This is a genomic window from Nocardiopsis sp. KDC1DS13DA1 (assembly GCF_055632325.1).
This window is the reverse complement of record NZ_JBVMUY010000030.1, coordinates 114110-171139: the sequence shown is the minus strand read 5'-3', so window position 1 is coordinate 171139 and position 57030 is coordinate 114110. Positions and strand designations below refer to the sequence as shown.

The following is a 57030-nucleotide window of genomic DNA, read 5'->3' as shown; positions in this document are numbered from 1 at the left end:
CTCCGCGCAGCACCAGGGAGAGCTGTTCGCGGACCCGCTCCTGGCCGACGAACTCGTCCAGCCCGCGCGGCCGCAGGGCGCCTTCGAGCTGGCGTTCGTCACCGTGGGCGTCGGGCGACACGGCGTCGCGTTCGTGCATGGGAGGGGCTCCTAGGCGCGGCTGAGTTTGCGCAGGGCGCTGCGCAGCAGGACGGAGACGTCGGCGGTGTCCTCGGCCTCGGCGGCGACCGCCGAGGCCGCGGCCTCGGCGTCCTTGGCCGACCAGCCGAGGTTGACCAGACCGGAGACGACCTGGCCGCGCCAGGCGCCGTTCGGTTCGGCGGCGCCGCTCGCGGCGGGCGGCGCGCCGTCGGCGAGGACGGGGGCGTCGAGCTTGCCGCGCAGTTCGAGGACGATGCGCTGGGCGCCCTTCTTGCCGATGCCCGGCACGCGGGTGAGCGCGGCGGTGTCCTCGGTGGCCACGGCGTGCCGCAGGCTCGACGGGCTGTGGACGGCGAGCATGGCCAGGGCCAGCCGCGGGCCGACGCCGGAGGCGGTCTGGAGCTGTTCGAAGAGCTGGCGCTCGTCCTCGTCGGCGAACCCGAAGAGGGTCAGGGAGTCCTCGCGGACGACGAGGCTGGTGGCGACGGTCCCGGTCTCGCCCACGTGGAGGCCGGAGAGGGCGGCGGGGGTGCAGCGCACGGTCATGCCGACCCCGCCGACGTCGATCACGGCGGTGTCCGCGCCGCGTGCGGCCACCCGGCCGGTGAGGAACGCGATCATCTCGTGCGGGCGCCGGGGCGCCCTTCTCCTTCCTGGGGGCGTGGGTCACCGCGCGCGGTTGCGGCGCGCCAGTTCCACCTTGCGGGCGAAGTCCTGTTTGGCCTGGGCGACCCTGGCGTCCGCGCCGCCCCGCCAGATGTGGCAGATGGCGAGCGCGACCGCGTCGGCCGCGTCGGCGGGTCTGGGGGGACCGTCGAGTCTGAGGATACGCGCCACCATGGTGCCGACCTGCGCCTTGTCGGCGCGGCCGCTGCCGGTGATGGCGGCCTTGGCCTCGCTGGGGGTGTGCAGGACCACGGGCAGGCCGCGGCGGGCGGCGCACAGCAGGGCGATGCCGCTGGCCTGGGCGGTGCCCATGACGGTGCTGAGGTTGTGCTGGGCGAAGACGCGCTCGACGGCGACGGCGTCGGGCTGGTGCCGGTCGATCCAGTCCTCGATGCCGCGTTCGACGGCGACCAGGCGCTGGGGGAGGTCGGTGTCGGCGCTGGTGCGGACGACGTCGGCGCCCAGGAGGGTGAGCGGTCGGCCGATGGATCCCTCGACGGCCCCGACGCCGCACCGGGTCAGTCCCGGGTCGATCCCCACCACGCGCACGCGTCCCACCCTCACCTTCTCGAACGTCCGTTCGCACCATGCTAGCGGCGGGCACCGTCAGACGGCGCCGCCCCGTGCGAGCGTGTCGGACTGAGCCTGGTGCCGGGCGGCACCCTTCCCGCCGACCCCCTTCCGGCCTTCCGCCCGGCGGGACCGGCGGCGGCGCGGGTGCGGTACCGCGCCGCCGCACCCCTGCCCCGCCACCGCCGCACTGTTCCTCGCATCGGCCGACTCCAGCCCCCACGGCCTGCGGCGGCGGATCGGCCCCACCCTGCGCCCGGGCCGGTTCGCCGCCATGGCCTGGCACCTGCCGCGGGGACACCGGCCCGCCGGAAAAGGGGTGGACGGCGTCCGATCCTCCTGCTAGATTCAACTCAAGTTGAGAAAAACTCAACTTGAGAACAACAGGAGTGCCCATGGAGACCGGCGGGACCCCACCGCACGACGACGGCGAACGCCGGTTCCTCGACGGCTACGACCCGCGCGCCTTCGCGCCAACGGCGGTCACCGTGGACGTCGCAGCCCTCACGATTCGGGCGGGGACACCGTGCGTCCTGCTGACGCGCCGCTCGGCGCCTCCGCAGCGCGGCTGGTGGGCCCTGCCGGGCGGGTTCGTCCGGGCGGTGGACGGGCCGGACGGACCCGCCGACCCCGACCTGCCCGACGCCGCCCTGCGCGTCCTGGCGGAGAAGACCGCGCTGCCCACCGAACTCCACCTGGAACAGCTGCGGACCTACGGCGCGCGCGACCGCGACCCGCGCATGCGCATCGTCTCGGTCGCCTACCTGCTCCTCGCCCCCGACCTGCCCGACCCCCACGTCGGCCGGGGCACCGACGCCGCGGAGTGGGTGCCCTGGAGCGAACTCGGGCACGGCGACGGCGCCCGGTCCGACCGCCCGCTGGCCTTCGACCACGCGCGGATCGTCGCCGACGCCGTCGAGCGCGCCCGCGCCAAGTTGGAGTACACCGCCCTGGCCACCGCGTTCCTGCCGCCCACCTTCACCATCACCGCGCTGCGCGAGGTGTACGAGGCGGTCTGGGGCACACGGCTGCACAGTGCGAACTTCCACCGCAAGATCCTCGCCACGCGCGGGTTCGTCGAGGACACCGGAGACCTCGCCGACCGCGGCGGATCCGGCGGCGGGCGGCGGCCCCGGCTCTACCGTGCGGGCGGCGCGGCCGTGCTCCATCCGCCCCTGCTCCGCGGCGCCCAGTGAACCGTTGACCGCCCCCCGCGCCCCGTCCCCGCGCCGTCACCGACCCCCGCCCCGGAAGGGCCAGCAGATGAGCACGGACCAGGAAGCCACCGCCCCCTTCGACGACGCGTTGCGCGCCCTCGCCCTGGCCGGGGACCCCACGGCCCTGTTCGGCCCGGTGCCCGAGAACGGCGGCGCCCCTCCCCCGGCGGCGACCGCGGAGTACCGCCGCCTGGCCCGCCTGGTCCACCCCGACCGCGCCCCGGAGGAGCGGACCGCCGAGGCCGCCGCCGCGTTCACCCGCCTCACCGAGAACTGGTCGCGCTACCGCGACCTGGTGGAGGGCGGCCTGGGCCTGGCCGACCTCACCCTGGTCACGAGGAAGCGCACCTACCACGTGCGGCGCGGTTCCGGCCCGCTGGCGCGCGGCGACATCGCCGATCTGCACGAGGTGCGCTACAAGGACGGCGGCGCGTGGCGCGACGCGGTCCTCAAACTGCCCCGGTCCCACCGCGACAACGACCTGGTCACGGCCGAGACGACGGCGCTGCGCAGGATCCGGGAGGAGGGCCGCGAGCGCTACCGCGCCTTCTACCCGGAGCTGGTCGAGCGGATCCGCCACCGCGACGCCGCGACCGGTGTCGAGCGGCACGGCAACGTCCTCGGTCGGCTCCGGGGCTTCCACAGCCTGGCGGACGTGCGCCGCGCCCACCCCGACGGGGTCGACCCGCGCGACGCGGCGTGGATGTGGCGGCGGTTGCTGGTCGCGCTCGGCAACGCCTCCCGCGCGGGGGTCGTGCACGGCGCGGTCGTACCGGAGCACGTGCTGGTCCACCCCGGGCTGCACGGCCTGGTGCTCATCGACTGGTGCTACTCGGTGACCCTCCACGCCGCGCGCACGGCACCGCACGTCCCGGCGATGGTCGCCCGCCGCGAGGACCTGTACCCGCCCGAGGTGCTCGACCGCAGGCCCGCCGTGCCCGCCACCGACGTCTTCATGGCGACCCGCTGCGTCGAGTACGTGACCGCGGGCCGCCTGCCCCGGCGGCTGCGCGCCTTCGCCCGCGGCTGCCGACTGCCCGCCCCCGAACGGCGGCCGGGCGACGGGCTCGTCCTGCTGGGCGAACTCGACCAGGCGCTGGAACGGGAGTTCGGCCCGCGCCGGTTCCGCCCCTTCCCCATGCCCGAGGCGTCCTGACCCCCGCGCCGCCCCCACCGAACACCGTCGACCCGACGAAGGAGACCCCCATGGGAAGCAGTAGCTGGTCCACCGACGCCTACCACGCCCGACAGGCCTACAACGCCTCCGTCGGCTCCAGCAGCTTCGGCTACACCGACCACGTGGCCTCGTCCAGGCCGCGCCACACCTGGAGGGTGCACGACTCGCTCGACCCCAGGGGCGTGACCGTGCGCGAGAGCCGCGACTCGGACGCCCACCCCAACTCGCTCGCCATCTCCGTGCTGTTCGACGTCACCGGGTCCATGGGCAGGGTCCCCCGGATCCTCCAGACGAAGCTGCCCGACCTGTTCGGCCTGCTGCTGCGCAAGGGGTACGTGGAGGACCCGCAGATCATGTTCGGCGCGATCGGGGACGCCACCTGCGACCGCGCACCGCTCCAGGTCGGCCAGTTCGAGTCCGGCAACGAACTGGAGGACGACCTGGGCAACATCCTGCTGGAGGGCGGGGGCGGCGGCCAGGCCACCGAGTCCTACGAGCTGGCCATGTACTTCATGGCCCGGCACACCGCGATGGACTGCCTGGACAAGCGCGGACGGCGCGGCTACCTGTTCCTCATCGGCGACGAGATGGCCTACGGGGCGGTCAAGTCCCGGGAGGTGCGCGAGGTGATCGGCGACGACGTCGGCGAGAACATCCCGTTCCCGGTGATCCTCGCCGAGCTGCGCCGCAGGTTCGAGGTCTTCTACATCATGCCGACCGGCAGCCACTACTTCCACGACGAGAGGGTCCGCGGGTTCTGGGACACCCACCTCGGCCAGAACGTCATCTACCTGGACGACCTGGACGCGGTGTCGGAGACCATCGCGGTCACCGTCGGTCTGGGGGAGGAGGCCATCGACCTCCAGGAGGGCCTGGACGACCTCGCCGAGGCGGGCTCCGGGGCCGGTGACGTGGTCGGCAGGGCACTGCGTCCGCTGTCGCGGGCGCGCGGGTCGGTCGTGGTCTCCCAGGCCCCGGACGGGCTCGCGGGCGGATCCGCCGAGCGTGGGGTGGACCGCCTGTGAGCGGGGGTCCCGACCGGTGGGCCGACGAGCACGCGGTCGTCGTCGACCTGGGGTTCGGCGACGCGGGCAAGGGCGTGACCGTCGACCTGCTGTGCGCGCGGCGGCGCTTCGGCGCCGTCGTGCGCGCCAACGGCGGCGCCCAGGCCGCGCACAACGTGGTCGCGCCCGACGGGCGGCACCACACGTTCGCGCAGTTCGGGGCGGGCACGCTCGCCCCGGGCGGCCCGGTGCCCACGCACCTGTCCCGGTTCGCGGTGGTGGACCCGTTCGCGCTGGCGGGCGAGGCACGGCACCTGGCGTCGCTGGGGGTGCCCGATCCGTTCGCCCTGCTGACGGTCGACCGCCGGGCGCTGGTCAGCACGCCCTGGCACCAGGCGGTCAACCGGGCGCGGGAGCGGGCGCGCGGTGCGGAGCGGCACGGGTCCTGCGGTATGGGGGTGGGCGAGACCGCGGCCTACGCGCTCGCCCGCCCCGGGGACGCCCCGACCGTCGGCGACTGCGCGCACCCGGCCCGGCTGCGGAGGAAACTGCTCCGGCTGGCGGAGTACCTCGCGGAGTACGCGGGTCGGGGCGAGGACTCCCCCGACGTCGAGGAGTGCCTGCTGACCTACCGGGCGTTCGCCGAGCAGGTGCGGCTGGTGGACGATCGGTACCTGCCCGGCCTGCTGGCCGCCTCCCCCGTGGTGTTCGAGGGGGCCCAGGGGGTGCTGCTGGACGAGTGGCACGGGTTCCATCCGCACACCACCTGGTCGACCACCACGACCGCCAACCCGCTCGCCCTGCTCGCCGAGGCCGGTCAGCGGGGGGCGGCGCGACGGGTCGGGGTGGTGCGGACCTACACCACACGGCACGGCGCGGGGCCGCTGGTCACCGAGGACCCGGTGCTCGGGGCGGCGCTCACCGAACGGCACAACGGGACCCACCCCTGGCAGGGCGCGTTCCGGGTGGGACACCTGGACCTGGTCGCGCACCGGTACGCGCTGGAGGCCACGGGGGGCGTCGACACCCTGGTGGTCACCCACGCCGACGCGCTCGACCGGATGCGGTCCGCGGCCGGGGCGGGGCCGCGCTGGTGCACGGGGTACACGGGCGCCGACGGCGCACCGCTGCGGATCTCCCCGGCGGCCGTCCCGGACCTGGAACGGCAAGAACGCCTCACCGCGGCGCTCACGGCGGCCCGCCCGGTGCTGGAGGCCGTGCCGGACGAACCGGTGGAGGCGATCGGCGGGGCGCTGGGGGTACCGGTCGGGGCGGTGTTCTCCGGACCGACCCGGGAGGACGCGGGCACGACGCGGGCACGCGAGCCGTGGGGCTGGAGCGGCGGACGGCGGAGCACTAGGGTGAGCGCATGACCTCCCTCAGTGACCCCCGTGTGCGCGCGTTCCTCCTCGAAGGCACCCGCACCGGCAAGCTCGCCTACACCGCCTCGGACGGCCGCCCCCTGGTCGCGCCGGTCTGGTTCACCGTCGAGGGCGACCAGATCGTCCTCAACACCGGGAGGACCTCGGCCAAGGGGCGGTCGATCCTGCGGGACCCCCGCGTGGCGCTCAGTGTGGACCTGGAACGTCCGCCGTACGCGTTCGTACAGGTGCAGGGGGTGGCCGAGGTGTCGGAGGACCCCGAGGAGCTGCTGCGGACGGCGACGGTGATCGGCGGCCGGTACATGGGTGAGGACCGGGCCGAGGAGTTCGGCCGCCGCAACGGGGTGCCGGGCGAGCTCGTGGTGCGGATCCGGCCCACGAAGGTCATCGCGGGCCTGGACGTGAGCGGGTGACCACGGGCCGGGGCACCGCGGCCGGGCGGGAGGTTGACCGTGCCGTCACGCCCGGAGTGGACGGATTGCTCCGGGAGGACGTCGCGGACCTGTTCGACGCCGAGGTGATGGGGGCCCTGCCGGACGTCGGTGTCCCGGACACCTCGGTGCGGGACTGGCAGTGGCTCCTCGACCTGGTGCTGGAGAGGGGCTGGCGGCACCGGTACTCCGAGGGCTCCGTCGTGACGGCCCTGCCGTCGGCGGCGGCCGTGCTGTCCCGCCTCCCCGGCTCCGGCTGCCCGGAGCTGCGCGTGTGGCCGACCGACGACGTGCTGGCGATCTTCCGCTTCAGGTCACCGGGGGAGATCGACTTCGACGTGGATCTGCGGGAGTTGCAGGGGCAGGAACGGCTGGACGTGTTCTGCGACCTCCTGTGCGCGATCGGGCGCCGACTGGGCAAACCGGTCCTGATGGGGTCCGAGGGCGGTGTCGACCACGACCATCCCGTCCTCGGGTACGACACCGCCGTCGACAGGGTCGTCCGACTGGTGGACCACGACACCCGCACGTGAGCGGCCCGGCTCCGCTGCCCCGCGTCCCCGCCCGCTGACGGCTCGGCGCCTCCCGACCGTTCCGGGGCGCTCCGGGCCGGAAACCGGGCTCAGCCCGGGCCGTGCTCGACGCGGCACTGCTCCACGACGTCCCCGAACCGTTCGGCGTCACCCTCGGTGGCCACGGCAGGTCGGCCGATGGCGGCGGACGCGCACCCGGGGACCCGGACCTCGTACACGCGTCGATCAGCCGACAACCGTGACTCCCCTGGCTCGGTGGGCCCTCACCGTAGGCACGCGACAGCGGCGCCGGCACGTCGTCAACGCCGCGTTCCGCCTCGTCGTGGCCGAAGGCATCGAGGGCCTGTCCCTGTGCAAGGTCGCCGCCGAGTCCCAGTTGAACATCGGCTCGGTCCGGCACTACTTCGACGGGCACGAGGACCTCCTCGCCGCCGCCGCAAAGGAGGCGGGCGACCGTATGGGCAGGCGACTCGCCCGCCATCCGGTGGAGGGTCTGCGCGGGCTGACCGGTGAGGCCGCGCTGGACGCGCTCCAGGCGCTGGCCGAGGAGGTGCTACCCGTGGACGAGGAGCGACGTGAGGAGTCGATCGTCGTCCTGGAACTCATCCTCGCCGCGCGTACCCGACCGGTGTTCAGGCCGATCTCCGAACGCATGGCGGCGGACCTCGGCCAGGTCGTCACCGACGCCCTCACCGCGCTCGGCGCCCGTGATCCCGAAGCCGGGGCGGCCCCAGGTCACCGCGCTCATCGGCGGGCTGACCATCGACACCGTCACCCCGCACGGGTCCCTCAGCGCGGAACGGCTCCGCGCCACCCTGCGCGCACACCTGGACATGCTCCTGGACCGGGAGGGACGGCGGTGAGGGGAACGCCCGCGCGCCCGCCCGACCCCCTGGAGCGGTGCCGCCCCCGTCGCCGCCGGCGAAGCAGCTCCACGGGATCGGCGCCCCCGGCTGGACAGGCACTCCAGCGGCCCGGGCGCACCCACCGGACCGCCCGCCCGACGTCCGTTCAGGGGCCGGTGAGTCCCATCATGGCCCCCAGGCGTGCCACGTGCTGGTCGAAGGCGGCCGTCCGGTTGCCCACGACACCGTCCAACTGGCCGAAGACCTCGAAGCCGATCCAGCCGTAGAGCCCGGCCCAGGCGCTGAGCGCGCGGGCCACCACCTCGTCCGGGCTGTCGAGGAACAGTTCGCGGACGATCGGGGTGGTCTCCAACGGCTCCGTGGCCGGAGGAAGTCCGCCACCCGTGCCGAGGGCGCCGTCGCGGTGGGCCTCCGCCACGATGCGGCCGAGCACCGCCGTGTCGCGGACGGCGGGGCCGACCGTGTCCTGCGGGGCCCGGTAACCGGGCACCGGTGAGCCGAACAGCAGCGCGTACTCGTGCGGGTGGTCCAGGGCCCACCCGCGCGCCGCGTGGCACGCGGCCTGCCATCGTCCGGTGAAGTCGGCCCTGTCCCGGGTGGCGTCGCCCTCCTCCACCGCCTGCCCGAGGGCGTTGTAGCCGTCGATGATCAGCGCCGTGAGCAGGTCGTCCTTGGAGGGGAAGTAGCGGTAGACGGCCGAGGAGGCCATGCCCAGCTCGCGGGCGACGGCGCGCAGCGACAGTCCCACGGCGCCCTCGGTGGCCAGGTGGCGGCGCGCGGCCTCGGTGATCTCCCGGGTCAGTTCGGCGCGGGCGCGTTCGCGGGCGGTCTGGCTGGCTCTCATGGAGGCAGCCTAACAGAACAGCGATCTTTTCCGAGAGCACTGCTCTTGACTCGCACCGCCGAAACAGAGAGCATTGCTCTCGAACGAGATCACTGATCTCCTATTCGTGCACGCGCACAGGAGCGGACGGACACACAACCATGGGACACCACGTCATCGTCGGAGCGGGCCAGATCGGAGCACCGCTGGCCGGTGCGCTCCACCGCAGGGGGCACCGGGTCACCCTGGTCAGCCGTTCCGGGCGGGGACCGCAGGAGGTCGAACGGATCGCGGTCGACGCCTCCGACCGGGCACGCCTGACCGAGATCGCCGACGGGGCCGACGTCCTCTACAACTGCGCGAACCCGCCCTACCACCGCTGGCCGCAGGACTGGCCGCCCCTGGCCACCGCGCTGCTGGGCGCCGCCCGGGACACCGGCGCCGACTACGTCCTGCTCGGCAACCTCTACGTGTACGCACCGCCGACGGGCCCCATGCGCGAGTCCGACCCCCTCGATCCGCCCGGCGCCAAGGCCCTGGCACGGGTCCGGATGTGGCGGGACGCCCTCACCGAGAGCGCGGCGGGCCGGGTCCGCGTGACCGAGGTCCGGTGCGGGGACTACTACGGGCCCGGATGCGCGGGCCAGTCGCACCTGGGCGAGCGGTTCGTTCCCCGCCTGCTCCGGGGCAGGGCGGCGAGCTTCCTCTACGACGCCGACCAGCCGCACACCTGGAGCTACGTCGGCGACGTGGTCGAAGCCCTGGTCACGGCGGGCACCGACCAGCGCTCCTTCGGGCGCGCCTGGCACGTGCCCTCCAACCCTCCGGTGAGCGCGCGTGACATGGCCGAGGGGATCGGGCGGATCGCCGGGCTGGACGCGGTCGACGTCAGCGTCATGCCGCGTTGGCTGGTACGGACCCTGGGTGCGGTCTCCCCGACCCTGCGCGAGATGGAGGAGATCCGCTACCAGTTCACCCGGCCCTTCGTCGCCGACTCCACGGACTTCCAGGAGACCTTCGGCCTGGCCCCCACCCCGCTGGAGACCGCCCTGAAGGAGACGGTGGAGTGGTGGCGGGGTCACCTGGACACGTGAGTGACCGCGTGGCCCCGACGGTGTGCCCGGTCCGGGACGCACGAACGCCGGTGGCCGCGCCCCCGCGGGGTGCGGCCACCGGCGTTCGTGGTCTCCGGGAGGTCCCTAGCCGATCTCCGCCATGACCTCGTCGGGGATGTCGGCGTTGGTGAAGACGTTCTGCACGTCGTCGGAGTCCTCCAGCGCGTCCACCACGCGCATCACCTTCTTGGCGGTCTCGGCGTCGACCGGGACCTCCATGGTGGGCAGCCAGTTGGTGTCGGCGGACTCGTAGTCGATCCCCGCCTCCTGGAGCGCCGTGCGCACCGCGACCATGTCGGTGGCCTCGGAGACGATCTCGAACGCCTCGCCGATGTCCTCGACCTCCTCGGCGCCCGCCTCCAGCACCGCCAGGGTCACGTCGTCCTCGGTCGTGCCCTCCTTCGGCACGATGACGACGCCCTTGCGGTTGAACAGGTAGGACACCGAACCGGCGTCCGCCATGTTCCCGCCGTTGCGGGTCACCGCCACGCGCACCTCGGAGGCGGCGCGGTTGCGGTTGTCGGTCAGGCACTCGACGAGCATCGCCACGCCGCCGGGCGCGTAGCCCTCGTACATGATGGTCTGCCACTCGGCACCGCCGGCCTCCTCACCGGAGCCGCGCTTGCGGGCACGCTCGATGTTGTCGAGCGGCACCGAGTTCTTGCGCGCCTTCTGGATGGCGTCGTAGAGCGTCGGGTTGCCTTCGGGGTCTCCACCACCGGTCCGCGCGGCCACCTCGATGTTCTTGATCAGCTTGGCGAAGAGCTTGCCGCGCTTGGCGTCGATGACGGCTTTCTTGTGCTTGGTGGTGGCCCACTTGGAGTGGCCGCTCATGCGTGTCCTTTCACGATGTCGACGAAGAGGCGGTGGATGCGCGCGTCGCCGGTCAGTTCGGGATGGAAGGACGTGGCCATCAGGCCGCCCTGTCGTACGGCGACGATCCTACCGGCCTCGTCGGGGCCGGGGACGCGACCGAGGACGGTCACCCCGGGCCCCACGGACTCCACCCAGGGAGCGCGGATGAACACCGCGTCGAAGGGGTCCTCGCACACACCGTCGATGGGGACCGACGCCTCGAACGACTCGGTCTGCCGGCCGAAGGCGTTGCGGCGTACCGTCATGTCGATGCCGCCGATCGTCTCCTGGCCGTCGATGCCGCCGAGCAGGCGGTCGGCCAGCATGATCATTCCGGCGCACGTGCCGTAGGCGGGCATCCCCGCCGCGACCCGCTTGCGCAGCGGCTCCAGCAGGCCGTAACGGACGGCCAGCTTGGACATGGTGGTGGACTCGCCCCCGGGGATGACCAGGGCGTCGACGGTGTCGAGCTGGTCGGGCCCGAGCACCTTGGCGGTCCGCACGTCCAACTGCTCCAGGACGCTCAGGTGCTCGGCGACGTCGCCCTGGAGGGCGAGGACACCGATGGTGGGTCTGGCGGTCAAGAACGGCCTCACTCGTCGTGTCATCGGTCGATACGCGGGCGCGGGTGGCGGGCGGACCCGCCACCCGGAGCCGGTCTACCAGCCCCGACCGGCGTAACGCTCGGAGTCGGCCAGGTCATCCAGGTTGATGCCGACCATCGCCTCGCCCAGGCCGCGGGACACCCGCGCGATGACGCCCGGGTCCTCGTAGTGCAGGGTGGCCTGCACGATGGCGTCGGCGCGCTTGGCCGGGTCGCCGGACTTGAAGATGCCCGAGCCGACGAACACGCTCTCGGCGCCCAGCTGGCGCATCAGGGCCGCGTCGGCCGGGGTGGCCACGCCGCCCGCGGAGAACAGCGGCACCGGGAGCTTGCCCAGGGTCGCGACCTCCTTGACGATCTCGTACGGGGCGCGCAGCTCCTTGGCGGCGCCGAACAGCTCCGCCTCGTCGAGCCCGCCCAGGCGGCGGATCTCGCCGCGGATCGACCGCATGTGGCGGGTGGCCTCGACGACGTTGCCGGTCCCGGCCTCGCCCTTGGAGCGGATCATCGCCGCGCCCTCGGCGATGCGGCGCAGCGCCTCACCCAGGTTGGTCGCCCCGCACACGAACGGGACGGTGAACGCCCACTTGTCGATGTGGTAGGCCTCGTCGGCCGGGGTGAGGACCTCGGACTCGTCGATGAAGTCGACGCCGAGGTGCTCCAGCACCTGGGCCTCGACGAGGTGGCCGATGCGGACCTTGGCCATGACCGGGATGGAGACGGCCTCGACGATGCCGTCGATCATGTCCGGGTCGGACATGCGGGCCACTCCGCCGTCCTTGCGGATGTCGGCGGGGACGCGCTCCAGGGCCATGACCGCGACGGCACCGGCGTCCTCGGCGATCTTGGCCTGCTCCGGGGTGACGACGTCCATGATGACGCCGTTCTTGAGCTGCTCGGCCATGCCTCGCTTGACGCGCTGCGTACCGACGGCGTTGTCGGTGGTGTTCGATGCGTTGGTGGCCACGGTGGTGGACTCCCGTCCCGTAGGTGTTGACAGCGTGGGTAGGGCCCGGAACGGCGGCGGCGGTCACGCGGGGGTCCGCGGATACCTCCGGCGCCGCGCACCCTGGGCCTACCGACACTCCATCGTAGTTCCTCCCCCTACCGACCACTTTGGCCAGATCGGTGTTTTCGCGGGTCGGCCCCTTACAGGGTGTCGGGTCCGGTCGACGGCGGAGGGATCGCCGGGGGTTCGTCGTCGATCTCGAAGAAGTCCGGAAGGGGCGCCGTACCCGCCAGGCGCAGGGCGCGCACGAGCCGGGACCGGCGGGCACGACGGGTGTCGGCCACGGCGTCGTTGTGGAAGGTGCGGGCCAGATGGACGCGCCGAGCCGCACCGGCCACCTCGGTCAGGTGGTCGTGGAGTCCCCCGGGCGCGCCGGACGACGGTTCGACGGCCGCGCGCAGCGCCCGCGACAGCGCGCTCTCGGCCAGTTCGCGCTGTGTCTGCGGTGCCCTGCGCGCGGCGGTGGCGGCGTCGGCGAGCGCCCGGGCGCGCTCGGGTGGCAGACCGTCGGCGGCGACCAGGTCCAGGACGGCGGAGCCCCGCCGCAGCAGCGCCGCGTCCAGGGCGGCTCGGGCCGTCTCCACACGGTGGTGGAGGCGGTCCAGCCGGGTGGCCCGCCACGACAGGTAGAACGCGGACAGCACCAGGGCCAGGACCGCCGCGGCCACCGCGGCGACGAACAGCACGTCCTCGACCAGGACCGATCACCCCACCCCGCGGCGCAGCAGCGCGGTGGCGCTGGGGCCGCTGTCCAGACGGACCCCCGCGGCGGGTGCGCCGCCGCACATCAGGACGGTCTCGTAGACGCGGACGACCTCGGCGGCGACGGTCTCCCAGTCGTAGGCGCGTACGGCACGGCGGGCGGCGGTGCCCAGCTCGGCGCGGCGGGCGGGGTCGTCCAGGAGCGCTCCGGCCCGTTCGGCGAGGTGGACGGCGTCACCGACGCGGAAGAGCTCACCCGCCGCACCGCCGTCCAGGACGGCGGCGAAGGCGGGGATGTCGCTGGCGACGATCGCCGCCCCGGCCGACATCGCCTCGGTGAGGACGATCCCGAAGCTCTCGCCGCCCAGGTTGGGCGCGCAGAACACGTCGGCGGAATGGTAGGCGCGCGCCTTGTCGGCGTCGTCGAGCCGCCCGAGGAGGACGACGCGGTCGCGCAGGTGTGCGGGAACCGACTCCAGGGCGGGCCCGGCGTCGCCCGGACCGGCCACCAGGACCCGCAGCCCGGGACGCTCGGGCGCGAGCAGGGTGAAGGCCTCCAACAGGGTGGCCAGACCCTTGCGCGGTTCGTCGAGGCGGCCGAGGAAGGCGAGGGAACCGCCGGCACCGGGCCAGCCCGGCAGCGGTGCGGCACGGGCGAAGCGGCGCACGGCCACGCCGTTGGGGATGAGCACGGCGTCCCCGCCCAGGTGTTCGACCAGCGTGCGCCGTGCCGCCTCGGAGACGGCCACGCGCGCGTTGATCTTCTCCATGGCCGAACGCAGCGCCCCCGACCCCGCCGACATCGCCCGGGAGCGCGGGTTGCTGGTGTGGAAGGTGGCGACCATGGGGCCGTCGGCGGCCCAGCACGACAGGAGGGAGACGCTGGGCGCCGAGGGTTCGTGGACGTGCAGCACGTCGAAGGCGCCGTCGTCGATCCACCGGCGCACCCGCGCGGCGGTACGCGGCCCGAAGCTGACGCGTGCCACCGAACCGTTGTAGGGCACGGGCACCGGGCGGCCCGCCGGTACCAGGTGGTCCGGCAGGTCGGTGCCGGGCTCCCCGACCGGGGCCAGCACCGACACCTCGTGGCCCATGCCGGTCAGCGCGTCGGCCAGGTCGCCGACGTGCTGCTGCACCCCGCCCGGGACGTCCCAGGCGTAGGGGCAGACCAGGCCGACACGCATGCCCACGGTCACGCGCCCCGTTCGAGGCGCCGGAGCGCCTCCGCCCGCTCCCGCTCCAGGCGGTCGGCCTCGTGGTCGGCGCTGAACACGGTCTGGAGCATGTGCCAGTCCTCCGGATGGGCGGCGATCTCACTCTGGAAGACGCGGGCCAGCTCCTGGGTGGTGGCCCGGATCCGTTGACTGCGTGTGCTGCCGGGGGCGACGGGGATCTCGTCGTGGACGCGGATGTTCCAGTACGGGCCGTCGTACCAGAGGGAGACGGGCATCAGTGCGGCGCCGGTGTTGAGGGCCAGGGCCGCGGGTCCGGACGGCATACGCGTCCGCTCCCCGAAGAACTCCACCTCGGGCCCGCCGCCGCCGATGTCGCGGTCGGCCAGCAGGCACACCAGTCCCCCAGCGCGCAGCCGCCGCGCCAGGGTCCCGACGGTGTCCTTGCCGCCGGTCAGCGGCAGGACCTCCATGCCCAGGGACTCGCGGTAGGCGGTGAAGCGCCGGAAGAGCCGTTCCGGGCGCAGCCGCTGGGCGACCGTGGTCAGCCGATGGCCGCGCATGGTGATCCAGGCTCCGGCGTGGTCCCAGTTGCCCATGTGCGGCAGGGCGGCGATGACACCGCGACCGGAGCCCAGGTTGCGCTCCAACGCCTCGACCCCGCTGTGCCGGGTGTGCGCGAGCACGTGGTCGCGGTCCATCGCGGGCAGGCGGAACATCTCGTAGTAGTAGCGCATGTACGAGCGCATCCCGGCACGGGAGAGCGCGCGTAGCTGCGCGTCGGTGGCCTCGGGGCCGAGCAGGCGGCGCAGGTTGCGTTCGAGTCCCCGGGTCCCCCCGTCGTGGCCGCGCCAGGCGTGGTCGGCCATCCGCTCGAACACCGCGCGGCCGACGCGTTCGGGTGAGCGCCGCACCATCGTCCAACCGGCCGAGTAGGCCAGGTCGGCCATGCGTTCGTCCACGTCGTGCTTCCTCGTCCTCCCCGGGGGCGGTTCAGGCCCCGCTGCCCGCGCCGTCGCTGTCGACCGCCCGGGAGCCCTCGTCGATCTCGTTCAGGCGTGCGCGGGTCTCCACGAGCCGCTGGAGCACGGTCAGCAGCGTCATGCCCGCGAGCAGCCACAGACCGCCCGCCAGGACGTAGGGGACGCCGAACCCGCCGACGCCGGCGGCGACCAGGATGATGATGAGCCGCTCGGTCCGCTCGGCCATGCCCACGTCGCAGTTGACGCCGAGCCCCTCGGCCCTGGCCTTGATGTAGGAGACCATGAACCCGGTGATGAGGCAGAAGAGGGTGACCCCCGCGAGCAGGGTCTCGTCGCCCTCCCCGATGAACCACCACAGGAGCCCGGCGAGGATGGCGGCGTCGGCCACCCGGTCGAGGCTGGAGTCGAGGAAGGCGCCGAACGAGCTGGCGCTGTCGTTGGCCCGGGCGACCGCGCCGTCGAGCATGTCGAAGAGCGCGAAGACGGTGATGACGACCGAGCCGGCGTAGAGCTCACCGCGGGGGTAGAAGTACAGGGCGCTGGCGACGACCCCCACGGTTCCGATGATGGTGACGATGTTCGGCGTGAGGCCGATCCGGGCCAGGCTCCGACCGAGCGGAGTGGTGACCCGGGAGATCATGGGGCGAAGGATTCTCAGCATGTCTTCTTGTGATGGTAGGGCGGGAACGGTCCCGGGGGTGGGATCCGCGCCCGGCGGGGGTGGCGCGCCGCCCGGTCGTCGGTGCGGGCGACGCGAAGCGGCCCGGACTCAGCCCCCGGGCCAGTGCTCGGCCAACTTCCGGCGGGTCTGCTCCAACATCTCGGGCAGGATCTTGGTGTGGCCGATGACCGGCATGAAGTTGGTGTCGCCTCCCCAGCGGGGGACGATGTGCTGGTGCAGGTGGGCCGCGATCCCGGCACCGGCCACGGTACCGAGGTTCATGCCGACGTTGAACCCCTGCGGCCCGTACGCGTCGGTGAGCGCGCGGATCCCGGCCTGGGTCAGGGCGGCGACCTCGGCGGTCTCGTCCTCGTCCAGGGCGGTGTACTCGGACACGTGGCGGTAGGGGCACACGAGCAGGTGTCCGCTGTTGTAGGGGTAGAGGTTGAGCACGACGAAGGCGGTCTTGCCGCGTGCGACCACGAGCCCGTCGGCGTCGTCGAGCCCGGGCGCCGCGCAGAAGGGGCAGCCGTCCTCGGGGCCCGACCCGGTGGGCTTCCCCTCGCCCTTGATGTAGGCCATGCGGTGCGGCGTCCACAGCCGCTCCCACCCGTCCGGGGTTCCGGTCCCCGCACCGGGGGGGTTGGGCGGTCCGCTCGTGGGGCCGTTCTCGACACCGCTCATCGGCTTTCCGGGGCGGGTGCCCCCGGTCTCGTACCGGGGAGGGAGCCCCTACCTCCTTCACGTCTTCGGTGTGGTCCTGCGCCCCCAGCATAGGAGCACGGCGGGCGAACCGTGGCGGCCACCGCAGGGGGTTCGCCGTTCGGGCGCCGGCGGGGTGCTGCACGACAAGGCGAGCCGCGTAGCGAGGAACGAGCGACAGGCGAAGCCGAGAAGGAAGCAACCCGCCTCTCAGGCGCCCGAACCCGGTCCGAAGCGCAGCGCAGGACCAAGGCAGACACCACTCGGGCGCCGACGGGGTGCTTCGAGTGGGCACCGCGCCGCAGGCGTCCGTTGAGGGCGGTGGCGGGCGACGGGCGGGCGAGGCGAGCCGCGTAGCGAGGAACGAGCGACAGGCGAAGCCGAGGAGGAAGCAACCCGCCTCCCGGGCGCCCGAACCCGGTCCGAAGCGCAGCGCAGGACCGCTGTCAGCACTGTTCCGCCAGTCCCAGGAGGGTGCGCAGGTGGCGCGGCGGCGGGGAACCGTGCGCGAGCATGGCGTCGTGGCGCTCGCGCACGGTGGCCCCGGGCCGGGCGGCGGCGAGGTCACGGGCGATCTCGGCGACCTCGGTGTAGCCGACGTAGTAGGTCGACAGCTGGGCGCTGGTGAGCTGGGCCCGGCGCCACTTGCCGACCGCCTCCCCCTCCTCCTGGTGGCCGCGCTCGGTGAGCAGGGCGATCGCCTCGGCCTCGGTGATGTCCCCGGTGTGCGTCCGCACGTCCAGGACGGCGTTGAGGACCGCGCGGAGCCGCATCTTGAGCTGGATCAGCCGCAGGGCCAGGTTGTCGCGGCGCACGGCCTCACCGGTGCCGTCGGCCCAACCGCGGCCCGCGAGCACCTCCTCGGTGTAGACCGCCCACCCCTCGACGAACGTGCCGCTCCACAGGGCGTTGCGGACCCGCGTCCCCCCGTCGTGGCGCGCGGCGTGCGCGAGTTGCAGCGCGTGGCCCGGGACGGCCTCGTGCACCATGAGGTTGCGCAGCATCGTGCCGTTGTACTCGCGGAAGAACGAGTCCTGGCGCGACCTCGACCAGTCCCCGGGCGGCGGGGCCACCGCGACGAGGGTGGCAAGGTCCCGGGCGTTCGGGTCCAGCGGCCCGGGCGGGTCGCAGTAGGCCACGGCCACACCGCGCCGGGACTCGGGCATCGGGATGATCCGGACCGGGTCGTCGTACACGGTGACCAGGTCCAGTTCGCGGACGCGGTCCCACAGGTGGGCCAGCGCGTCGGCGCAGGCCGGTCGGATCCCGTCGGCGTCCGTGGCGGTGGCGTCGGCCAGTCCCGCGAGCACCTCGGCGACCTGGCCGGAGCGGCGGGGGCGCCCCTCGTACTCGGCGGCGGCCTCGGCGATGGCCTCCTCCGTGGCGAGCAGGTCGCTCTCCGCGCGCACCAACAGCGCGTCGGGGGACAGTTCGGAGTCCAGCGTGTACCAGAGCTGGGCGGCGAAGTCGCGTGCGCCGAGTCGGGGGTCGGCGGTGGCGGTCTCGGCGCGGCCGCCGAGCCAGTGGCCGTACGCCTCGACCGCGGCGAGGGCGGCCTCACGCGCGGGATCGACCCGGGAGGCCAGCGAGGGCTCCCGGGAGAGCAGGGACGAGATCCCGTCCGTGAGCAGCGTACGGGCACCGCCGAGTTGGGCCAGGGCGGTCTCCACGTGGACGCGTGGCATGCCCGGCCCGTCGGAGAGCCGCGTGCGGGCGGTGTCGAGGTAGTCGGGCAGCGCGGCACAGCGCGCGGCGATCGCCTCCAGGCGCTCGGGAACCGGCAGTGAGTCACGGTCCAGCAGCGCGTGGACGGCCTCCCCCGGCGAGTGGAGCAGGGGGTTCCAGGTGCGCGGACGCAGCTCGGCGGTGTGCCACAGGTCCGCGCTGACCTTGGCGCGCAGGATCTCCAGGTCGACCAGGTCGCCCCCGGGGATCAGGTCGCCGTCGATCTCGTCCAGTGACCCCAGGGCGTCGGTGAGCACGGCGATCCGCCGCGCGTCGGCCTCGGCGGAGTGGTCGGACAGCCGATCCGCTCCACGGGCCTCACCCAGCTCCAGCGCCCATTCGGGCGCGTCCTCCAGGAGGGCGTCGAGCACCCGCTCGGCCACCTGTCGGAACCGCTGTGTCATCGCCTCGGCGTCGGGCTGGGAGGGAGAACTCATCCCCCCATGATGCCAGCACGGACGCCCGGTCCCCGCCGTGCGGGAACCGGGCCGTGCTCTGTGCGGGACCCCGGCCCGGGACTAGCGCCAGGAGTTCTGGCCGCCAGTGGAGGTGGGCTGTCCTGCCGCGCCCTCGGGGTCCCCCACCGTGATGGCGTGCTCGACGAGGGTGATGAGCGTCGACTTGGTGGAGGCCCTGTCGCGGGCGTCCACCTGGACGATGGGGATCTCGGGGCTGAGCGTCAGCGCGTCCCGAACCTCGTCCGCGGCGTGGGGGTAGTACCCGTCGAACCCGTTGATCGCCACGATGAAGGGCAGACGCGCCTCCTCGAAGTAGTCGATCGCGGGGAAGCAGTCCGCCAGGCGACGGGTGTCCACCAGGACGACGGCGCCGATGGCGCCCTTGACGAGGTCGTCCCACATGAACCAGAACCGGTGCTGTCCGGGGGTGCCGAACAGGTACAGGATCAGGTCGGAGTCGAGGGAGACACGGCCGAAGTCCATCGCCACGGTGGTGGTCTGCTTGTCCGGCGTCTTGGCGAGGTCGTCGACCCCGACGCTGGCGCTGGTCATCACCGCTTCGGTGGTCAGCGGCACGATCTCGGAGACGGAGCCAACGAATGTCGTCTTCCCGACACCGAAGCCCCCGGCGACGACGATCTTGACCGACGTCATCGCGTTCCCCCCAGCACCGCCTTCCTCGGCTGGGCTAGAGCTTGCGAAGTCCACTGAGCACCCTTTCAAGCAGGTTGGTGTTGGGACGGGCGTCGTTGTTCAGCGAAGACCTGATCTGGACCAGTCCCTGCTCGGACATGTCCGCCACAAGCACCCGCGCCACACCGAGCGGCATCCGCAAGAGGGCGGAGATCTCCGCCACGGAGCGCCACTCCCGGCACAGGTCGCTGATCGCCTGCCACTCGGGCGTCAGCGTCCCAGACTCGTTACGGGCCGCCGCCGTCGCCGAGATCAGCGCCTCCAGGGGAAGCTGCGACTTCGGCTTGGTACGGCCTTTGGTCACGGCGTAGGGGCGGACCAGTGAACTGGGCGCGCTCCCCGCCGCGGGTCGTTGTTCGTACGGTTGTTGGATTGGTCGGGGAACATCTCCGCCGCCCGGAACAGACGGGATCCCTCCGGTGGAGGGACCGCCCGGCTGTTGTCCGAACCACGAGGCGCTCCCGGCATCTCTACTGTGAGGTGCCACCACTTCCTCCTGTCGGTGGTGGATCAGTGGATTCCCGAGGTGCGCGCCGTTGGTGTCAGCGCCCGCCCCGCCCGCTCGACGAGCAGGGTCATCTCGTACGCGACCAGACCCAGATCACTCTCGGCCGCTGCCAGCACCGCCAGGCAGGAACCGTCGCTGATGGCCATGATGAGCATCAGCCCCCGTTCCATCTCCACGACGGTCTGGGCGACCGCTCCGCCTTCGAACACCCGGGACGCTCCCTGCGTCAGGCTGGAGAGGCCGGAGGCGATGGCCGCCAGCTGGTCCGCCCTGTCCGTCGGGAAGCCCGCCGACGACGCCAACGGAAGGCCGTCAGAGGAGACGACGATCGCGTGGGCCACATCGGGAACCCGGTCGGCAAAGTCAGTGATCAACCAGTTGAGCTCATTGACCTGTCGACTCATCTGATCTCCTGTCCAAGTTCGCCGGCTGGTCTCACCGCACTGCTACCGCCGGCACGGCATGTGACAGCACTGTTCCTGCGTCCTGCCCGGTCCCGCCTGAGGGGACGGTCACCGGGGGTCTGGTGTTCGACTCTCGTCAAGCGCTGGGTGTAGCCCGTCCGAGAAGCTCGGTAGATGCTATTGCATCCGGCTTCCACAAATAAGGGGGACCCCGTCCCGCCACGTTCCACTGAGGTCATCCCTCCGTCGAGCCCTCACCCAGCTGGTTCCGCCCGTCCCGGACGCCCTTCTGGAATCCCGTGAAGCGGTTGCGGACACGGTCCGCGCTACGCGTGGGCATCTGCTTGAAGTTCTCCGGTCGAGGAGCGGTCCCCGGGACAAGGTTTGCCTTGGGAACTCGTTTTGGCAAGCCCGAGGTGGTCAGACCCCCGGCGAGCGGCTCCGCGGCGGTGCGGGCGGCCTTCCATCCGCGGTCGGCGGCGGACTGCCACTCGCCCTCCGAAGCGGCACCCTGTTTGCCCTGGTCAGACTGGTCGGAGCGGGCAGGTCGCTCGGGTCGGGCGGGCCGCTCGGAGGGGGCGGCCCGGTCGGCGTCGACCTGCCGGATCGGGCCGGTCTCGGTGGAGTCCACCGTCGGACCGCCGCTGCGGCGCTTGAACCAGTTGGACTCGATGGCGTCGAAGATCGGCAGCGAGTCGGAACCCTCGCCCGCCGGGGTCGGCGGCACGACGGTGTTGTTCGGCCCCTGGGATCCCCCGTAACGGCGGGACAGGTACGCGGTCGACCCGTACCCCTCGCGGGAGTCCGATCCGCCCGTACGCCAGTTCCCGGTGTCGTTGGACGACGGTGCGGCGGGGCGCTCGGGCTCCGGCGTGTGCGAGGTCAAGTCCGGGGAGACCGCCGGGAAGGACTCGGTGTCGTCGCCCGACGGCGCCGCGGGACGCTCGTGGCCACCGGTGGTGTCCCAACCGGAGGCGGCGCGGCCGTCCGCCGCGGCCGGGGAGTTGCCGAAGAAGTCCTGAACGTGGTCGTCGGGGCGGCCGTGGCTGCCCGTGTCGGCCGGACGGCTGAACGCTCCGGTGTCCGTGGGGCGGCTGAACGCTCCGGTGTCCGTCGGACGGGAGAACGCTCCGGTGTCCGTCGGACGGGAGAACGCTCCGGTGTCCGTGGGGCGGCTGAAGGCCCCGGTGTCCGTCGGACGGCCGAACGAACCGGTGTCCGTCGAACGGCCCGGGGTACCGTCCCCGAACACCGACCCGGTGCCGTCCCCGGAACGGGGAGCGGGGTCGAAGAGGCTGCGCCCGGTGCCTCCCGGGCGGTTCTCCTCCTCGTCGGAGACGTCGTAGGGGTCGACCACCGGCTGGGTACCGCCCGGGTCGGAACCGTTCGACCCGGTCGTCCCGGCACCCCTGGTCGGCTCGAACAGCGAGCCGGAGCCCGAACCGTTCGTGCCCTGGCCGGTGTCCCACAGGTCCTGACCGCTCGGCGGGTGCTCGTCGCCGCGGCTGCCGCCGGGCTGGCGCTTGGGCAGGCCCAGGGCGCTGAGATCGGACCCGGACTCCTGGGTCTGCCAGGGGTCGCCGGGCTCGGCGGGCGCGGGGCTGGAGGCGAAGGCCGCCTCGGCCTCGGCGTAGGTGTTGGGCGCCCCCGCGGACAGCTCGGGGCGGGACTCGGCCCCGCCGACGGCGTGCTGGCCCTCGACCGGGGTGATCAGCAGGTCCGCCGGGAAGATGATGCGGGCGGTGGTCCCGCCGCCGTGCGCCTCCGCGAGACTGAGCCGGACGCCGTGGCGGTGGGCCAGGCGCGAGACCACGAACAGGCCCATGCGGCGCGAGACCGCGACGTCGATGACGGGCGGGGCCGCCAGGCGGGCGTTGATCGCCGCCAGGTCCTCGGGGGCCATACCGATACCGCTGTCGGTGACGTCGACCTGGACGCCGCCGCCGGCCAGGCTCTTGGCGCTGACCAGGACCTCGGTGTCGTGCGGGGAGAACGACGTGGCGTTCTCCACCAGCTCGGCGACCAGGTGGATGACGTCGTTGACCGGACGGCCGAGCACCGAGATGTGGGAGGGGGCGCGCACGTTGACGCGCTCGTACTGCTCGACCTCGGAGACGGCGCCGCGCAGGACGTCGACCAGCGGGACCGGCTGGGCCCACTTGCGGGTGTTGTCCTGGCCGGACAGAACCAGCAGGTTCTCGTTGTTGCGGCGCATACGCGTCGCCAGGTGGTCCAGCTGGAACAGGTCGGAGAGTCGGTCGGCGTCCTGCTCGGACTGCTCCAGACCGTCGATCAGGCGCAGCTGCCGTTCCACCAGGGTCTGGCTTCGACGGGAGAGGTTGACGAACATCGCGTTGACGTTGCTGCGCAGGGCGGCCTCGTCGGAGGCCAGTGTCAGGGCCACGCGGTGGACGTCGTCGAAGGCGCGGGCCACCTCGCCGATCTCGTCGTGGGTGTCGACCTCGATCGGCGTGACGCGGACGTCGGGGGCGCTGCCCGCCTCCTGCATCCGGTTGATCGCCTCGGGCAGGTCGCGGTCGGCGATGCGGCGGGCGCCGTCCTCCAGGGTGCGCAGCGGGCGCACCAGGGAGCGGACCACGAGCGAGGTCAGGACGAACACCGCGAGGAGCACCAGCGCGACGACGACCAGGTCGGTGATCGTGCGCATCAGGGCCGCGTTGCCCAGCTCGTCGGCGTCCTCCGCGATCGCGCTGGCGATCTCGGTCTCGACCGTCTGGAGGAGGTCGAGCGCGGTGTCGGCGATCTCCTGGTAGTCCTCGGGACCGTCGTTGGAGGTCACACCGGTCAGGGGGTCGTTGCGTTCCGCGCGGTACATCACGCGCATACGCATCGTGGAGACCTGGCTGACCTCCAGGCCGGTGAAGTTCTCGTCGAAGACCGCGCGCTGCTCGGGCGAGGCGGCCTGGACAAAGTTGGAGATCTCGTTCTCGTACCGCGCGCGGCTCGACTCGATCGCCTCGGCGATACCGCCGGTCATCGTGTTGCGCGAGAGCGAGTGGCTCATCAGCGCGGTCTCGTAGGAGAGCTGGTCACGCGCGCTGGAGAGGGCGGTGAGGGCCCGCACGGCCTCGCGGAGGTCGGTGTCGGAGCTCTGGTCGGCCATGGTCTGGTTGAACTCGCGCAGCGACCGGGAGACCGTGCGGTAGTTCGTGACCACCGGCAGGACGGTCACACGGGTCTCATCGACCTCGGTACGCAGCGAGTCCAGGCTCTCCAGCTGGCTGCGCATGGTCTCAAGACGGGTCTGCGCGAGGCTGCCGTCCATGTCGCCCATCGCGGAGAGGTCCGCCATGAGGCTGGTCTGGAGCTCGCGGGAGGCGTCCCGCTCCTCCTCCAGCCGCTGGCGCAGCCCGTCGGAGCGGCGCGTGGGGTCGGGGTCGTCGGAGATGTAGACCGCGCTGGCCGAGCGTTCCCGGCCCAGCTGGTTGGCCAGCTCCACGATGGCGATACCGACGTTGGCGCGGTCCTCGATGTGCGCGTGGGTGATGGTCGTGTCCGTGGACTCGTAGACCCTCAGACCACCGAGCGCGAGGGCCACGGCTGTGGGGATGACGATGAGGGCCACCAGTCGGGAGCGCACCCGCCAGTTACGTGGCCGCCACCAGTCGGCTCTGCGCCGGGGCGCGGCATCGGCATGTTCGGCCTGCGCTGCCTCGCTCTGCGCATTGGCCCCGCTTGCTGTCGCTCGTGTCGACACGGACCCTCGCAACCTTTCGTGTCACCGCCTCGAACGGCTGTTGAACCCAGGGACTGGCCACTCCTGACCGAAGAGGCCCTCGGATGGGATCGGATCAGACCATGCGGCCCGCCGGATCAGGAAGCGGTGGGAGTTTGGGGAAGATGTGAAGACTGTCCGCCGGACTCGCCTGGGAGGGGAGGAGCCGCCCACCTAACAAGATCCTTAGGTGCGCGTGCGGTGGATAGCGTATCAATGGGCGTGAAGGACTCGCTTCGACCGTTTGATGGCCTTCGACGGGATCATCCACGTGCATCCGGACCCATCCTGCCTCGCCCGTCGACATTTTGACCAACTTCCCAGGTCATCGCTGCTGTCCGAAAACCCCGATTCAGGCCGGGTAACTATTTGGACACGCCCTCACTGCTCCATCACGACCGACCCGACACGACATCGTGACATGACGTATATGCAGGTCCGAGAAGGAGCTGACGACACGCTCCCACGGGGGTCCCGCATCATGCACGTTCGGTACCGGCCTCCGAACCGAGCGTCCCGACGTCGGCCGACGCGCCTTTTCGGTCAACACCGTTCTCGCATGGGGCGCCTCTCCCCCCTCCTCTCCCCGATGGCTCGGGGGGCGGTGAAGCTGTGACGGAAGGGAAGGAGGAGGCGGGCGGGTCCAGGGGAACGGCACCGGCCACGCGTCGGCCGTTCCGGTCGCGCAGGGCCGGGCGGTGGCGGCGACCGGGCACCCGCGCACGGGTGCGCCGACCCGCCCCCGCGGTCACGGGCCCCGCCGGCGTCAGACCAGCGAGCCGACCCGGAGCTCGAACCCGCCCAGCGCGCCGGTCTGCACGTTCAGCTCGTCGTCAGGTTCCAGGGGACCGGTGTCCAGGCACAGCAGGGCGCGCAGCCGACCGGGCACGGAGGCGAACCAGGCGTCCTCCGGCCAGGCTGCCGCCCGGCCCCGGGACTCGTCGTCGACGAAGGCGGAGAACTCCTGTGCGACCCCGGCCCCGTCGTCCATGACCTCGTCCCGGCTCACCAGGTTCGGGCCGAGGGTCAACTGGAGGGGCGTCCCGGACCCGTCGAGCCACAGGCACGCCATGGTGAAGGCCGTCGCGGGCCCCTCCGCGCCCGAGATCGCGGCCAGGCCGACGCGCGCCGTCCGGGCGGCGGCCACCACACCGTCGTCCACGCCGCGGACCAGGTCCGGGGAGATCTCGGTCCCGGTGTCGCCGAAGCGCACCCGGACGGGGTCGTCGGGAACCAGCGGCGCGCACATCCGGGCCTCTGGCTCGAAGATGATCTCCACGGGGTCGTCCACGGCGCGGGCGCGGGCGCGGGCCATCGCCTCCGCCCCGGCGTCCAGCAGCGCGGCCAGGTCGTCGGTCACGGGGCAGCCGAGGACGTCACCGTCGTCCAGGGCGCCCAGACGCGCGGCACCGCCGCTCGGGGACAGGTAGGTCACCCACTCCAACGTCGATCCTCCTCATCGGGGCGGGGCCGTGTCTCCGGGGGCCTTCGCCCCGGGCCCGCCCGCCCTCCACCACCCTTGACGGACGCCTGTGGCGCGGTCCCGTCGGGCCCCCGCCGGGGCCCGGACTACACGGCGGCGACCGGACTGTGCTCCTTGCCGGTTCCCGCGCAGCCCCGGCACGGCTCCTCCACGCGTCGCCACACGATGACGCCGTTGCCGTCCCGGTGCGGTTGTTCGGGCCGCCACCACCCCGTCCCCGAGCAGAAGCGGCAGTCGACGCCGCTCCGCTCGCACCAGCCGCATGAGGTTATCGCGCACCGGGTGTGTGTCGGTTCCCGCGTCGGGTCCATGCGCTCCCACCGTCTCCCCGCGAAATCGCGACCAGCCTCGCACAGCGGCGGTGCGCGCGTCCACCCGTGATATCGACGAACGGGCGGGTCAGAGCCGGTCCGGGCGGGGGCGGGGGGTCGGTGGGCGATGGTTTCGGAGGGCTCAGGCCGAGTCGCGCACCACCAGTTCGGTGTCCAGGACGATCGACTCTGCCCCGCCCGTGCGGGGGATGACGACGTCGACCAGCAGCCGGGCCATCTCCTGGCCCATGCGCTCCGTGGGCTGGCGCACGGTGGTCAGCGGGGGTTCGCAGTGCTGGGCCACGAGCGTGTCGTCGAAGCCGACCACGGCCACGTCCTCGGGGACGCGCACGCCGCGCTCGCGCAGGACGCGCAGGGCGCCCACGGCCATCAGGTCGGAGGCGGCGAACACCGCGTCGATGCCCGCACCCCTCTCCAGCAGGCGCTCCATCGCCCGCGCTCCCCCGTCGACGCTGAAGTCCCCGGCGGTCACGAGCCGTTCGTCGACGCCGAGCCCGGTCTCCTCCACCACCTGGCGGTATCCGGCCAGGCGGTCCACGCCCGCCGCCATGTCCTGGGGGCCGGCGATGGTGGCGATCCGGCGTCTGCCGATGTCGAACAGGTGCCGGACCGCCGAGCGGGCACCGCCCGTGTTGTCCACGTCGACGAAGACGCCGCCGGTCCGGTCCGCGGCGTGCGGCTGGCCGCCGTGCACCACGGGTACGCCCGCCTCCTCCAACCGGCGCGGCAGGGGATCGTCGCGGTGCAGGGACACCAGCAGCGCCCCGTCCACGTGGGAGCCGCTGAGGTAGTCGCCGATCTTCTTGTGCTCGTCCTCGGTCCGGGCGGTGGTGAGCAGGAGCTGGAGGTCGCGCTCGTGCAGGACGGAGCTGACCCCGCGGATGACGTCGGCGAAGTAGGGGTCGGTGAACAACCGGTCGCGGTGCTCGGAGACCACCAGCGCGACGGTGTCGGTGCGCCGGGTGACCAGGGTGCGGGCGGCCTGGTTGGGGGTGTAGCCCAGGTCCGCGATCGCGTTGTGCACGGCCTCGCGGGTGCGCGGGCTCACCTGGGACGAACCGTTGATCACCCGTGAGACGGTGCCGCGGCCGACACCGGCGCGCTCCGCCACCATCTCCAGGGTCGGACGCCGCCGACCGCCACCGCTTCTGGCCACTTCACTGCTCCCTCTGGGATCGATTCGTCGCACCCGCCCCCGCCGCGACTGAGCGCGCACGGGGGCGGCGGACGCGGTGCACGGTCCGGTCGGGCCGTGTCACCGGGTCGGTACGCGGCCCTCCCGTGCCAGCCGCGCGTACCACAGGCCGCTGTCCTTGACCAGGCGTTCCTGGGTGGCGTAGTCGACGCGCACGAGTCCGAACCTGCGGGAGTATCCCCACGCCCACTCGAAATTATCCAGCAGGGACCAGGCGAAGTATCCGCGCAGGGGCACGCCCGAGCGTACGGCCTCCAGGGCGGCGCGCACATGCCCCTCGTAGTAGTCGACGCGGTCGGTGTCGTGGATCCGCCCGTCGTCGGTGACGCTGTCCTCGTAGGCGCACCCGTTCTCGGTGACGTACAGGTCGATCCCGCCGCTCTCGGCGGCCAGCCGCCGCAGGACGTCGTACAGGCCGCTGGGGTCGACCTCCCATCCCATGTGGGTGACCGGCAGGCCCTGGGAGACGTGCACCTCGTCGGGGGTGGCCCCGACCCACGCACCGCCCTGGCCGCCGACGGCGTCCGGGTCCAGCCCCTTGGGTGAGGCCGCGACCCACTCCGGCATGTAGTAGTTGACGCCGAGGAAGTCGAGCGGGGCCGCGATGACCGCGGGATCGGCGTCGGCGACGAAGGAGAAGTCGGTGATGTCGGCCAGGTCCGCGATCACGTCGGCGGGGTAGGCGCCCCGGAACAGGGGGTCGGTGAAGATCCGGTTGCGCACGCCGTCGGCCCGGCGGGCGGCGCGCACGTCCTCGGCGGTCGCGCCGTGGGGCCGGATCACCGCCTGGTTGTGGGCGAGGCCGACCCGTGCGCGGTGGCCGGTCGAGCGCAGGGCCTCGGTCGCCAGGCCGTGGCCCAGGAGCAGGTGGTGGGCGGCGGTGAGCGCGGCGACCGCGTCGCGCTGGCCCGGGGCGTGCTCGCCGATGTGGTGGCCGAGGAAGGACGCGCACCAGGGTTCGTTGAGCGTCATCCAGTGCTCGACGCGGTCGCCGAGCGCGTCCGCGACGACCCGCGCGTAGTCGGCGAAGCGCAGTGCCGTGTCGCGGTTCGGCCAGCCGCCCGCGTCCTGGAGCGGCTGGGGCAGGTCCCAGTGGTAGAGGGTGGCCCACGGCTGGATCCCGGCCTCCAGCAGCGCGTCCACGAGGCGGTCGTAGAAGTCGAGTCCCGCCTGGTTGACCTGTCCCGAGCCCTCGGGGAGGACGCGCGGCCAGGCGACGGAGAAGCGGTACGCGCCGAGGTTGAGCCGGCGCATGAGGGCGACGTCCTCGGGGTAGCGGTGGTAGTGGTCGACGGCCGGTTCACCGGTGTCGCCGCCCAGGACGTTGCCCGGGGTGGCGCAGAAGGTGTCCCAGATGCTGGCGCCGCGGCCGTCGGCGGTGGTGGCACCCTCGATCTGGAACGAGGCGGTGGCGGCCCCCCACAGGAAGCCTTCGGGGAACTGTCCGTGGTCGGTCACGATGGGCACGCACCTTCCGTGGTGGGATGTATGGGAGCGCTCCCACAACCGAAGCAGAACGCCCGCTCGACTGTCAACGAACGGCAGGTACGGCGAGACCCAACCGTTACGGCCGCCCACCGGTGTCCCCGACCGCGCCGGGCGGAGCGCTCCGCCCGGCGCTCCCCCTCAGCCGGTCTCCTCGGGCCCCAGCGGGATGACCACGCCCTCCCACCGCCGCTCCATGAACGCGCGGGCCTCCTCGCTGTGCAGGAGCTCGTCCAGGCGGAGCAGGTCGGGGTCGGCGGCGTCCTCGGTGCGCGCGACCAGGCCGTTGGCGTAGGGGTTGCCCTCGGTGGGCTCCCAGGCGAGCACGTTCGCCGTCTCCGGGAGGTCGGCCTCCAGGGCGTAGTTGCCGTTGACCACGGCGGCGTCCAGATCCGGCAGCGACCTGGGCAGCTGTGCCGCCTCCACCGGGACCAGCTCGACCGCCGCCCCCTCCCCCGCCTCCACGTCGTCCAGCGTCGGCGTGGGACCGGCGTCGTCGGCCAGGACGATCACGTCCTCCGCCGCGAGCAGGTCCAGCGCCCGGCCCATGTTGGAGGTGTCGTTGGGCAGCCCGATCCGCGCGTCCGCCGGCAGGGCCGCCAGGTCGGAGACCTCCTGGGAGTAGATCCCGAACGCCTCCAGGTGCACGTCCGACAGGTAGCTCAGGCCGACCTCCGGGTTGCCCGCCAGGTACTCCTCCAGGAACGGCAGCGTCTGGTAGTAGTTGGCGTCCAGCTCGCCCTCGGCCAGCGCCGCGTTGGGCTGGTTGTAGTCGGTGAAGACCACCACATCCAGGGACAGCCCCGCGTCGGCCGCCAGTTCCTCGCCGACGAACTGCAGGATCTCGGCGTGCGGCACCGGCGTCGCGCCGACCCTCAGCGTGGTCAGCCCCTCGCCCGTGCCCCCGCTCTCCTCCTCGGCGCGTTCACTGGGACTCCCACAGGCCGCGAGCAGCGCCACCGCCACCCCGGCGGCCGCGCCCGCACGCGCCTTCGTGCTCCCTACCATCACCGTCTCCCTTCCCACGGGACGTGGACACCTCTGCGGGGGGGAGGAGGGGGGGTCGGGGGCTCGGGGACGGGGCCGGCCGTCAGCGCCGCGAGAGGCGGCGCACCACCAGGTCGCCCAGGCTCTGGCAGGCCTGCACGATGACCACGAGCAGGATGACCGTCGCCCACAGGTAGTGGTCGTTGAAGCGCTGGTAGCCCTCGCGGATGGCCAGGTCGCCCAGGCCCCCTCCGCCGATCGCACCGGCCATCGCGGAGTAGGAGATGAGGGTGACCACGGTCATCACCAGACCGGCGACCAGCCCCGGCAGGGCCTCGGGCAGCAGCACCTTGCCCACGATGGTGAGTTTGCGGGTGCCCATGGCGTGCGCGGCCTCGACCACCTCCCGGTCCACCTCGCGCAGGGCCGTCTCCACCAGGCGGGCGAAGAAGGGGATCGCGCCGATGGTCAGGGGGACGACCGCGGCCGTGGGCCCCAGGCTCGTGCCGACCAGGAAACGGGTGAGGGAGAGCACCGCGACCATGAGGACGATGAACGGCACGGAGCGGCCGATGTTGACCACGGCACCGAGTACGGCGCGCACCGCCGGGGCCGGGGTCAGACCGCCGCGGTCGGTCGCCACGAGGAGCACGCCCAGGGGCAGACCGAACAGGGCGCTGAAGAGGGTCGCCCACCACACCATGTAGAGCGTGTCCATCGTGGCCAGCCACAGGTTCGGCCACATCTGGGGCCAGTCCCGGACGAAGGCGACCACGGCGTCCCACGCGCCCGTCGGTTCGGCCGTCGGGGCGAGGGCCAGGGCGGAGTCGATCACTTTCCGGCCTCCTCGACCAGCAGACCGTGTTCGGACAGGAAGGTGAGCGCCTCGGCGCGGCGGGCACCGCGCACGTCGACGCTCAGGCGGCCCACGGACTGGCCCGCCACCCGCTCGACGCCGCCGCCGCGGATGTTGGCGTCGACGTCGAAGCGGCGGGTCAGCTCGGACATCAGCGGCTCGTCGAAGGAGCGCGGGTAGGTGACGACCACGGTGTCGGGACCGCCGCCCGCGGGGATGGGGAACAGGGAGCGCGCCAGGAGGGAGCCCGGCGTCCCGATGAGGTCGAGGACCCGGCCGGACTCGAGGAACGCGCCGCCCTCCATGATGGCCGCGGAGTCGCAGATCCGCTTGATCACGTCCATCTCGTGGGTGATCAGGAGGATGGTCAGCCCCAGCTCGTCGCGCAGGCGGCCGAGCAGGGCGAGGATCGACTCGGTGGTGGCCGGGTCCAGGGCCGAGGTGGCCTCGTCGCTGAGCAGGACCTTGGGCGCCGAGGCCAGGGCGCGGGCGATGCCCACGCGCTGCTTCTGCCCCCCTGACAGCTGGGAGGGGTAGGCCCGCGCCTTGTCGCCCAGTCCGACCAGCTCCAGGAGTTCCCCGACACGGGCACGGCGGCGGGCGCGGTCCACACCGGCGACCTCCAGCGGGAAGCCGACGTTGCCCGCGACCGTGCGCGAGGACAGCAGGGCGAAGTGCTGGTGGACCATACCGATCCCCCGGCGGGCGGCCCGCAGGCGGGCGCCGCGCAGCGAGGTCAGCTCCTGGCCGTCGACCGCGACCGTTCCCGAGTCGGGGCGCTCCAGGAGGTTCACCGAGCGCAGCAGGGTGCTCTTTCCCGCGCCGCTCTGCCCGACGACCCCGTAGATCTCCCCGGACCCGACACGCAGGTCGACGCCGTTGAGGGCTCTCACCCGGTGTTTGTTCAACCGGTAGGCCTTGTGCAGGCCCACTGCGTCAATCACGGTCTTCCCATCGACGTCTCAGCGGTGGTGTCTCGGCGCCCGCGGGGATCGCCCGGGGCCGGACTCAGCGCGGTTTCGACGCCCGCGTCCGAGCGTACGGAGGGCCCGGGGTCGCGCGGAGGCGACGCGCCGGAGCGCGCGGGAGCCGTCTCCGGACCAACTCAACCACGTGCGGGTGGGTCCGATCAGCGCATTCCTTGTCCATCATCAGGTTATTTTGACCACATCGCGTATTTTGGGATGTGGTGGCTTGACCCCTTCTTTTCCGGATCCGCACGGTCGGGCCTACACTCATGACGATCCCGTGACTCTCGCCGCGGCTGTTCCACGTGTGCGAGGGCCCGGCCCGGGCGGTCCCCACACCCGCTCCGGGACACACGAGCAGCAGCGCCCGACGCTCCCGGCCACGGAGAACGCGCGGGCCCGAGGAGCGATCACACCGTGCAGCCCGACGATCCGATCCGCGGGGACGGCACCTCCCGCGCGTCCGGGGACGACCCCTTCACCGACTTCTGGGCGCCGGACCCGCGTGCGTGGACGTGGCACGACGTACTGGCCGACCTCCTGCCCCGCTCCGCCGGGTCCGGCCCCGTCGCCCGCCCCGCCCGCGCCGCGGCTGGCGCCCTGAGCGTCGCCCTGACCGCCCTCCTGGTGGCCGTGCCCCAGAGCGCGGGCGCGACCGTCGCGCCGCGCGAGCCGGAGGACATGGACAGCCTGCGCTCCCGCGCCGAGGCGCTCACCGAGGAGTTCCAGGGTGAGCTGCGGGACATGGAGGCGGTCATGGAGGAGGCCGAGGACGCCGAGGCCCGCGCCGAGACCTCGCGCGAGGAGGTGGAGGCCGCCCAGTCGGAGGTGCGGTCGCTGGCCGTGGCCACCTACACCGCCAACGGGATCGACCCCTCGATGTCGCTGTTCGTCGACTCCGACCCGGAGGAGATCATCGACCGCGCGGTGCTCATCGACTACCTGTCCTCCACCCACGAGGACCTGATCGGCCAGCTGGAGCAGGCGCTGGAGCGCGACGAGGCCGCGCAGGCCACCGCGCAGGAGGAGTTGGAGCAGGTCGAGGAGGACCTGGACGAACTGGAGGACCGCCGGCGCGAGGTGCAGCGCATGATCGCCGACCACCCCAACCAGCCGATGGAGCCGCCGGACAACATCACCCCCCGTACGCGACAGATGCGCGAAGAGGTCCTCGCCCGCTTCGGCGAGGGGCGGGACGTCGGCGGCTACGGCTGTTACCGAGCGAGCGGCGGGTGGGTGGTCGGCGAACACCCCAAGGGCCGGGCCTGCGACTTCATGGTCGACGGCAACGGCCAGATGCCCTCGGAGAACCAGGTCCAGCGCGGGTACGAGATCGCCGAGTGGGCGAAGGAGAACGCCGAGGACTTCGGGATCATGTACATCATCTACCGCCAGGAGATCTGGGACATCCGGCGCGGCAACGAGGGCTGGCGCCCCATGTCCGACCGCGGCAGTGTGACCGAGAACCACTTCGACCACGTGCACATCTCGATGTTCTGAGGCGTGCTGGAACGGGTCGGGGTGCCACGTGTGCCCCCCGCCCGGCCGTGGATCCGGCACGGCCGCCGGAGGGCCGTGAGCCGCGCCGGCGTCCGGAGGAGGATCCACCGGCCCGTCCGGAACGGCGCGACGGGATGCACCGAACGCGGGCGGGACCGGTACCGTCACCACGGGGCCGCGGGCCGACGGCCCGGGTGCGCGATTCCATGAGCGCCGGGAGCGGCACACCCTCGCCCCACACCTGGCGGGCCCGCGGGGGTGGCGCGACCCGGGTGACCGGGGCGCCCGACACCGCGTCGCGTTCCGGTGGCCGGAACCGGCCACCCGCACGCAGGGAACGCCCGATCCCACGTGAGCGACACGAATCGGTGACGATTCACCCACCTGTCCGGTATCCCGCCTGCCACCCGGGTACCCACCGCAGCTAGGATGCAACACGTCCCGGCCCTGGCCTGCGGGGACGACCGTGCCACATCCGACCCCGGAGCACGGCCCGGCACCAGGGGCCTCCTCACGACACCGGGGATCCTCCGTTCCGCGCCATCCGTCCTCGCCCACGGGTCGGCACGATCGGGCGGCTCACCCCCGCGGTTCCACGGTCACCGCCCCACACTTTCGGCGGCCCGGGACCGCGGCGGACCCGCGAACCCAGCGGCGCTCTCGGGCGCCACCGACACAGCACACCACCGGGCGAGGGGAGCCATGAGCGAAAACGGACCTTACAACCAGCCACCCCAGAACCCCTACGGTGGCGGGGAACACGGGGCCCAGCCGCCCTACGGCCAGCCCCAGCCTCCTCAGGGCGGGCCCTACGGCGACCCCGGTACCGGTGGCCAGCCCGGCTTCGGCCCCGGTTACCCCGGTGGCGAGCAGCCGATGTACGGGGGCGCCCAGCCGCCCTACGGCCCCGGTGGGCCGGGTGGGCCGGGTGGGCCGGGCTTCGTTCCGCCCCAGCCCCCCAAGAGCGGCGGCAAGGCCGGCCTGTGGGTGGTCATCGTGGGCGGCGTCGTGATCGTCGTCCTGGTGATCGCGGTACTGGTCACGGTCATGACCAACGGCTCCCCCACACCCCCTCCGAACACCGATCCGTCCGAGGCCGCCGGGGAGAGCACCGACCCGACCGGTGGGCCCGCCCCCGACCCGAACGCCGGGCCGGCCGGTGAACCGCCCTACGGGGTTCCCACCGAGCCGTGCGCGGCCTTCACCGAGCAGGTGCACGCCGACTTCCTGCTCACCGAGGAGGGCGAGAAGTCCGTCCAGGACGCCACCTCCCGGTGCTCCAGCACGCTGGCCGAGGCCCCGGAGGGCAACAACTCCGAGGACTACGCCTCCCTGCGCCTGACCTACTCGGTGCCGTTCTCGGCCTCCGACTCCGTCGAGCAGGCCACCGAGGACTTCGGCTCGGCCGTGGAGGACGTCACCGGAGCGACCGACTACTCGCTCTACATCGCGGACGGCGTCGAGGACAACCGCGAGGTCGACCTCGGCGACCAGGCGCAGTACGTCGTCACCCGCTACGACTACGTGGGTGACGAGGTTCCCCAGGCCGTCCTGCTGATCCGTTCCGCCAACCTCAACATCCGGATCGAGTACCAGGTCAGCCCGTCGTTCCTCTCCGAGGGAGACACCGAGGACCTGGTGCTGCCGGACAACACCGAGGACATCATGCTCAACGTCGGCGCCGAGGCGCTCGCCCTCGTGGGCAGCTGATCCCGTCCCGGACACGGCAGGGGGCCGCGGCGACCGGCCGCGGCCCCCTGTCCTCTGTGCGCTCGTCACCTCGCGTCGGGGCTCGGTGCGTGGAGAACCGGGTTCTTCGTCCTCGCTTCCGCCCGGCTCGTTCCTCGCCGGCGGCTCGGCTCCTCCCGCAGAACCCGGTACGCCCCTCACTGCCCGTGCGGCCTCACAAGCGCGCTAGGGCAGGTCGGCGCGCACCCGCGCGGCCGCCTCGACCATGTTGCGCAGGGCCTGTTCGGTCTCGGCGTACCCGCGCGTCTTCAGGCCGCAGTCCGGGTTGACCCACAGGCCGCCCGCGTCGATGTGCGCGACCGCCAGGCGCAGCGACTCCTCGATCTCCTCCACGGAGGGCACCCGCGGCGAGTGGATGTCGTACACACCCGGGCCGATCCCCCGCTTGTAACCGCGGCGGCCGAGGTCCTCCACCAGCTCCATCCGCGAACGCGCCGCCTCGACGCTGGTGACGTCGGCGTCGAGCGCCTCGATCCCACCGACGATCAGGCCGAACTCGGAGTAGCACATGTGCGTGTGGATGGTCGTGGTCGGCGCGACCCCGGAGGTGGCCAGTCGGAACGAGCCCACGGCCCAGTCCAGGTAGGCCCCCCGCAGCTCCTCACGCAGCGGCAGCAGCTCCCGCAGCGCCGCCTCGTCCACCTGGATGTGGCGGATGCCCGCACGCTCCAGGTCGGCGATCTCGTCCCGCAGGGCGAGTGCGACCTGTCGGGCGGTGTCGCCCAGCGGCTGGTCGGTGCGCACGAACGACCAGGCGAGCATGGTCACCGGGCCGGTCAGCATGCCCTTGACCGGTTTCCGGGTGCGTGACTGGGCGTAGGTGATCCACCCGACCGTCATCGGCTCGGGACGCGAGACGTCCCCGTACAGGATCGGGGGACGCACACAGCGCGAACCGTAGGACTGCACCCACCCGTTCTCCGTGGTGGCGTAGCCCCGCAGCTGCTCGGCGAAGTACTGCACCATGTCGTTGCGCTCGGGCTCACCGTGGACGAGCACGTCCAGACCGATCTCCTCCTGGAGCGCGATCACACGGTCGATCTCCTCGCGGAGGATCCGGTGGTAGTCCTCCTCTCCCAGATCGCCCCTGCGGTGGGCGGCGCGCGCCCGCCGCAGCTCGGCGGTCTGGGGGAAGGAACCGATCGTGGTCGTGGTCAACGGCGTGTCCGTGGCGGAGCCCCGGTCCTGCGGGCGCTCGGAGGCCTCCGGGCCGAGCGCGTCGAGGCGGGCGCGCACCCGGGCGTCGGTGAAGGCCGGGTCGGCGCCGTCCGTCCCCTCGGCCGCGTACTCGGCACCGGTTCCCTCGGACAGGACGCGGCCCAGCAGCGCGACCTCCTCGGCCTTCTGCTTGGCGAAGGCCAGGGCCGCGCGCAGCTCGGGGTCGAGGGAGGTCTCGGAGTCCAGGTCGATCGGCACGTGCAGCAGCGAGCAGGAGGTGCTCACGGTCAGCTCGTCGGCGAGGGCGAGCAGGGTACCGAGCGTGGCCGCGGCGGAGGGGATGTCGGTCCGCCAGACGTTGCGGCCCCCGACGACACCGGCGACGAGGCGCGTCGAACCCAGGCCGGAGACCCTGACCAGGTCGTCGACGCCCTCGGCGTCGGTCACCAGGTCCAGACCCACCGCCTCGACCGGGGACTCCTTGAGCACGCGCAGCGCGGCGGCGCCGATGGAGCCGAAGTAGGTCGAGACCAGCAGGGAGGGACGGTCGGTGAGGCCGCCCAGACGCTGGTAGACGCGCTCCAGACGGTCGACGGCGGCGCGGCCCTCGTCGGTGGCCAGGATCGGTTCGTCCAGCTGCACCTCGGTGGCCCCGGCAGCCCTGAGGTCGGCCAGGAGGCGGCCGTAGGCGTCCAGGAGCTGGTCGAGCAGATCGATCGGCGCCCACCCCTCGGGGGCGTCGTCGGCTGCCTTGGCCAGCAGGAGGAAGGTCAGCGGCCCGACCAGGACCGGGCGGGTGTGGTAGCCCGCCGCCGCGGCCTCGCGGAACTCGGCGACCGGCTTGTCACCGACGAGGCGGGGACGGGTGCTCGGGGAGAGTTCGGGGACGAGGTAGTGGTAGTTGGTGTCGAACCACTTGGTCATCTCCAGCGGCGGCGCGCCCTGCTCGCCCCGGGCGAGCGCGAAGTAGCGGCGCATCTCCTCGTCGCGGTCCTCCGCGGCCGCCGGGGAGGCGAACCTGGAGGGCACCAGGTCGAAGAGGACCGCCGTGTCGAGCATGTGGTCGTAGTGGGAGAACGTGTTGGAGGGCAGGTCGTCGACGCCCGCCTCGCGCAGTTGGGCGTAGACGCCCTCGCGCAGGTCGGCGGCGACGGCGTCCAGTTCCCGGGCGCTCGTGCGGCCCTTCCAGTAGGACTCGCTGGCGCGCTTGAGTTCACGGTGCGGGCCGATCCTCGGATAGCCGTGCACGGTGGAGCGCACAGCCGACGTCCCGGCCGGTGGCGTGGTCATGAAGCTTCTCTCCCTCGTCGAAAGCCAGGTTCCGGCCACGAGGGCATGAGGAGGGTACGGCTACGCGGAGTACGCGCCCGGGGCGCGTACCCGTCCGTCACCGCCCTCGGCCCTCCCTCGGGGCACGGGACCACCGACGGCACGGGTGCGCCGCCGGGTGGAGGCAGGTCTTCGGACTCGTGGGCACCGTCGGTGCGCGCACCGACGACCTACTGGCCGCCGCTTCCCAGATTCCGACCGAACCGACCGGATTACCAGTGCTTCTGGCGACTGTCGTTCCCACATACCGCTGCGGGGCAGTCCCGGATTCCCACCGGGTTCCCTCTCGCGACGCGAACCACACTCCGAACCGGTGACACCCGGCCCGGAAGTGGAGCGCGTACCTTCCACGCCTGCAAGTATAGGGAGGCCCCCCTCGCGCCCCTGCACCCGGCGTGCGAACCCCATTCCCGCGCGCCACCCCCACCGCGAACCCCAGCCTCGTGGCGCGCGTCATACCCGACATAAGCGTTACGTGGGGTCGGCCCTCCCCCGCCGTCCCCGCGAACGTTCGTCTGACGATGAACGTGGAGAACCCCTGGTGAAGAAGCAGTCCCCACGGACCCTCGCAACCCGACGCCCCCTCGTCACGGTTGCGGTCGCGATGGCGGTGCTGGCTGGGCTGGTGTTGCTCGTCACCCAATCCGGCGTACTGCCCGGCCCCGACCCCGCGGAGAACGCCGCGCACGGGTCGGAGGAGAGCACCGCACCTCCCGCGACCGGAGAACCCGACCGGCTGACGGTGGTCGATCCCGCCGACGTGGTCGACGTGACGGAGGAGACGCTGCCCTACGACGGCGGCGTCTCCGCGGACGTGACCTATCCCGCCCTGCCCGACGCCGAACCGCTGAGCGACTTCCTCTCCCGCACCCTCGACACCGACGTGGCCGCCTTCGAGGCGGCCAACCCCGGTGCGGCGGCCTACACCGCGGAGTGGGGCCTGACCGCGGCCAACGACGACACGGTCGGCGTGCGCATGACCAGCACCGAAACCGACTCCGAGGGCTCCCGTGAGTGCCACAGCACCTACTGGTACGAGGCCGACACCGGCCTGACGCACGGGTCCAACGAGCTGATCGCGGGACAGGACGAGCTGGAGCGGCTCAACGCGCTGGTCAGGGAGGGGAGCCCGGACACCGTCGACGGTCCGTCCGTCCTCCCCGTCGCGGCGCTCTACGACTCGGTGGGCTTCAACCCCGACGGCGACCTGGTCGTGGAGTTCGACACCGGACAGGTCGCCGCCGTCGACGAGGGCCCCGTGCACGTGGTCGTCGGCCGGGAGGAGGCCGAGCCGCTCCTCTCGGACCTGGGTGTGCGAGCGCGTGACGCCGCGACCGTCGGTGTGGAGGCCTTCTCCGTGTCGGGCCCGCCCGAGGCGGACAAGGACGGGACCACCGGGGAGCGGCCGGGGCTGGTCTCCCCCGTCGACGACGCGGTGGACTGCTCCGACCCCGACACCCGGTGCGTGGCCCTGACCTACGACGACGGCCCCGGCGGACGCACCCCCGAACTGCTGGACACGCTGGCCGAGTACGACGCCCGCGCCACCTTCTTCGTGACCGGCGTCCCGGTCCTGGAGCACCCCCGGACGGTGCGGCGCGCCTACGCCGAGGGGCACGAGATCGCCAACCACACCCTGAACCACCCGGACCTGTCCGCGATGGGGCAGGGGGCGGTCCGGGCCGAACTGGAGACGGTCCAGGCCCAGGTGTACCGCGAGACCGGCTACACCATGGACCTGATGCGCCCGCCCTACGGCGCCACCGACGAGGGCGTCGACTCCGTGACCGAGGACATGGGGCTCGCCCAGATCCTGTGGAGCGTGGACACCAACGACTGGAGGGACCGGAACGCCTCCGTGGTCTCCGGCCGCGCGCTGGGCGGGGCGTCGGACGGCGCGATCATCCTCATGCACGACATCCACGACACCACCGTCGACGCCTCCCACGGCATCATCCGCGAACTCGACGCACGGGGTTACACGATGGTGACCGTCTCCCAGTTGCTCGGGACCACGACCCCCGGATCGGCCTACCACGACGGCCACCCCGAGGAGGAGGCCCCCGAGGACGGGACCGACGCCCGGGAGACCGACGGAGAACAGCAGGACGGGCCGGTCGGGGACTGACGCTCCCGCCGCCGGACGCGCCCGGGGCGATGGCCACATGTGGCCATCGCCCCGGGCGCGTGGTCCAGGTCACCTATCTTGCTCCCGTCAGCCGCCAACCGTACGGCAGGGGTGAGGAAGTCCGGTGGAGCCGTCGATCCGAGCGCGTCAACAGCAGAGCGTCCACCCTCCGGGCACCGCGGGGGACGGCCTGCGCCGGTCCGGCGCCGCGGCCGTCGCGCTGGCGCTGACCGCCACCGCGTGCGGAACGGCCACCGTGGACGCGGATTCCGCCGACCGGATCACCATGGTGCTGGACGAACCCGGGGGGACGGTCACCGAGTGGACCGGTGACGCCGCCGACTACGGCGGCCATCCCCACATCCCCGGGGGCCTGGACATCACCGTCGCCTACCCGGAGTTCGAGGGTGCCCCGGAGTTCGCCGACGGGCTCGCCGCACTCGTGGACCGGGAGGTGCTCGACTTCCGGGGGGCCAGCCGGGACCCGGTGTCCCTGACCGTCGGCTGGGAGGTCACCGCCGCCGGTGACGGCGTACTGGGTGTGCGCCTGACCCGCACCGAGGAGGACCTGCACGGGCTGCGGCAGGGCTACGAGACGTACTGGTACGACTCCGCGACCGGGCTGACCCGCTACTCCTCGGAGCTGCTCGCCGGGCAGGAGGCGCTCGCGGAGCTGAACGGGATCGTCCGCGCGGACCTGGCCGACCGCCCCGACGTCGACACCGGGAGCCTCTTCCCGATCCGGGCCAGCTACGACTCCCTCGGCTTCAACGCCGACGGCGACCTGGTCGTGGAGTTCGACGACGGGCACCTCTCCCCGATCCGCGAGGGCCATCCGCCGGACTCCTCCCCCGGCCGCGTCGCCGTGGTGGTCGACTCCGCCGAGGCCGGGCCCCTCCTGTCCGACCTGGGCGAGCGCGCCCGCGCGGCCTCGCTGCGGGAGGAGCCGGACTACGCCGTGCCCGAGGCGGGCCCGACCCCCGACCCCCGGCCCGCCGTGCCCGGGGAGGTCCCCGCCGGGGACGAGGACGTCGACTGCCACGAGGAGGGGGTCCGGTGTGTCGCGCTGACCTTCGACGACGGCCCGGCCGAGACCACCGCGCCGCTGCTCGACCTGCTCGCGGAGGAGGGGGTGAGGGCGACCTTCTTCCTCAACGCCGACCCGGCGCTGACCCGTCCCGCCGACTACCGGCGCGCCTACGCCGAGGGGCACGAGATCGCCAGCCACAACGACCAGCACGAGCACATGCCGGACATGCCCGTGGCCGACCTGCCCGGGCAGGTGGCGGCGGTGAGCGCGATCGTCAGCAGGCACACCGGACACACGGTGCGGCTGTTCCGACCGCCCTTCGGCGACAGCTCGCCGGAGGTCCTCGGCGAGATCGGCGACCAGGGGATGGCCCAGGTCCTGTGGAACCTGGACAGCGAGGACTGGCAGGGCCTCGCACCGAACGAGATCACGGACCACGTGGTGGAGGCGGCGGGGCGGGGCCCGGCTGAGCGGGACTCGGTGGTACTGCTGCACGACACCCTGCCGCCGACCGTGGCCGCGGTCCCGGAGATCGTCGAGCGGCTGCGCGCGGACGGTTTCGTGTTCGCGACGGTCACGCAGGTGATCGGCGACCCGGAGCCCGGGGAGTCCTACCCGGTCGGCGCCCGGGTGCCCGGGACGGGGGGCGAGGCCCCGGGGTCCTGAGCCGCCCGGGAGGGACCGGGGGACTTGCCGCCCGGAGAGGTCAGGAGGCGGTTTCGACGTCCTCGCCCACCACGGACAGTCCCGGTGGCGGGGCGTCGGCTCCCACGGCGTCACCGACCGAGGCGTACCCGGCCTCGCGGACGAGCCGGGCCAGGCCCCGGTGGACGCGGCGCGGCCACAGCGGACCGCCGTAGATCAGGCCGGTGTAGCCCTGGACCAGGGTGGCACCGGAGCGGATGCGCGCCCAGGCGTCCTCGGCGGTCTCGATGCCGCCGACGGCCACCAGGGTGACGCGGTCGCCCACGCGGGACCGCAGTCGGCGCAGCACCTCCAGCGAGCGGTCCTTGAGCGGGGCGCCGGAGAGTCCGCCGGCACCGGCCGCGGCGACCTCCTCGTCGGAGGCGGCGAGCCCCTCGCGGGAGATGGTGGTGTTGGTGGCGATGATGCCGTCCAGCCCCTCGGCCAGGGCGAGGTCGGCGACCGCGTCGACGTCCTCGTCGGCGAGGTCGGGGGCGATCTTCACCAGCAGCGGCAGGTGCGGGTACCCGGCCTCGACCAGGGCCGCGCGCACGGCCGCCAGCAGCGGACGCAACTGTTCGACGCCCTGGAGGTTGCGCAGCCCCGGGGTGTTCGGCGAACTGACGTTGACCACCATGTAGTCGGCGTACGGGGCCAGGCGACGGGCGCTGGTCGCGTAGTCGGCCGGTGCGTCCTCCTCCGGCGTCACCTTGGTCTTGCCGATGTTGACGCCCAGGACCGGACGTCCGGCGGACCGCTGGTGGTGCAGGCGCTCGGCGACCAGGGCCGAGCCCTCGTTGTTGAAGCCCATCCGGTTGACGATGGCGCGGTCCCCGACCAGGCGGAACAGGCGCGGCTTCGGGTTGCCGGGCTGGGGCTGGGCGGTGACCGTGCCGATCTCGACGAACCCGAAGCCGAGCGCGGCCAGGCCGTGCGGGCTCTCCGCGTTCTTGTCGAACCCGGCGGCCATGCCCAGCGGGCCGGGGAACTCCCGGCCCAGGGCGTGCACGGTCAGTTCGGGCTCGCGCGGGCCCAGGACCCGGCCCATGGCCGCGGCGACTCCGGGGACGGCGGCCGCGCCGCGCAGCGCGGCGAAGCTCAGCTGGTGGGCCTTCTCCGCGTCCATGTGACGCAGGACCGAGCTGAAGAGCACTTGGTAGAACACGGTCATCCGTTTCCGTCGCCCTCGCGCTCTGCGAGGAAGCGTTCGAGTTCCGCGCCGAGTTCGTCGGCGGTGGGCAGTCCGCCCTCGTCGTCGGCGAGCGGGAGCGTGGGCCGCTCCTCGCTGTCGACCCGTGAGGACATGATGTCGTCGTACTGCCGTTCCAGGTTGGCCACGACACGCTGGACGTCCTCGGAGGCCGCCACCTGTTCGGCGATGTCGACGTCGGTGCTTCCGGCCACGTCCTCCAACCCGCTCGTGGGCAGGGCCAGTCCGGTCGCCCCGGAGACGTGGTCCACCGCGGCGAGGGCCGCGCGGGGGTACTCGGACTGGGCGAGGTAGCTGGGGACGTGGACGGCGTAGCCGACGAAGTCGTGGCCGACCTGGCCCAGGCGGTACTCCAGCAGCGACACGGCGCTGCCGGGGACCTCGACCCGGCCGATCCACGGGGTGTGGTCCCCGACCAGTTCGGGCCGGGTGGAGTGCGGGGTGACCGTGACCGGCCGGGTGTGCGGAACGGCCATGGGGATGCCGTTGGCGCTGACGGAGAGCGTGACACGGAAGTGGTCGATCAGGGTGCCGACCGCCGAGGCGAACAGCTCCCACTCACGGTCGGGTTCGGGGCCGTGCAGGACCAGGAAGGGGGCGCCCTCCTCGTCGTGCATCCGGTAGAGGGCCAGTTTGGGGGCGGCGTAGTCGGTCCAGGCGCTCTCGACGAAGGTCATCGTCGGGCGGCGGGACCGGTAGTCCACGAGCCGGTCGGTGTCGAAGGTCGCGATCTCCTCCGCGGTGAACCGGTCGAAGAGCGCCGAGGCCAGCTGGCGCCCGGCGTGACCGGCGTCGACGAAGCCGTCCAGACAGACGAGCATCGCCAGGCCGGCGACGTCGTCGAAACCGGGATGGAGTTCGTACAGATCAGCGGGTTCACGCACCGGGTTCTCGTCTCCAAAGTGGTCGGGATCGCAGGGGGCGGCGCCCGGTCGGCGGCCTGGGCCTCGGCCGCCGCGGTGCCGCGCGGCCCACGGGGACGGACCTGCCCGCGCACCGCGTGGGTGGGTCTGTCCCGCTTTTCCACAATACCGACCCGCATCCTGTGGAAGTGGGCCGTGGCCGTTCTCTCCGGCCGGGGTGACGACGGCCATACCGGCCCGCGGCTGATCCGGGGCGAGGTACCCGGAGCGCCACGCGGTTCGGGGCGGCGTTCCCGGAAACCGCGCTCCGCACCACCGGGCGGTGGCCGTGCCACGGAACCCGGCTTCCGTGGCACGTGGCGGACCCGGGTCATGACCTGCCCGGAGTCCGGGGACCGCTCAGCAACGGCTCACTGGATCAGGTCGGTGTGGCCGTGACCCCAGTCCGGGGCATTCGGGCAGACGTAGATCTGCAGGTGGTCCCAGCTGCCGACCACGACCCCGGGCGAGTTCGTCTTCCCGCCGTAGACGGGCCCGATGGAGGACTGATCCTCGTACGGGACCCAACTCCCCGTGCCGCCGTCCCATTCGCTCGAGGCGATGGTCAGCAGCGGGCGCATCGCGGCGCCGCAGTGGACGCAGAACCGGGCGACGGGATCGGTGCGGCCCCACGGGGGCCAGCCACCGACCTTCCAGCCCGGGGCCATGGACAGCTGGTCGGTGTAGAACGACTGCGGGGCGGTCGCGTAGCAGTCGTCCACCGCGACGCCGGCCGCCCGCCACGCGCCCCGGTCCGCCAGCTGCTCTCGCAGTTCCTCGCTCAGATCGAGGAAGTTGGGGTACTCGGTGATGTGCTCCGGCGCGAGCACACACGGTTGCGGAATGAGCCCGTCGAACTCCACGTAGGACGGCTCGGGCGGCGGCGCCGTGCGGACGTCGGTGACGTCGGCGGCGGTCCACCAGAACAGCGCGGTCGAGGGCTTGCTCTCGGGCTCGTGCTCGGAGGTACACCACAGCACCTGGAGCAGATCAGCCTTCCCGAACGACCGCAGGAGGGGCACGTCGCGCGCGTACAGCTGGGCCACGGGCACCAGCGGGGAGCGCTCCGGACCCTCGTGCCACATGTCGCAGTACGGCCACGGGTGGTCGGCGGGCCACAGCAGCGGCCCGCCGACCGAGCTCTCGCGCGGCGTCGGAGAACCGAGGCGGGGGTGCAACCGGACCGCAGGGCGCGCCAACGGACCCAGTTCGGGGAAGACCGCGGCGACGTCGAGCGGCCGCGGTGGGGTGGTACGGGTGGAGTCCATGACGGTGATACTGCCAGCAGCCTCCGACTCTCGGCGTACCGATCCACGTACGGCCGGCACCGGGCAGCCACCCCGGAAGGGTCCACCGCGCACGGGCTGCCCGCGTGGATCGCTCCCGAAGGCGGGGAGCGGCTCTTCCACCGGATTCCCGGGCTGAGCGCGCAGGCGACTCCGGACCGTCGACCGACGCCCGCGGCGCGGTACCCACGTGAAGCACCCCGGCGGAATCGGCCCCGAGTCGACCGCCCGACGAGGCCTTCCCCGATCAGCGCAGCTCCGCGACGCGCAGGGCGCGCAGGCGGTTGAGCACCGCAGCGATCTCGTACCGCCGCGGCAGGGCGTAGTCACCGCCGAAGTCACCGCCGAGCCGGGTGACACCGTCCCTGGTCAGAGCCCGTTCCAGGGAGTCCAGGGCCTCAGCGAGGGTGTGGGCGCCGTCCAGGTGGCGGCCGCGCACGAGTTCGCGCAGGGCGAGCCCGGCACCGGTGATCTGTCCGGGGTCGACGAACTGCTCGACGGAGCGCACGTCGATGTCGTGGTCCCCGAAGACCAGGACGTCCATGTCGCGGCGCTTGATCTTGCTCCGGCCCCGCGCGGTGGTGGGGTCCACCGAGGCGGGGTCGACGATCCGGTGGCGGGGCGGGGTGAAGTCGGCGTCGGCGCGCTCGCGGGCCAGGGCGCGGGCGCGCTCGGTGACGTCGTGGGGGTGGTAGGCGTCGAGCATGACGACCTGGTCGGCGACGTCGAAGTAGTCGCCGCTGCCGCCCATGACCAGGACGGTCGAGACGCGGTGCTCCCGGTGCAGGGGGCGGACGAGGTCGATGAACGGGACGAGGGGTTCGCGGTCGCCGTGGACGAGGGCCTGCATGCGCTCGTCGCGGATCATCAGGTTGGTGGCGGTGGAGTCCTCGTCCACGAGCAGGGTGCGTGACCCGGCCTCGACCGCCTCGCAGATGTTGGCCGCCTGGGAGGTGGAACCGGAGGCGTTCTCGGTGCAAAAGTCCCCGGTGTCGGCGCCGGTGGGCAGCCCGCGCACGAAGGGGCTGACGTCGGTGCGCTCGACGCGGCGGCCCTCCTCGGCACGGATCTTGACCGCGTCGGCCCTGCTCACGACCAGTTCACGCCCGTCACCGGGGATGTGGTCGTACACGCCGCGTTCCAGGGCGTGCAGCAGGGTCGACTTGCCGTGGAAGCCGCCGCCGACGATGAGGGTGATGCCCTCGGGCACCCCCATACCGGTGACGGTGCCCCGGTGCGGGAGGTCGACGCTCACGCGCAGGGACCCCGGTGAGTCGAAGGGCACGGCGCCGCCGGCCATGGGCTCGTCGCTGACGCCGCTGCGCCGGGGCAGGATCGCGCCGTCGGCGACGAAGGCCACCAGGCCCCGCTCCTCCAGCTGGGAGCGGAGTGCGACGGTGTCGGCGACACTGTCGGCGAAGGCCTCGGCCTCGGCGGCGTCGACCTCCTCCCAGTCGAGGTCGTCGACGAGGTCGGGCAGGGTGGCGCACAGCTCGCGCTCGGCCGTGCGTCCGTCGATGCGGCGGCCGCGGCCGGGCAGGTCGATACCGATCCGCAGGTCGATACCGCCGCCCTCGGTGACCTGGCAGGAGGAGCGTTCGATGACCTCCTGGCCTCCGGTGTCGACCCTGAGCAGCGACCCCCTGAGCAGACGGCGGGCGCGGCGGCCGAGGTAGTCGGCGGTGGCGCGGCGCCGTACGGGGTCGGCCCAGGCGCTCTTGGGGATGCCGGCGTCGTGGACGAGCACGCGCACCCGCGAGGGCGGTGCGAACGGGTCGGACTGGGCGTGCTGCACGGTGAGGGTGAAGTCACCGAAGTCCCAGTCGCCCTTGAGGGACTTGTAGCGGCCGTAGGAGTCACCGTCCATACGCAGCAGCTCGGACGAGAGCCTGGCGTCGTCGCGCGTACCGCGGATCGGTTCGGGCTCGGGCCTGCGGCCACCGCCCCCGCGTCCGGGTCCGCGGCCTCCCCCGCCGCCCTGTCGGCGCCCCTGGCCGCCGCTCCCGTACCGTTCCGCCATCGTGTTCTCCCCCCGGTGTCGTGGCACTGCTCCAAGCCAGGGTAGGACGGATCGCGTACCGCTGGAGAAGCCCTGTGGACGGCCTCGGGGAGCACCGGGCTCAGCCCGCGCCCGGCCGTGCGGCGGTGACCAGATGGGTCTCCACGGGAAGGACGACGCCGTCGTCGTCGACGTGGTCGGCGAGCAGCCGACCGGTCTCCTCGACGACGGCGTCGAGGGCGGCGGCGCGGTCCTCGCCCACCCGGGCCGCCAGGGGCGAGCTGACCACCTCGGACCAGACCAGGTCCCGCACGGAGGGGTAGCGGGCGCTCGTCACGCAGATCAGGACGCGGACGTCGCCGAACCCCGCCCCCCGCACCAGAGCGCGCAGGTCGTCGACGTCCAGCTCCGGGAAGGGCGCGCGCATCACGGCCCCGGCCCCGGGTCCGACGTGGCGGCCCAGCGCGTCGGCGAGGTGGCGGTAGGCCGTGTTGTGCCGGGGTGGGCGCAGCACGCTCAGCACCAGGCGTCCGCCCGGCACGAGTACGCGCCGCGCCTCGGAGAGGGCGGCGCCGGGGTCGGCGAAGAACTGGAGGGCCTGTTGGCACAGCACCGTGTCGAAGGAGGCGTCCGGCAGGTCGAGCGCGCAGGCGTCGCCGACGAGGAAGGTGATCGGTTCGGCGCGCCGGGGGGCGACCGCCCGGGCGACCTCGATCATGTCCGGGTTCACGTCGATCCCGATGACGGGCGTGCGGGGGCTCAGCCGCTCGGTCACGATCCTGGCCAGGACACCGGTGCCGCAGGCCATGTCGAGGATCCGGGTGTTCTCGTCCGGATCGGCCAGGCGGACGAGCTCCCGTCCCCAGGGTTCGAAGAGCACCGGAACGAGGAAACGCTCGTAGGAGCGGGCCGTGGAGCCCGTCAGGCGCCAGCCCCGCCACGCGGCCTCAGGATCGTGGATCTCCTCGTCCGCCATCGCCCGCCCTCCGTCGGCCGCAGGTCCCACCACGGTAGGACCGGTGGGCCCGGGTCGCGCCGGCGACACGCGCGGCGCCCGTGAGGGGGTCGGCCCCGGTGGCGGTACCGGGGCCGATCCCTTCGGGGTGGCCCCAGCCCACCCGGTACCAAGGGGGTGTTCCGGGTCGGCTGGGGCGCCCGCACCTCCCCGGGAGGGGTGGGGAGGTGCACGAGTTCATTTCTACCGGAAGTCGATGTCCCGTGCGGGGGAAACCTCGATTCCGGCGGATTCATGTTCCCGTTCGACGGTCGCGGCGGTCTCCGCCGCGCACGACGCGACCGCGCAGGTCGCCCGGGCTCCGACCAGCATCAGCGCGAAGGGCACCGCCCCGTCAGGCTCGGCGGGGCACGGCGTCTGCGGGCCCCGAACCGGCTCCGCTACCGGTCGAGGGCGGCACGGAAGGCGGCGTCGTGGGCGTCGACGGGCTCATCGGCCAGGTCACCGACGAACACCGCGACGAGCCGCCCGCCCTTCTGCGCGACCTCGGCGCGCAGGTCCCGCCAGTGGTGCAGGTTCGGGTGCTCGAAGTCCGGGCACGCCTCGGCCGGGGCCAGACCGCTGATCGCGGTGTCCAACTGGTCGAGGGTCATCCGGTGGGTGGCCGTCCCGGACACGTGGCCCAGCGTACGGCCGAGGACGACGGCGGGAAGGTGGTTGCCGGCGACGTTGGTCAGACCGAACACCGTGCCGCCGTCCCGCTCGACACCGATCCCGTAGGCGGCGGGCCGCCGCCAGCCGGTGTGGGCCGCCTCCAGCTCCTCCCGGGCCCGAACGATCCGCTCCTTGGTCGCCCACTGCTCGGCCATGGTGTCCCCCCTCATCGTCGTCCTCCGTCCCCGACACCCTAGAGGTGGAGCGTGCCGCGGGCCACGGTGACCGCCCTCCCGCCGATGCGGACGCGCCCGGGCGCGTCCGCGGGAAGGCGCAGTTCCAGGTCGCCGCCGCGCGCCGAGGCCTGGTGGGCGCTCAGCTCGGTACGGCCCAGCCGCTCGGCCCAGAACGGCGCCAGCACCGTGTGGGCGCTTCCGGTCACCGGGTCCTCCGGGACGCCGACGCTCGGCGCGAAGAAGCGGGAGACGATGTCGTGGTCGGTCCCGCGCGCGGTGACGATGATCCCGCGCGCGTCGAGTCGGGCCAGCGCCGCCGGGTCCGGGGTGAGCGCGCGGACGGTGGCCTCGTCCGCGACCTCGACGAGGAGGTCGTCGGTCCCGCCGCGGCCGACCCACAGGGGCTCGGCTCCGAGTGCGGCGGCCAGGCCCGCGGGTGCGTCGACGGGTGTCGCGGGCCGGGCGGGGAAGTCCATCCACATCCGGTCCCCGTCGCGGGAGACGGTGAGCACACCGCTGCGCGTACTGAAGCGGTGGGGGGCGGGCACCCCGATCCCGGTGAGCGCGTGCGCGGTGGCCAGGGTGGCGTGCCCGCACAGGGCGACCTCCACCTTCGGGGTGAACCAGCGCAGTTCGTAGTCGGCTCCGGGGTGCTCGACACGGCGGGCGAAGGCCGTCTCCGAGAGGTTGAACTCCGCCGCGACCCCCTGGGCCCACGCGTCGGGGTAGGGGTCGTCCAGGACGAGGACGGCGGCGGGGTTGCCCGCCAGGGGACGGTCGGTGAAGGCGTCGACCACGTGGAATTCAGGCATGCCGCAAGACTAGGACGCCCGTGGTGCGAGGGGGGAGTCCACGCGGTCGCGCACCGCGGCGATCCGGCTCGGCGGGGCCCCGGGGCGGGGATCCCGGGCTCCCCGCCCCGGGTACGCGGCTGCCCCCGGCCGCGGCGGGGGGTGAGCGCGCTCCGGTCCGGGGACGCGCCTCAGAGGTTGAGCGTCCCGGTGGCGACCGAGACCGCGGTGCCCCCGATGAGGACCCGGTCGGCGGCGTCGGCGGGCAGGCGGACCAGCAGGTCGCCGCCGCGCGCGGACGCCTGGTGGGAGGTCAGCTCGGTACGGCCCAGCCGCTCGGCCCAGAACGGCGCCAGCACCGTGTGGGCCGCTCCGGTCACCGGGTCCTCGGGAATCCCGATGCTGGGGCCGAACACGCGGGTGACGATGTCGGTCTCGGAGCCCCGGGCGGTGACGATGACGATGTTCTGGGGCTGTTCGGCCAGGCCCGCCAGGTCGGGGGCGAGCTCCCGGACGGCGGTCTCGTCCTCCAGCTCGACCAGGAGGAACTCACCCACCGACCCCGTCCACAGCGCGGGGGCTCCGAGCGCCTCGACGAGGCCGTCGGGGACCTCGCACCGTTCGGCGCGGTTGAGCGGGAAGTCCAGCCACTTCCGTTCCCCGTCGTCGGTGACGGTGAGGATCCCGCTGCGGGTGGTGAAGCGGTAGGGCCCCGGAACGCCGAGCTCGGTCAGCGTGTGGGCGGTGGCGAGGGTGGCGTGGCCGCACAGGTCGATCTCGACGGTGGGCGTGAACCAGCGCAGTTCGTAGTCGGCCTCCGGATCCTCGACACGGCGGGCGAAGGCGGTCTCGGCGAGGTTGAACTCGGCCGCCACTCCCTGGGCCCACGCGTCGGTGTAGGGCTCGTCCAGGATGAGGACGGCGGCGGGGTTGCCCGCCAGGGGACGGTCGGTGAAGGCGTCGACGACGCGGTACTCGGTCATGGGTCCATTGTTGGGAGTCCACTTGACCGAAAGGAAGGGCCAGTTCTCCATGAAATGGACCCTCATGGCGTGTTCGTCCCCTCACAGGTGCGGCTCGTCGAGGATGAACATCGTCTGCGTGCTCTTCACCTCCGGGAGCCGTTGGAGGCGCTCCAGCACGAACGTCCGCAGGGCGGCGGCGTCGGCGACCCGCACCAGCAGGAGGAGGTCGACGTCCCCGGAGACCAGCGCCGCGTGGTCCACCTCCGGGATGTCGCGCAGGTAGCCGCGGAACCGGTCCCAGGAGTGCTGCTCGATGCGGACCGACACGTACGCGGACAGTCCGGTGCCGTACTTCTCCGGGTCGATGACGGCGGTGAAGCCGCGGATGACCCCCTCGTCACGGAGGCGTTCGAGGCGGGAGTAGGCGTTGGCGCGGGAGATGTGCGCCTGCTCCGCGACCGCACGGATGGACATGCGTCCGTCGGCGCGCAGCAGCGCGATGATGCGCTTGTCGGTGTCGTCCAACCGGGCTGCCATGTGTCTTACCTCATACCGCTCGGGCGTGCACCCTCTGAGATGATCCGGACCGCTTCGGGGTCATGCGAGACAATTTGTCCAGCATCAATGCAGGGATATCGACAGTATGGGGTGATTCACCTCATATTCAAGACATGAAGCACACCGATGAGCGAAACCGTCCGGTTCCTCCACTCCCCTCGACGGAGCCGGTGCGCCTCGTGGACCGGCACGGCCACCGTGTGAGTCACTCCTCCTTCACCGCTCCCGACCACACCGTGCTCGCCGACCTCCACCGCGCCATGGTCATCGGTCGCCGCTTCAACCAGCAGGCCAGCACGCTCGCCCGCCAGGGCCGCCTCGCCGTCTACCCGTCGTCGACGGGGCAGGAGGCGGCACAGGTCGGCGGCGTGCTGGCCCTGGGCGACCAGGACTGGCTGTTCCCCACCTACCGCGACAGCGTCGCCCTGGTCGCGCACGGCGTCGACCCCGTGGAGACGCTGACCCTCTTCCGCGGCGACTGGCACGCCGGGTACGACCCGCACCGCTACCGCTGCGCACCCCAGTGCACACCGCTGGCCACCAACGCCTCCCACGCCGTCGGCCTCACCTACGCGGCGCGGCGCAAGGGGCGGGACGTGGCGGCGCTCGTCATCATGGGTGACGGCGCCACCAGCGAGGGCGACGCCCACGAGGCCTACAACTTCGCCGCCGTGTGGAACACCCCCGTGGTGTTCCTCGTGCAGAACAACCACTGGGCGATCAGCGTGCCCCTGCACGCGCAGACCGCCGCACCCACCCTCGCCCACAAGGCCGTCGGATACGGCATGCGCGGCTACCACGTCGACGGCAACGACGCCGCGGCCGTGCACGCGGTGGTCTCCCACGCGCTGGCGGAGGCGCGCGCAGGTGAGGGACCCGCGATCGTCGAGGCGCTCACCTACCGCGTGGACCCGCACACCAACTCCGACGCCCCCCAGCGCTACCGCGACGACGCGGAGGTGGCGTACTGGACCGAACGCGACCCCCTGACCCGGATGGAGGCGCTCATCCGCGGGGAGGCCCTGCTCGGCGACGGGGAGGAGACCGAGCGGGCACTGGCCGCCTTCGACGCCGAGGCGGAGAAGGTGGCCACGGCGGTGCGCGACCGGATGGCGGGCGAGGACGAACTCGACCCCGCGTCCCTGTTCGGCGACGTCTACGCCGAGGTCCCACCGCTACTCCGCGAGGAGAGACAGGAGCTGGTGGAGGGGCTGCGGGAGGTCCGATGACGCGTACACCCCCCGTTCCCCCCGCCGAGGTCTCGATGGGCGCCGCCCTCAACCGTGCTCTGCGCGACGCCGCGGCCGAGGACCCCGACGTCGTCGTCTACGGCGAGGACGTCGGCCCGCTCGGCGGCGTCTTCCGGGTCACCGACGGCCTCAGCCGCGAGTTCGGCACCGAGCGCGTCTTCGACTCCCCCCTGGCCGAGTCCGGCATCATCGGCACCGCCATCGGCATGGCGATGTACGGACTGCGGCCGGTCGTGGAGATGCAGTTCGACGCCTTCGCCTACCCGGCCTTCGAACAACTCGTCTCCCACCTGGCGAAGATGCGCAACCGGACCCGGGGCACGGTGGCCGTGCCCGTGGTCGTCCGCGTTCCCTACGGCGGCGGCATCGGCGGCGTCGAGCACCACAGCGACTCCTCGGAGGCCTACTACACGCACACCCCCGGGCTGCGCGTGGTGACCCCGGGCACCCCCGCCGACGCCTACTCGATGCTGCGCGAGGCCATCGCGTGCGACGACCCCGTGGTCTTCCTGGAGCCCAAGCGCCGCTACTGGTCCAAGGAGGCCGTCGGGCTTCCGGTGCGCACCGAACCGATGGCGCGGTCCGTGGTGCGGCGGGCGGGGGAGGACGCGACCCTCGTCGTCTACGGACCCATGGTGGAGACCGCGCTCGAGGCGGCCGCCGTCGCGGCGCAGGAGGGCCGGTCCCTGGAGGTCGTGGACCTGCGCCAGCTCAGCCCGTGGGACGACTCGGTGGTGACGGCGTCGGTGCGCCGCACCGGCCGCGCGGTCGTGGTCCACGAGGCGTCGGTGTTCGGCGGTTACGGAGCGGAGGTCGCCGCGCGGGTCAGCGAACGCTGCTTCCACTATCTGGAGGCTCCGGTGCTCCGGGTCGGCGGACTGGACGTGCCCTATCCCCCGCCCAAGCTGGAGCACCTCCACCTCCCCGGGGTCGACCGGATCCTGGCGGCGGTGGACCGTCTCCAGTGGGAGTCCGGGTGGGTGGCGGGCACCGACGGAACGGGGGTCGGCGGGTGAGCGGGACGCGGTCGTTCGCACTGCCCGACCTCGGCGAGGGGCTGACCGAGGCCGAGATCCTGACCTGGCTGGTGACGGTGGGCGACGAGGTCGCCGTCGACCAGCCCGTGGCCGAGGTGGAGACCGCCAAGGCCTCGGTCGAGGTGCCGTGTCCGTACGCGGGCACGGTGGCCGAACTGCACGGCGCGGTGGGTGAGGTGGTCGCGGTCGGCGCGCCCCTCGTCACCGTCGCACAGACCCCCGTGCCGAACGCACCGGAGGGCTCCGACCCCGTCGGCGGCAACGGGGCCGCCGGGGAATCCGCGGGGTCGGGAGCCGTCCTGGTGGGCTACGGCACGGGAACGGGCGCACCGGCCACGCGTCGGCGCGCCCGTGGGGCGGGTGGGCCGCGAGGGTCAACGGCGACCGGCGGCCCACCCACTCCCCCGAACACACCGGGGAGCGCACCGGCCTCCGGGGGCGGGCGCGGGCCGGGGACCGGGCGGACGCGGGTGGTGTCCCCGCTGGTGCGGCGCCTGGCCAGGGAGCACGGGATCGACGTGTCGGCGGTCCACGGCACCGGCGAGGGCGGGCTGGTCCTGCGCAGGGACGTGGCTGCCCTGGTCTCCGGAGGCGCCGCGGCCGACCGTGAGCGGCCGGCCGACCCGCCGGGCACGCACCGGACGCCGCTGCGCGGCGCCCACCGGTCGATGGCACGGGGACTGGAGCGGTCGCGTCGGGAGATCCCCGAGGCGACGGTGTGGGTGGACGCGGACGCGACCGGTCTGGTGGAGCTGCGCCGGGAGCTGAACGAGGCGGCGCCGGACCGTCCGGTGAGTGTCCTGGCCCTGGTGGCGCGGTTCGCGCTCCTGGGTCTGGCGCGGTTCCCCGACCTGAACGCCCACTTCGACACCGCACGCGACGAGGTGGTGCGCTTCGACCCCGTGCACCTGGGGTTCGCCGCGCAGACGCCGCGCGGCCTGGTGGTGCCGGTCGTGCGGGACGCCGAACGCCTGACCACGCGGAACCTGTCGGCCCGCCTGGGCGAGACCGCGGAGGCGGCGCGGTCGGGCGGGCTGGGGCCCGAGGCGCTGCGCGGCGGGACGTTCACCGTCAACAACTACGGCGTGTTCGGGGTGGACGGGTCGGCCGCCGTCATCAACCACCCGGAGGCGGCGATCCTCGGGGTGGGCCGGATCGTCCGCCGCCCGTGGGTGGTCGGCGACGCCGTGGTACCCAGACCGGTCACCGAACTCACCCTCGCCTTCGACCACAGGGTGTGCGACGGCGGCGTCGCGGGCGGGTTCCTGCGCTTCGTCGCCGACTGCGTGGAGCGGCCGGGGCTGCTCCTCGGGGACGTCTAGGTTCTTCCCGGACCGCCACCCGAAGCGCAGCAAAGGCCCGAGAAGAACACAGCGAAGGGGCCGCGGTCCCGACCGCGGCCCCTTCCGGCCCTTGTCGCGGGGAGGTCCTCCGGCTACTTGCGGCGCAGCCGGTCGACCAGGGAGGTCAGGGCGTGGCGTCCGGAGCTCACGGACAGCAGGCCCCTGCCCTCGCCGTCGGCCGCACCCGCGTGGACGCCGGACGGACGGCGGGTCCAGGCGAAGAACAGGGCGATGAGGACGGCCGGGATCAGAGCGAGAGTGAGCAGACCCGTGGCGCCCATGGCACCGTCGGCGCCGGTCAGCTCGATGGCGGACAGGTCGTTGGCCGCGGTCTCCGCGGTCACGCCGGAGTCGTCGCCGTCCTGGCCGTCGGCCGCGGCGGCCGCCTCGGACTGGTCCTCCTGCTGCTCCTCGGCGGCCTTGGTCTTGGCGGCGTCCTCGGAGTCCTTGGCGGACTCCTCCTTCGCCTCCTCCTCAGCCTGGGTGGGCTGGGGCGCCGGCTCCTCCTCGGGCTCCGGCTCGGGGAGCGGGGAGACCGCGTCCTCACACTTGTTGCCGGGCTGCTGGAAGGGGTGCGGGGCACCGGGGGTGCCGTGGCCGTCGCCCCACTCGGTGATGAAGTACTCGACCTCGGCGTGGCCGTTGCCGCCGCTCACGGTCAGGGTGGTGTCGTTGAAGGTCTCGCCGGTCATCTCGGCGAAGGTCTTGCCGTCGATGTCGAGCAGGACGTCGCAGTCGTGGGAGGGAACGCCCGGACCGCGGTCGCCGATGAAGAACTCGTATTCCTCGCCCTCGTAGACGATGTAACCCTCGGTTCCCAGCGGCCAGCTCGGGCTGGAGAACAGGCCCTCCTGCATGGGCTTGCCGTATGCGGGGGCACCCGTGTCCCCGTTGATCCCGGAACCGTCGTCCCAGAAGTAGGTGGCGGTGACGTGGCCGTGCTGAATCGGAGTCTCGTTGCTCATGAAGAAATAGCCAGGTAGGCGACAGGGCCGAGAAGACCGTGGGCATGGCGCGTCCGGGACACACGGGCGCACTCGGGCGCACCCGTGTCAGGGCGTCATGTCTGGGACTCCCGCGTCGCCGACGGCGAAGGCGGGCGGGAACAGGGGCGCCGATGGGCTCGGCGCTCCGAGGACGGCACGTGGTTTCGTGCGGCCCGGTTCCCGGGAGAGGGTCTCGATTCCCTTGCGGCGCTCAGCCGTACAAGGGCTCGGCATCAGCTCGTCGATACTCATCACGAACCGATCACGAGCGACACTAACCCACGCTTCGGTAAAGTACCGAAGGATCGCGGGTAAAATGACTCGTCGTAGTCGGCGACAAACACCGGGAAACAAAGTAAAAAGCCGCGGACAAGCACTGGAACGCCTATTTCGCAGGCGTTTTCGCACACACTCCCCCGCAAACAGCGACCGCGTCCGTGGCTGGAGCCACAGTCAGATGACACCGGCTCTCACCTGCAAAAACACCGATGCAACAGCGTTTACGCGCCAGTAGTGCGCATTCCGCCCGGAGACGCGGGCCACCACCGATCGCACCGGACACGCCCCCGTGTGGCAAAGGCCACGTAACCTGGCCTTGTGTCCCGGGTCACTCCGTCGGCCGCGTTCGGAAAAGCCGATGCCCCGGAGGACAGCGGTCCTCCGGGGCATCGCGGAAACGGCCGCCCGGCGGCGGATCAGGTCACCTGGGAACGCCGGGAGAAGCGCTCCTGACGCCACTCCCCGGTCCGCACGACCTCCACGAGGGCGGTGGCGGCGTCGAAGACGTCCGCGTACCGCAGGTAAAGCGGGGTGAAGCCGAAGCGCATGACGTCGGGGGCGCGGAAGTCACCGATCACCCCGCGCTCGATCAGCGCCTGCACGATCGGGTACCCCGAGCCCTCCTCCGGCTGGAGCAGCGCCACCTGGCTGCCGCGCCGCCCGTGCTCCAGCGGAGTGGCCGACGCCAGCCCCGCCTCTCCGGTCACCCGCAGGAACAGGTCGGTCATCGCCAGGCTCTTGGCGCGCACCTGCCCCATGTCGGCCTTGGCCCACACGTCCAGGCTCGCCTCCAGGGCGGCGTCGGCCACGAGCGGTTGCGAACCGCTGAGGAAACGGGACACCCCGGGCGCGGGCTCGTAGTCGGCGGTGAAGTCGAACGGGCGCGCGTGCCCGTGCCACCCGCTGAGCGGCTGGTCGACGGCGGCGTGGTGGCGGCGGGCCGCGTAGAGGAAGGCCGGCGCGCCCGGCCCGGCGTTGAGGTACTTGTACGTGCAGCCGACGGCGAAGTCCGCGCCGCAGTCGGACAGCGCGACCGGCACCGCACCCGCGCTGTGGCACAGGTCCCAGACGACCAGGGCGCCGTGCTCGTGGGCCGCGCGGGTGATGCCCGGCATGTCCCGGAGGGTGCCGGTGCGGTAGTCCACGTGGCTGAGCAGTACGACCGCCACGTCGCCCGCGGCGAGCGCCTCGGCCAGCGCGGGTCCGTCGGGGTCGATCCGGTGCTGGGTGGCCCCGGCGAGCGCGACCGCGCCCTCCGTGACGTACAGGTCGGTGGGGAAGTTGCCCGCCTCGCCGAGCACGACGGAGCGGTCGGACATGCGCAGGGCCGCGACGAGGACCTTGAACAGGTTGGCCGAGACGCCGTCGCCGACGACCACCTCGTCGGGGTCGGCCCCGACCAGCGGGGCGACCTTGGCACCCAGGGTGCGCGGCTTGTCCCACCATCCGGCGGTGTTCCAGCTCCGGATGAGGTCTTGGCCCCACTCGCGTTCGATCATGTCGGCGACCCGCCCGGGCGTGGACCGCGGGAGCGCGCCCAGCGAGTTTCCGTCCAGGT

Annotated in this window: 53 protein-coding genes and 1 riboswitch (2 of these 54 only partly in view); of the genes, 15 read left to right on the top strand and 38 right to left on the bottom strand. The window is 72.8% G+C overall.

All coding sequences use genetic code 11. The features are described 5' to 3' along the window. The 3 genes in view from ruvB to ruvC are tightly spaced (at most 45 nt apart) and all read right to left on the bottom strand, a layout consistent with a single transcriptional unit that may run on beyond the window. On the bottom strand, positions 1 to 139 hold the 5' portion of the coding sequence (gene ruvB / locus ACTVAJ_RS20160; RefSeq protein WP_470389747.1) for a Holliday junction branch migration DNA helicase RuvB. Its footprint begins 929 nt before the window's first position; the window shows 139 of its 1068 coding nt (coding positions 1-139); its start codon is at positions 137 to 139; its stop codon lies beyond the left edge, outside the window. Between the two features lie 11 nt (positions 140 to 150). Beyond that, entirely contained in the window at positions 151 to 762 is a 612-nt protein-coding gene (gene ruvA, locus ACTVAJ_RS20155) for a Holliday junction branch migration protein RuvA (protein ID WP_470389746.1), read from the bottom strand. A gap of 45 nt (positions 763 to 807) precedes the next feature. Beyond that, on the bottom strand, positions 808 to 1356 hold the full coding sequence (ruvC, locus tag ACTVAJ_RS20150) for a crossover junction endodeoxyribonuclease RuvC (RefSeq protein ID WP_470389796.1): 549 nt from the start codon (positions 1354 to 1356) through the stop codon (positions 808 to 810). 416 nt (positions 1357 to 1772) lie between these two features. On the opposite strand from ruvC, the gene ACTVAJ_RS20145 reads away from it, so the two are divergent. The 6 genes from ACTVAJ_RS20145 to ACTVAJ_RS20120 all read left to right on the top strand — a co-directional run bounded on the left by ACTVAJ_RS20145 (position 1773) and on the right by ACTVAJ_RS20120 (position 7121). Beyond that, complete coding sequence (locus ACTVAJ_RS20145) at positions 1773 to 2573, top strand: NUDIX hydrolase (RefSeq protein ID WP_470389745.1); 801 nt, start codon at positions 1773 to 1775, stop codon at positions 2571 to 2573. Between the two features lie 67 nt (positions 2574 to 2640). Continuing rightward, positions 2641 to 3750, top strand: a complete 1110-nt coding sequence (locus ACTVAJ_RS20140) for a protein kinase family protein (protein ID WP_470389744.1) — start codon at positions 2641 to 2643, stop codon at positions 3748 to 3750. Between the two features lie 50 nt (positions 3751 to 3800). Further along, on the top strand, positions 3801 to 4796 hold the full coding sequence (locus tag ACTVAJ_RS20135) for a hypothetical protein (protein ID WP_470389743.1): 996 nt from the start codon (positions 3801 to 3803) through the stop codon (positions 4794 to 4796). Next, positions 4793 to 6148 carry an adenylosuccinate synthetase gene (locus ACTVAJ_RS20130; protein WP_470389742.1) on the top strand — a complete coding sequence of 452 codons (1356 nt, stop codon included), beginning with the start codon at positions 4793 to 4795 and terminating at the stop codon, positions 6146 to 6148. The genes ACTVAJ_RS20135 and ACTVAJ_RS20130 overlap by 4 nt, the downstream gene beginning before the upstream one ends. Continuing rightward, the gene (locus tag ACTVAJ_RS20125; RefSeq protein WP_470389741.1) at positions 6145 to 6570 is read left to right on the top strand and encodes a PPOX class F420-dependent oxidoreductase; all 426 of its coding nucleotides are present in this window, start codon (positions 6145 to 6147) and stop codon (positions 6568 to 6570) included. Before ACTVAJ_RS20130 ends, ACTVAJ_RS20125 begins: the two co-directional genes overlap by 4 nt. A 56-nt stretch (positions 6571 to 6626) precedes the next feature. After that, positions 6627 to 7121 carry a hypothetical protein gene (locus ACTVAJ_RS20120; protein ID WP_470389740.1) on the top strand — a complete coding sequence of 165 codons (495 nt, stop codon included), beginning with the start codon at positions 6627 to 6629 and terminating at the stop codon, positions 7119 to 7121. 89 nt (positions 7122 to 7210) lie between these two features. Here the strand turns inward: ACTVAJ_RS20120 and ACTVAJ_RS20115 are convergent, their stop codons facing one another. Further along, complete coding sequence (locus ACTVAJ_RS20115; RefSeq protein ID WP_470389739.1) at positions 7211 to 7357, bottom strand: hypothetical protein; 147 nt, start codon at positions 7355 to 7357, stop codon at positions 7211 to 7213. A 471-nt stretch (positions 7358 to 7828) separates the two neighbouring features. Here ACTVAJ_RS20115 and ACTVAJ_RS20110 point away from each other — a divergent pair, with 471 nt between their 5' ends. Further along, positions 7829 to 7984, top strand: coding sequence for a hypothetical protein (locus ACTVAJ_RS20110; RefSeq protein WP_470389738.1), 156 nt, complete (start codon positions 7829 to 7831; stop codon positions 7982 to 7984). Between the two features lie 148 nt (positions 7985 to 8132). Here the strand turns inward: ACTVAJ_RS20110 and ACTVAJ_RS20105 are convergent, their stop codons facing one another. Then, positions 8133 to 8831 carry a TetR/AcrR family transcriptional regulator gene (locus tag ACTVAJ_RS20105; protein WP_470389737.1) on the bottom strand — a complete coding sequence of 233 codons (699 nt, stop codon included), beginning with the start codon at positions 8829 to 8831 and terminating at the stop codon, positions 8133 to 8135. 140 nt (positions 8832 to 8971) lie between these two features. Here ACTVAJ_RS20105 and ACTVAJ_RS20100 point away from each other — a divergent pair, with 140 nt between their 5' ends. After that, on the top strand, positions 8972 to 9904 hold the full coding sequence (locus ACTVAJ_RS20100; RefSeq protein WP_470389736.1) for an NAD-dependent epimerase/dehydratase family protein: 933 nt from the start codon (positions 8972 to 8974) through the stop codon (positions 9902 to 9904). Positions 9905 to 10009: 105 nt separating this feature from the next. On the opposite strand, the gene ACTVAJ_RS20095 is transcribed toward ACTVAJ_RS20100, so the two are convergent. The 20 genes from ACTVAJ_RS20095 to ACTVAJ_RS20000 all read right to left on the bottom strand — a co-directional run bounded on the left by ACTVAJ_RS20095 (position 10010) and on the right by ACTVAJ_RS20000 (position 31407). After that, complete coding sequence (locus ACTVAJ_RS20095; protein ID WP_268641806.1) at positions 10010 to 10759, bottom strand: YebC/PmpR family DNA-binding transcriptional regulator; 750 nt, start codon at positions 10757 to 10759, stop codon at positions 10010 to 10012. After that, the gene (gene pdxT, locus ACTVAJ_RS20090; RefSeq protein ID WP_470389735.1) at positions 10756 to 11364 is read right to left on the bottom strand and encodes a pyridoxal 5'-phosphate synthase glutaminase subunit PdxT; all 609 of its coding nucleotides are present in this window, start codon (positions 11362 to 11364) and stop codon (positions 10756 to 10758) included. The genes ACTVAJ_RS20095 and pdxT overlap by 4 nt, the downstream gene beginning before the upstream one ends. Positions 11365 to 11439: 75 nt before the next feature. Then, positions 11440 to 12351 carry a pyridoxal 5'-phosphate synthase lyase subunit PdxS gene (gene pdxS, locus ACTVAJ_RS20085; protein ID WP_470389734.1) on the bottom strand — a complete coding sequence of 304 codons (912 nt, stop codon included), beginning with the start codon at positions 12349 to 12351 and terminating at the stop codon, positions 11440 to 11442. A gap of 182 nt (positions 12352 to 12533) precedes the next feature. Then, positions 12534 to 13079 (bottom strand): hypothetical protein, encoded by a 546-nt coding sequence (locus tag ACTVAJ_RS20080; protein WP_470389733.1) that lies wholly within the window; start codon positions 13077 to 13079, stop codon positions 12534 to 12536. An 18-nt stretch (positions 13080 to 13097) separates the two neighbouring features. Beyond that, entirely contained in the window at positions 13098 to 14291 is a 1194-nt protein-coding gene (locus ACTVAJ_RS20075) for a glycosyltransferase family 4 protein (protein ID WP_470389732.1), read from the bottom strand. After that, positions 14288 to 15229: a phosphatidylinositol mannoside acyltransferase gene (locus tag ACTVAJ_RS20070; RefSeq protein WP_470389731.1), complete on the bottom strand. Its 942-nt coding sequence runs from the start codon at positions 15227 to 15229 to the stop codon at positions 14288 to 14290. Before ACTVAJ_RS20070 ends, ACTVAJ_RS20075 begins: the two co-directional genes overlap by 4 nt. Positions 15230 to 15260: 31 nt before the next feature. Then, on the bottom strand, positions 15261 to 15890 hold the full coding sequence (gene pgsA, locus ACTVAJ_RS20065) for a phosphatidylinositol phosphate synthase (RefSeq protein WP_470389795.1): 630 nt from the start codon (positions 15888 to 15890) through the stop codon (positions 15261 to 15263). Positions 15891 to 16019: 129 nt separating this feature from the next. Continuing rightward, on the bottom strand, positions 16020 to 16595 hold the full coding sequence (locus ACTVAJ_RS20060) for an HIT family protein (protein WP_470389730.1): 576 nt from the start codon (positions 16593 to 16595) through the stop codon (positions 16020 to 16022). Positions 16596 to 17059: 464 nt separating this feature from the next. Further along, on the bottom strand, positions 17060 to 18775 hold the full coding sequence (locus tag ACTVAJ_RS20055; protein ID WP_470389729.1) for a DUF885 domain-containing protein: 1716 nt from the start codon (positions 18773 to 18775) through the stop codon (positions 17060 to 17062). 81 nt (positions 18776 to 18856) lie between these two features. After that, on the bottom strand, positions 18857 to 19450 hold the full coding sequence (locus ACTVAJ_RS20050; RefSeq protein WP_017572034.1) for a GTP-binding protein: 594 nt from the start codon (positions 19448 to 19450) through the stop codon (positions 18857 to 18859). 34 nt (positions 19451 to 19484) lie between these two features. Beyond that, a complete protein-coding gene (locus ACTVAJ_RS20045; RefSeq protein WP_369974511.1) occupies positions 19485 to 19901 on the bottom strand; it encodes a DUF742 domain-containing protein in 417 nt (138 codons plus the stop codon). Positions 19902 to 19999: 98 nt separating this feature from the next. Beyond that, positions 20000 to 20401 (bottom strand): roadblock/LC7 domain-containing protein, encoded by a 402-nt coding sequence (locus ACTVAJ_RS20040; protein ID WP_017599665.1) that lies wholly within the window; start codon positions 20399 to 20401, stop codon positions 20000 to 20002. Positions 20402 to 20636: 235 nt separating this feature from the next. Further along, positions 20637 to 24002 (bottom strand): sensor histidine kinase, encoded by a 3366-nt coding sequence (locus tag ACTVAJ_RS20035; RefSeq protein ID WP_470389728.1) that lies wholly within the window; start codon positions 24000 to 24002, stop codon positions 20637 to 20639. Between the two features lie 901 nt (positions 24003 to 24903). Then, a complete protein-coding gene (locus ACTVAJ_RS20030; protein ID WP_470389727.1) occupies positions 24904 to 25581 on the bottom strand; it encodes a hypothetical protein in 678 nt (225 codons plus the stop codon). 125 nt (positions 25582 to 25706) lie between these two features. Further along, entirely contained in the window at positions 25707 to 25931 is a 225-nt protein-coding gene (locus ACTVAJ_RS20025; RefSeq protein WP_470389726.1) for a hypothetical protein, read from the bottom strand. Positions 25932 to 26073: 142 nt separating this feature from the next. Then, positions 26074 to 27108, bottom strand: a complete 1035-nt coding sequence (locus ACTVAJ_RS20020; protein WP_470389725.1) for a LacI family DNA-binding transcriptional regulator — start codon at positions 27106 to 27108, stop codon at positions 26074 to 26076. Positions 27109 to 27207: 99 nt separating this feature from the next. Then, on the bottom strand, positions 27208 to 28605 hold the full coding sequence (locus ACTVAJ_RS20015) for a GH1 family beta-glucosidase (RefSeq protein WP_470389724.1): 1398 nt from the start codon (positions 28603 to 28605) through the stop codon (positions 27208 to 27210). Positions 28606 to 28773: 168 nt separating this feature from the next. Beyond that, positions 28774 to 29640, bottom strand: coding sequence for a MetQ/NlpA family ABC transporter substrate-binding protein (locus tag ACTVAJ_RS20010; protein WP_470389723.1), 867 nt, complete (start codon positions 29638 to 29640; stop codon positions 28774 to 28776). Positions 29641 to 29722: 82 nt separating this feature from the next. Then, the gene (locus ACTVAJ_RS20005; protein WP_470389794.1) at positions 29723 to 30364 is read right to left on the bottom strand and encodes a methionine ABC transporter permease; all 642 of its coding nucleotides are present in this window, start codon (positions 30362 to 30364) and stop codon (positions 29723 to 29725) included. 86 nt (positions 30365 to 30450) lie between these two features. After that, positions 30451 to 31407, bottom strand: a complete 957-nt coding sequence (locus ACTVAJ_RS20000; protein ID WP_470389793.1) for a methionine ABC transporter ATP-binding protein — start codon at positions 31405 to 31407, stop codon at positions 30451 to 30453. 453 nt (positions 31408 to 31860) lie between these two features. On the opposite strand from ACTVAJ_RS20000, the gene ACTVAJ_RS19995 reads away from it, so the two are divergent. After that, positions 31861 to 32943: a coiled-coil domain-containing protein gene (locus ACTVAJ_RS19995; RefSeq protein WP_470389722.1), complete on the top strand. Its 1083-nt coding sequence runs from the start codon at positions 31861 to 31863 to the stop codon at positions 32941 to 32943. Between the two features lie 702 nt (positions 32944 to 33645). Continuing rightward, complete coding sequence (locus tag ACTVAJ_RS19990; protein ID WP_470389721.1) at positions 33646 to 34653, top strand: DUF3558 domain-containing protein; 1008 nt, start codon at positions 33646 to 33648, stop codon at positions 34651 to 34653. Positions 34654 to 34857: 204 nt separating this feature from the next. On the opposite strand, the gene metE is transcribed toward ACTVAJ_RS19990, so the two are convergent. Then, positions 34858 to 37140, bottom strand: coding sequence for a 5-methyltetrahydropteroyltriglutamate--homocysteine S-methyltransferase (gene metE, locus ACTVAJ_RS19985; RefSeq protein WP_470389720.1), 2283 nt, complete (start codon positions 37138 to 37140; stop codon positions 34858 to 34860). 145 nt (positions 37141 to 37285) lie between these two features. Then, a riboswitch (cobalamin riboswitch) is annotated at positions 37286 to 37497 on the bottom strand. Between the two features lie 286 nt (positions 37498 to 37783). Here metE and ACTVAJ_RS19980 point away from each other — a divergent pair. Together ACTVAJ_RS19980 and ACTVAJ_RS19975 are read left to right on the top strand one after the other, a co-directional pair. Then, positions 37784 to 39307, top strand: coding sequence for a polysaccharide deacetylase family protein (locus ACTVAJ_RS19980; protein ID WP_470389719.1), 1524 nt, complete (start codon positions 37784 to 37786; stop codon positions 39305 to 39307). Positions 39308 to 39431: 124 nt separating this feature from the next. Continuing rightward, complete coding sequence (locus tag ACTVAJ_RS19975) at positions 39432 to 41003, top strand: polysaccharide deacetylase family protein (RefSeq protein WP_470389718.1); 1572 nt, start codon at positions 39432 to 39434, stop codon at positions 41001 to 41003. A gap of 40 nt (positions 41004 to 41043) precedes the next feature. On the opposite strand, the gene ACTVAJ_RS19970 is transcribed toward ACTVAJ_RS19975, so the two are convergent. From ACTVAJ_RS19970 to ACTVAJ_RS19925, 10 genes are all read right to left on the bottom strand, one after another. Then, positions 41044 to 42192, bottom strand: coding sequence for a quinone-dependent dihydroorotate dehydrogenase (locus ACTVAJ_RS19970; RefSeq protein WP_470389717.1), 1149 nt, complete (start codon positions 42190 to 42192; stop codon positions 41044 to 41046). Beyond that, a complete protein-coding gene (locus ACTVAJ_RS19965) occupies positions 42189 to 43115 on the bottom strand; it encodes a proteasome assembly chaperone family protein (protein WP_470389716.1) in 927 nt (308 codons plus the stop codon). Before ACTVAJ_RS19965 ends, ACTVAJ_RS19970 begins: the two co-directional genes overlap by 4 nt. Positions 43116 to 43504: 389 nt before the next feature. Continuing rightward, positions 43505 to 44401 (bottom strand): YwqG family protein, encoded by an 897-nt coding sequence (locus ACTVAJ_RS19960; RefSeq protein ID WP_470389715.1) that lies wholly within the window; start codon positions 44399 to 44401, stop codon positions 43505 to 43507. Positions 44402 to 44666: 265 nt separating this feature from the next. Then, entirely contained in the window at positions 44667 to 46439 is a 1773-nt protein-coding gene (locus ACTVAJ_RS19955) for a P-loop domain-containing protein (RefSeq protein WP_470389714.1), read from the bottom strand. A gap of 100 nt (positions 46440 to 46539) precedes the next feature. Further along, complete coding sequence (locus ACTVAJ_RS19950) at positions 46540 to 47394, bottom strand: class I SAM-dependent methyltransferase (RefSeq protein ID WP_470389713.1); 855 nt, start codon at positions 47392 to 47394, stop codon at positions 46540 to 46542. A 222-nt stretch (positions 47395 to 47616) separates the two neighbouring features. Then, positions 47617 to 47760 carry a hypothetical protein gene (locus ACTVAJ_RS19945; protein ID WP_470389712.1) on the bottom strand — a complete coding sequence of 48 codons (144 nt, stop codon included), beginning with the start codon at positions 47758 to 47760 and terminating at the stop codon, positions 47617 to 47619. A gap of 53 nt (positions 47761 to 47813) precedes the next feature. Then, positions 47814 to 48257 (bottom strand): hypothetical protein, encoded by a 444-nt coding sequence (locus ACTVAJ_RS19940; protein ID WP_470389711.1) that lies wholly within the window; start codon positions 48255 to 48257, stop codon positions 47814 to 47816. Positions 48258 to 48280: 23 nt separating this feature from the next. Further along, entirely contained in the window at positions 48281 to 49075 is a 795-nt protein-coding gene (locus ACTVAJ_RS19935) for a PhzF family phenazine biosynthesis protein (protein ID WP_470389710.1), read from the bottom strand. A gap of 170 nt (positions 49076 to 49245) precedes the next feature. Then, the gene (locus tag ACTVAJ_RS19930; protein ID WP_470389709.1) at positions 49246 to 50037 is read right to left on the bottom strand and encodes a PhzF family phenazine biosynthesis protein; all 792 of its coding nucleotides are present in this window, start codon (positions 50035 to 50037) and stop codon (positions 49246 to 49248) included. 81 nt (positions 50038 to 50118) lie between these two features. Then, positions 50119 to 50556: an Lrp/AsnC family transcriptional regulator gene (locus tag ACTVAJ_RS19925; RefSeq protein ID WP_470389708.1), complete on the bottom strand. Its 438-nt coding sequence runs from the start codon at positions 50554 to 50556 to the stop codon at positions 50119 to 50121. A gap of 134 nt (positions 50557 to 50690) precedes the next feature. Here ACTVAJ_RS19925 and ACTVAJ_RS19920 point away from each other — a divergent pair, with 134 nt between their 5' ends. The 3 genes from ACTVAJ_RS19920 to ACTVAJ_RS19910 are packed head-to-tail and all read left to right on the top strand — an operon-like array spanning position 50691 to position 54186. Further along, a complete protein-coding gene (locus tag ACTVAJ_RS19920) occupies positions 50691 to 51806 on the top strand; it encodes a thiamine pyrophosphate-dependent enzyme (RefSeq protein ID WP_470389707.1) in 1116 nt (371 codons plus the stop codon). After that, positions 51803 to 52843: an alpha-ketoacid dehydrogenase subunit beta gene (locus ACTVAJ_RS19915; RefSeq protein WP_470389706.1), complete on the top strand. Its 1041-nt coding sequence runs from the start codon at positions 51803 to 51805 to the stop codon at positions 52841 to 52843. The genes ACTVAJ_RS19920 and ACTVAJ_RS19915 overlap by 4 nt, the downstream gene beginning before the upstream one ends. Next, positions 52840 to 54186, top strand: coding sequence for a dihydrolipoamide acetyltransferase family protein (locus tag ACTVAJ_RS19910; protein ID WP_470389705.1), 1347 nt, complete (start codon positions 52840 to 52842; stop codon positions 54184 to 54186). The genes ACTVAJ_RS19915 and ACTVAJ_RS19910 overlap by 4 nt, the downstream gene beginning before the upstream one ends. Positions 54187 to 54299: 113 nt before the next feature. Here the strand turns inward: ACTVAJ_RS19910 and ACTVAJ_RS19905 are convergent, their stop codons facing one another. Together ACTVAJ_RS19905 and kynU are read right to left on the bottom strand one after the other, a co-directional pair. Next, the gene (locus tag ACTVAJ_RS19905) at positions 54300 to 55172 is read right to left on the bottom strand and encodes a hypothetical protein (protein ID WP_470389704.1); all 873 of its coding nucleotides are present in this window, start codon (positions 55170 to 55172) and stop codon (positions 54300 to 54302) included. 716 nt (positions 55173 to 55888) lie between these two features. After that, positions 55889 to 57030, bottom strand: partial view of a kynureninase gene (gene kynU / locus ACTVAJ_RS19900; protein ID WP_470389703.1) — the 3' portion only. The gene runs 97 nt beyond the window's last position; the window shows 1142 of its 1239 coding nt (coding positions 98-1239); its start codon lies beyond the right edge, outside the window — the gene reads right to left on this strand; its stop codon occupies positions 55889 to 55891.

Coding starts and splice junctions, on each gene's coding strand:
- ACTVAJ_RS20125 (WP_470389741.1), top strand. CDS start 6,145: ATGACCTCCCTCAGTGACCCCCGTGTGCGCGCGTTCCTCCTCGAAGGC.
- ACTVAJ_RS19970 (WP_470389717.1), bottom strand. CDS start 42,192: ATGACCGTGTTCTACCAAGTGCTCTTCAGCTCGGTCCTGCGTCACATG.
- ACTVAJ_RS19950 (WP_470389713.1), bottom strand. CDS start 47,394: ATGGCGGACGAGGAGATCCACGATCCTGAGGCCGCGTGGCGGGGCTGG.
- ACTVAJ_RS20040 (WP_017599665.1), bottom strand. CDS start 20,401: ATGAGTCGACAGGTCAATGAGCTCAACTGGTTGATCACTGACTTTGCC.
- ACTVAJ_RS19925 (WP_470389708.1), bottom strand. CDS start 50,556: ATGGCAGCCCGGTTGGACGACACCGACAAGCGCATCATCGCGCTGCTG.
- ACTVAJ_RS19915 (WP_470389706.1), top strand. CDS start 51,803: ATGACGCGTACACCCCCCGTTCCCCCCGCCGAGGTCTCGATGGGCGCC.
- ACTVAJ_RS19990 (WP_470389721.1), top strand. CDS start 33,646: ATGAGCGAAAACGGACCTTACAACCAGCCACCCCAGAACCCCTACGGT.
- ACTVAJ_RS20005 (WP_470389794.1), bottom strand. CDS start 30,364: ATGTGGCCGAACCTGTGGCTGGCCACGATGGACACGCTCTACATGGTG.
- ACTVAJ_RS20100 (WP_470389736.1), top strand. CDS start 8,972: ATGGGACACCACGTCATCGTCGGAGCGGGCCAGATCGGAGCACCGCTG.
- metE (WP_470389720.1), bottom strand. CDS start 37,140: ATGACCACGCCACCGGCCGGGACGTCGGCTGTGCGCTCCACCGTGCAC.
- ACTVAJ_RS20140 (WP_470389744.1), top strand. CDS start 2,641: ATGAGCACGGACCAGGAAGCCACCGCCCCCTTCGACGACGCGTTGCGC.
- ACTVAJ_RS20010 (WP_470389723.1), bottom strand. CDS start 29,640: ATGGTAGGGAGCACGAAGGCGCGTGCGGGCGCGGCCGCCGGGGTGGCG.
- ACTVAJ_RS20050 (WP_017572034.1), bottom strand. CDS start 19,450: ATGACGTCGGTCAAGATCGTCGTCGCCGGGGGCTTCGGTGTCGGGAAG.
- ACTVAJ_RS19935 (WP_470389710.1), bottom strand. CDS start 49,075: ATGCCTGAATTCCACGTGGTCGACGCCTTCACCGACCGTCCCCTGGCG.
- ruvA (WP_470389746.1), bottom strand. CDS start 762: ATGATCGCGTTCCTCACCGGCCGGGTGGCCGCACGCGGCGCGGACACC.
- pgsA (WP_470389795.1), bottom strand. CDS start 15,890: ATGATCTCCCGGGTCACCACTCCGCTCGGTCGGAGCCTGGCCCGGATC.
- ACTVAJ_RS19905 (WP_470389704.1), bottom strand. CDS start 55,172: ATGAGCAACGAGACTCCGATTCAGCACGGCCACGTCACCGCCACCTAC.
- ACTVAJ_RS20055 (WP_470389729.1), bottom strand. CDS start 18,775: ATGAGTTCTCCCTCCCAGCCCGACGCCGAGGCGATGACACAGCGGTTC.
- ACTVAJ_RS20025 (WP_470389726.1), bottom strand. CDS start 25,931: ATGGACCCGACGCGGGAACCGACACACACCCGGTGCGCGATAACCTCA.
- ACTVAJ_RS19940 (WP_470389711.1), bottom strand. CDS start 48,257: ATGAGGGGGGACACCATGGCCGAGCAGTGGGCGACCAAGGAGCGGATC.
- ACTVAJ_RS19960 (WP_470389715.1), bottom strand. CDS start 44,401: ATGGACTCCACCCGTACCACCCCACCGCGGCCGCTCGACGTCGCCGCG.
- ACTVAJ_RS19920 (WP_470389707.1), top strand. CDS start 50,691: ATGAAGCACACCGATGAGCGAAACCGTCCGGTTCCTCCACTCCCCTCG.
- ACTVAJ_RS20095 (WP_268641806.1), bottom strand. CDS start 10,759: ATGAGCGGCCACTCCAAGTGGGCCACCACCAAGCACAAGAAAGCCGTC.
- ACTVAJ_RS19930 (WP_470389709.1), bottom strand. CDS start 50,037: ATGACCGAGTACCGCGTCGTCGACGCCTTCACCGACCGTCCCCTGGCG.
- ACTVAJ_RS19955 (WP_470389714.1), bottom strand. CDS start 46,439: ATGGCGGAACGGTACGGGAGCGGCGGCCAGGGGCGCCGACAGGGCGGC.
- ACTVAJ_RS19980 (WP_470389719.1), top strand. CDS start 37,784: ATGGCGGTGCTGGCTGGGCTGGTGTTGCTCGTCACCCAATCCGGCGTA.
- ACTVAJ_RS20145 (WP_470389745.1), top strand. CDS start 1,773: ATGGAGACCGGCGGGACCCCACCGCACGACGACGGCGAACGCCGGTTC.
- ACTVAJ_RS20135 (WP_470389743.1), top strand. CDS start 3,801: ATGGGAAGCAGTAGCTGGTCCACCGACGCCTACCACGCCCGACAGGCC.
- ACTVAJ_RS20060 (WP_470389730.1), bottom strand. CDS start 16,595: ATGAGCGGTGTCGAGAACGGCCCCACGAGCGGACCGCCCAACCCCCCC.
- ACTVAJ_RS20105 (WP_470389737.1), bottom strand. CDS start 8,831: ATGAGAGCCAGCCAGACCGCCCGCGAACGCGCCCGCGCCGAACTGACC.